General features: G+C 54.3%; 48 protein-coding genes and 1 pseudogene (1 of these 49 running past the window's edge). 28 read left to right on the top strand and 21 right to left on the bottom strand.

The features are described 5' to 3' along the window. Nucleotides 1-210 precede the first annotated feature (210 nt). The 5 genes and pseudogenes from B5F38_RS11380 to B5F38_RS11400 all read right to left on the bottom strand — a co-directional run bounded on the left by B5F38_RS11380 (nt 211) and on the right by B5F38_RS11400 (nt 6,000). Nucleotides 211-2,823: an N-6 DNA methylase gene (locus tag B5F38_RS11380; RefSeq protein ID WP_241147859.1), complete on the bottom strand. Its 2,613-nt coding sequence runs from the start codon at nt 2,821-2,823 to the stop codon at nt 211-213. A 373-nt stretch (nt 2,824-3,196) separates the two neighbouring features. Continuing rightward, a pseudogene (locus B5F38_RS11385) lies at nt 3,197-4,381 on the bottom strand (tyrosine-type recombinase/integrase); the annotation flags it as partial. A 200-nt stretch (nt 4,382-4,581) separates the two neighbouring features. Continuing rightward, complete coding sequence (locus tag B5F38_RS11390; protein WP_008863178.1) at nt 4,582-4,803, bottom strand: DUF2795 domain-containing protein; 222 nt, start codon at nt 4,801-4,803, stop codon at nt 4,582-4,584. Between the two features lie 70 nt (nt 4,804-4,873). Continuing rightward, nucleotides 4,874-5,434, bottom strand: a complete 561-nt coding sequence (locus B5F38_RS11395) for a cob(I)yrinic acid a,c-diamide adenosyltransferase (RefSeq protein WP_087409350.1) — start codon at nt 5,432-5,434, stop codon at nt 4,874-4,876. Nucleotides 5,435-5,454: 20 nt separating this feature from the next. Then, a complete protein-coding gene (locus tag B5F38_RS11400; RefSeq protein WP_087409351.1) occupies nt 5,455-6,000 on the bottom strand; it encodes a TIGR00730 family Rossman fold protein in 546 nt (181 codons plus the stop codon). 275 nt (nt 6,001-6,275) lie between these two features. Between B5F38_RS11400 and B5F38_RS11405 the strand changes: the two genes are divergently transcribed. The 4 genes from B5F38_RS11405 to B5F38_RS11420 all read left to right on the top strand — a co-directional run bounded on the left by B5F38_RS11405 (nt 6,276) and on the right by B5F38_RS11420 (nt 10,171). Continuing rightward, on the top strand, nt 6,276-6,983 hold the full coding sequence (locus B5F38_RS11405; RefSeq protein WP_158096876.1) for a hypothetical protein: 708 nt from the start codon (nt 6,276-6,278) through the stop codon (nt 6,981-6,983). A 166-nt stretch (nt 6,984-7,149) separates the two neighbouring features. After that, nucleotides 7,150-8,373: a pitrilysin family protein gene (locus B5F38_RS11410; RefSeq protein ID WP_087409353.1), complete on the top strand. Its 1,224-nt coding sequence runs from the start codon at nt 7,150-7,152 to the stop codon at nt 8,371-8,373. A gap of 80 nt (nt 8,374-8,453) precedes the next feature. Then, entirely contained in the window at nt 8,454-9,458 is a 1,005-nt protein-coding gene (dusB, locus tag B5F38_RS11415) for a tRNA dihydrouridine synthase DusB (RefSeq protein ID WP_087409354.1), read from the top strand. A 2-nt stretch (nt 9,459-9,460) separates the two neighbouring features. Continuing rightward, complete coding sequence (locus B5F38_RS11420) at nt 9,461-10,171, top strand: DUF2807 domain-containing protein (RefSeq protein ID WP_158096877.1); 711 nt, start codon at nt 9,461-9,463, stop codon at nt 10,169-10,171. A 41-nt stretch (nt 10,172-10,212) separates the two neighbouring features. Here the strand turns inward: B5F38_RS11420 and B5F38_RS11425 are convergent, their stop codons facing one another. The 3 genes from B5F38_RS11425 to B5F38_RS11435 are packed head-to-tail and all read right to left on the bottom strand — an operon-like array spanning nt 10,213 to nt 13,137. After that, the gene (locus B5F38_RS11425; protein WP_087409356.1) at nt 10,213-11,316 is read right to left on the bottom strand and encodes a WG repeat-containing protein; all 1,104 of its coding nucleotides are present in this window, start codon (nt 11,314-11,316) and stop codon (nt 10,213-10,215) included. A 47-nt stretch (nt 11,317-11,363) separates the two neighbouring features. Continuing rightward, the gene (locus B5F38_RS11430; RefSeq protein WP_087409357.1) at nt 11,364-12,311 is read right to left on the bottom strand and encodes a GNAT family N-acetyltransferase; all 948 of its coding nucleotides are present in this window, start codon (nt 12,309-12,311) and stop codon (nt 11,364-11,366) included. Continuing rightward, complete coding sequence (locus tag B5F38_RS11435) at nt 12,286-13,137, bottom strand: 1-acyl-sn-glycerol-3-phosphate acyltransferase (protein WP_087409410.1); 852 nt, start codon at nt 13,135-13,137, stop codon at nt 12,286-12,288. Before B5F38_RS11435 ends, B5F38_RS11430 begins: the two co-directional genes overlap by 26 nt. 224 nt (nt 13,138-13,361) lie before the next feature. Between B5F38_RS11435 and rsmH the strand changes: the two genes are divergently transcribed. From rsmH to B5F38_RS11510, 15 genes are all read left to right on the top strand, one after another. Then, nucleotides 13,362-14,276 carry a 16S rRNA (cytosine(1402)-N(4))-methyltransferase RsmH gene (gene rsmH, locus B5F38_RS11440; RefSeq protein WP_087409358.1) on the top strand — a complete coding sequence of 305 codons (915 nt, stop codon included), beginning with the start codon at nt 13,362-13,364 and terminating at the stop codon, nt 14,274-14,276. Between the two features lie 4 nt (nt 14,277-14,280). Next, nucleotides 14,281-14,643 (top strand): FtsL-like putative cell division protein, encoded by a 363-nt coding sequence (locus B5F38_RS11445; protein WP_087409359.1) that lies wholly within the window; start codon nt 14,281-14,283, stop codon nt 14,641-14,643. Then, entirely contained in the window at nt 14,627-16,687 is a 2,061-nt protein-coding gene (locus B5F38_RS11450) for a penicillin-binding protein (protein ID WP_087409360.1), read from the top strand. The genes B5F38_RS11445 and B5F38_RS11450 overlap by 17 nt, the downstream gene beginning before the upstream one ends. Before the next feature lie 16 nt (nt 16,688-16,703). Continuing rightward, nucleotides 16,704-18,167 (top strand): UDP-N-acetylmuramoyl-L-alanyl-D-glutamate--2,6-diaminopimelate ligase, encoded by a 1,464-nt coding sequence (locus tag B5F38_RS11455; protein WP_087409361.1) that lies wholly within the window; start codon nt 16,704-16,706, stop codon nt 18,165-18,167. Between the two features lie 24 nt (nt 18,168-18,191). After that, the gene (mraY, locus tag B5F38_RS11460) at nt 18,192-19,457 is read left to right on the top strand and encodes a phospho-N-acetylmuramoyl-pentapeptide-transferase (RefSeq protein WP_087409362.1); all 1,266 of its coding nucleotides are present in this window, start codon (nt 18,192-18,194) and stop codon (nt 19,455-19,457) included. Nucleotides 19,458-19,472: 15 nt separating this feature from the next. After that, on the top strand, nt 19,473-20,816 hold the full coding sequence (gene murD, locus B5F38_RS11465; protein ID WP_087409363.1) for a UDP-N-acetylmuramoyl-L-alanine--D-glutamate ligase: 1,344 nt from the start codon (nt 19,473-19,475) through the stop codon (nt 20,814-20,816). Nucleotides 20,817-20,828: 12 nt separating this feature from the next. After that, nucleotides 20,829-22,109 carry an FtsW/RodA/SpoVE family cell cycle protein gene (locus tag B5F38_RS11470; RefSeq protein WP_087409364.1) on the top strand — a complete coding sequence of 427 codons (1,281 nt, stop codon included), beginning with the start codon at nt 20,829-20,831 and terminating at the stop codon, nt 22,107-22,109. Nucleotides 22,110-22,119: 10 nt separating this feature from the next. Then, nucleotides 22,120-23,232 carry an undecaprenyldiphospho-muramoylpentapeptide beta-N-acetylglucosaminyltransferase gene (gene murG / locus B5F38_RS11475; protein WP_087409411.1) on the top strand — a complete coding sequence of 371 codons (1,113 nt, stop codon included), beginning with the start codon at nt 22,120-22,122 and terminating at the stop codon, nt 23,230-23,232. Further along, nucleotides 23,229-24,599, top strand: a complete 1,371-nt coding sequence (gene murC / locus B5F38_RS11480; protein ID WP_087409365.1) for a UDP-N-acetylmuramate--L-alanine ligase — start codon at nt 23,229-23,231, stop codon at nt 24,597-24,599. The genes murG and murC overlap by 4 nt, the downstream gene beginning before the upstream one ends. 8 nt (nt 24,600-24,607) lie before the next feature. Beyond that, on the top strand, nt 24,608-25,333 hold the full coding sequence (locus tag B5F38_RS11485) for a cell division protein FtsQ/DivIB (protein WP_158096878.1): 726 nt from the start codon (nt 24,608-24,610) through the stop codon (nt 25,331-25,333). 23 nt (nt 25,334-25,356) lie between these two features. After that, the gene (gene ftsA, locus B5F38_RS11490; RefSeq protein ID WP_087409367.1) at nt 25,357-26,778 is read left to right on the top strand and encodes a cell division protein FtsA; all 1,422 of its coding nucleotides are present in this window, start codon (nt 25,357-25,359) and stop codon (nt 26,776-26,778) included. Between the two features lie 12 nt (nt 26,779-26,790). Beyond that, complete coding sequence (ftsZ, locus tag B5F38_RS11495) at nt 26,791-28,017, top strand: cell division protein FtsZ (RefSeq protein ID WP_087409368.1); 1,227 nt, start codon at nt 26,791-26,793, stop codon at nt 28,015-28,017. 26 nt (nt 28,018-28,043) lie between these two features. Next, a complete protein-coding gene (locus tag B5F38_RS11500) occupies nt 28,044-28,493 on the top strand; it encodes a GatB/YqeY domain-containing protein (RefSeq protein WP_087409369.1) in 450 nt (149 codons plus the stop codon). Between the two features lie 29 nt (nt 28,494-28,522). Further along, nucleotides 28,523-29,794, top strand: a complete 1,272-nt coding sequence (gene serS, locus B5F38_RS11505; RefSeq protein ID WP_087409370.1) for a serine--tRNA ligase — start codon at nt 28,523-28,525, stop codon at nt 29,792-29,794. Between the two features lie 275 nt (nt 29,795-30,069). Then, nucleotides 30,070-33,852 (top strand): beta-N-acetylglucosaminidase domain-containing protein, encoded by a 3,783-nt coding sequence (locus tag B5F38_RS11510; RefSeq protein ID WP_087409371.1) that lies wholly within the window; start codon nt 30,070-30,072, stop codon nt 33,850-33,852. A gap of 105 nt (nt 33,853-33,957) precedes the next feature. Here B5F38_RS11510 and B5F38_RS11515 read toward each other — a convergent pair whose 3' ends face one another. Then, nucleotides 33,958-34,599, bottom strand: a complete 642-nt coding sequence (locus B5F38_RS11515; protein WP_087409372.1) for a viroplasmin family protein — start codon at nt 34,597-34,599, stop codon at nt 33,958-33,960. A gap of 129 nt (nt 34,600-34,728) precedes the next feature. Here B5F38_RS11515 and B5F38_RS11520 point away from each other — a divergent pair, with 129 nt between their 5' ends. From B5F38_RS11520 to purN, 6 genes are all read left to right on the top strand, one after another. Beyond that, a complete protein-coding gene (locus B5F38_RS11520; RefSeq protein WP_143240971.1) occupies nt 34,729-35,439 on the top strand; it encodes a hypothetical protein in 711 nt (236 codons plus the stop codon). Next, the gene (locus tag B5F38_RS11525) at nt 35,436-35,987 is read left to right on the top strand and encodes a shikimate kinase (RefSeq protein WP_087409374.1); all 552 of its coding nucleotides are present in this window, start codon (nt 35,436-35,438) and stop codon (nt 35,985-35,987) included. Before B5F38_RS11520 ends, B5F38_RS11525 begins: the two co-directional genes overlap by 4 nt. Nucleotides 35,988-36,062: 75 nt before the next feature. After that, nucleotides 36,063-37,247 carry a hypothetical protein gene (locus tag B5F38_RS11530; RefSeq protein WP_087409375.1) on the top strand — a complete coding sequence of 395 codons (1,185 nt, stop codon included), beginning with the start codon at nt 36,063-36,065 and terminating at the stop codon, nt 37,245-37,247. 134 nt (nt 37,248-37,381) lie between these two features. Continuing rightward, on the top strand, nt 37,382-39,226 hold the full coding sequence (locus B5F38_RS11535; RefSeq protein ID WP_087409376.1) for a 2-oxoacid:acceptor oxidoreductase subunit alpha: 1,845 nt from the start codon (nt 37,382-37,384) through the stop codon (nt 39,224-39,226). Nucleotides 39,227-39,229: 3 nt separating this feature from the next. After that, nucleotides 39,230-40,246 carry a 2-oxoacid:ferredoxin oxidoreductase subunit beta gene (locus B5F38_RS11540; protein WP_087409377.1) on the top strand — a complete coding sequence of 339 codons (1,017 nt, stop codon included), beginning with the start codon at nt 39,230-39,232 and terminating at the stop codon, nt 40,244-40,246. Nucleotides 40,247-40,352: 106 nt separating this feature from the next. Then, entirely contained in the window at nt 40,353-40,931 is a 579-nt protein-coding gene (purN, locus tag B5F38_RS11545; RefSeq protein ID WP_087409378.1) for a phosphoribosylglycinamide formyltransferase, read from the top strand. Between the two features lie 95 nt (nt 40,932-41,026). Here purN and B5F38_RS11550 read toward each other — a convergent pair whose 3' ends face one another. The 5 genes from B5F38_RS11550 to B5F38_RS11570 form a co-directional block, all read right to left on the bottom strand. Continuing rightward, complete coding sequence (locus B5F38_RS11550) at nt 41,027-42,130, bottom strand: Mrp/NBP35 family ATP-binding protein (RefSeq protein ID WP_087409379.1); 1,104 nt, start codon at nt 42,128-42,130, stop codon at nt 41,027-41,029. A 10-nt stretch (nt 42,131-42,140) separates the two neighbouring features. Beyond that, nucleotides 42,141-42,917, bottom strand: a complete 777-nt coding sequence (gene trmB, locus B5F38_RS11555; protein ID WP_087409380.1) for a tRNA (guanosine(46)-N7)-methyltransferase TrmB — start codon at nt 42,915-42,917, stop codon at nt 42,141-42,143. A gap of 33 nt (nt 42,918-42,950) precedes the next feature. Continuing rightward, entirely contained in the window at nt 42,951-44,450 is a 1,500-nt protein-coding gene (locus tag B5F38_RS11560; protein ID WP_087409381.1) for a leucine-rich repeat domain-containing protein, read from the bottom strand. A 210-nt stretch (nt 44,451-44,660) separates the two neighbouring features. Continuing rightward, nucleotides 44,661-45,008, bottom strand: a complete 348-nt coding sequence (locus B5F38_RS11565; RefSeq protein WP_087409382.1) for a hypothetical protein — start codon at nt 45,006-45,008, stop codon at nt 44,661-44,663. Between the two features lie 56 nt (nt 45,009-45,064). Then, entirely contained in the window at nt 45,065-45,769 is a 705-nt protein-coding gene (locus tag B5F38_RS11570; protein WP_087409383.1) for a LexA family transcriptional regulator, read from the bottom strand. A gap of 278 nt (nt 45,770-46,047) precedes the next feature. On the opposite strand from B5F38_RS11570, the gene B5F38_RS11575 reads away from it, so the two are divergent. Beyond that, nucleotides 46,048-46,368 carry a hypothetical protein gene (locus B5F38_RS11575; RefSeq protein ID WP_087409384.1) on the top strand — a complete coding sequence of 107 codons (321 nt, stop codon included), beginning with the start codon at nt 46,048-46,050 and terminating at the stop codon, nt 46,366-46,368. A 145-nt stretch (nt 46,369-46,513) separates the two neighbouring features. On the opposite strand, the gene gap is transcribed toward B5F38_RS11575, so the two are convergent. Next, nucleotides 46,514-47,524, bottom strand: coding sequence for a type I glyceraldehyde-3-phosphate dehydrogenase (gap, locus tag B5F38_RS11580; protein WP_025278431.1), 1,011 nt, complete (start codon nt 47,522-47,524; stop codon nt 46,514-46,516). A gap of 324 nt (nt 47,525-47,848) precedes the next feature. Here gap and mscL point away from each other — a divergent pair, with 324 nt between their 5' ends. Next, nucleotides 47,849-48,301 (top strand): large-conductance mechanosensitive channel protein MscL, encoded by a 453-nt coding sequence (mscL, locus tag B5F38_RS11585; protein WP_087409385.1) that lies wholly within the window; start codon nt 47,849-47,851, stop codon nt 48,299-48,301. Nucleotides 48,302-48,320: 19 nt separating this feature from the next. Here the strand turns inward: mscL and B5F38_RS11590 are convergent, their stop codons facing one another. Together B5F38_RS11590 and panB are read right to left on the bottom strand one after the other, a co-directional pair. Next, on the bottom strand, nt 48,321-49,373 hold the full coding sequence (locus tag B5F38_RS11590; RefSeq protein ID WP_087409386.1) for an acyltransferase family protein: 1,053 nt from the start codon (nt 49,371-49,373) through the stop codon (nt 48,321-48,323). 216 nt (nt 49,374-49,589) lie between these two features. Next, a complete protein-coding gene (gene panB / locus B5F38_RS11595; protein ID WP_087409387.1) occupies nt 49,590-50,408 on the bottom strand; it encodes a 3-methyl-2-oxobutanoate hydroxymethyltransferase in 819 nt (272 codons plus the stop codon). A gap of 266 nt (nt 50,409-50,674) precedes the next feature. Between panB and B5F38_RS11600 the strand changes: the two genes are divergently transcribed. Further along, entirely contained in the window at nt 50,675-50,947 is a 273-nt protein-coding gene (locus tag B5F38_RS11600; RefSeq protein WP_241147860.1) for a tetratricopeptide repeat protein, read from the top strand. Nucleotides 50,948-50,963: 16 nt separating this feature from the next. Here B5F38_RS11600 and B5F38_RS11605 read toward each other — a convergent pair whose 3' ends face one another. The 4 genes from B5F38_RS11605 to B5F38_RS11620 form a co-directional block, all read right to left on the bottom strand. Further along, nucleotides 50,964-51,257 (bottom strand): hypothetical protein, encoded by a 294-nt coding sequence (locus tag B5F38_RS11605; RefSeq protein ID WP_087409388.1) that lies wholly within the window; start codon nt 51,255-51,257, stop codon nt 50,964-50,966. A gap of 214 nt (nt 51,258-51,471) precedes the next feature. After that, entirely contained in the window at nt 51,472-53,742 is a 2,271-nt protein-coding gene (locus B5F38_RS11610; RefSeq protein ID WP_087409389.1) for a family 20 glycosylhydrolase, read from the bottom strand. Nucleotides 53,743-53,781: 39 nt separating this feature from the next. Next, nucleotides 53,782-56,367: a glycoside hydrolase family 3 N-terminal domain-containing protein gene (locus tag B5F38_RS11615; RefSeq protein WP_087409390.1), complete on the bottom strand. Its 2,586-nt coding sequence runs from the start codon at nt 56,365-56,367 to the stop codon at nt 53,782-53,784. An 85-nt stretch (nt 56,368-56,452) separates the two neighbouring features. After that, nucleotides 56,453-57,671, bottom strand: the 3' portion of a protein-coding gene (locus B5F38_RS11620; protein ID WP_087409391.1) for an alpha-N-acetylglucosaminidase. Its footprint extends 980 nt past the window's final position; the window shows 1,219 of its 2,199 coding nt (coding positions 981-2,199); its start codon lies off the right edge, out of view — the gene reads right to left on this strand; the stop codon is at nt 56,453-56,455.

The following is a 57,671-nucleotide window of genomic DNA, read 5'->3' on the forward strand; positions in this document are numbered from 1 at the left end:
TAAAAGCACAATTTTGTTCCTGTTTTGTTTCTCAATAAAATCAAATAAATTTATAATATATTGATTATCATTCTATTGGGTGATATAATTTTGGAAGATTGAATTTTTTTCCCAATAATTACATATGTATCATTGGCGGGATCGAAACTTAAATTTAAATCTTTAAGATTTCTAAATTCTGAAGTGATTTTTAGTGTTAATAGCTTCATATTAAGAGAAAATCTTATTGTTGAAGTACTCAATATTTTCTCGCATCTGTTCTTCTAAAGATGCCTGCATTTTCCTAATTTCTAAAATCTTTGCAATAAGTTTGCGCTGCTCGTCAATTGATGGCAAAGCTATAAGTGTGTTCTCAAAAACCTTTTGAGATAATCTTCTTCTTCCAGTTGTTCCACTACTTGAGTTAGAGAACTGATTCAATATGGCTTCATTGGTTAATACCAATTCTAAATATTCTGGAACTATTTTAGTTGTGTCAATATTATAAACCATAAAATCAGGAGTAACAATAGCTCCTTCAAGTGATGAGTTCACAATACCAAAAGCTGCGCTTTTTCCATCAATTTTTGAGATGATAAACTGTCCTTCTTTTACGCGAGTTTGACGTTTTGTTCCAATTTGAGAGCCTATAACTATATCGCGTTCCTGAATACCTTTGTTGAATAGTTTTACTGTCAAACGAGTGTATTCAATATTAGGTTCAACATATATAACATCTTTGCTCAATGATACGACACTTCCAATCTTTACTTTCTTATATATAGGATTATAATTAATATTTGTTACGTCGAAAACAGACTTAACACTCCAATTAGATAAATCCGAACGATTAACTATTTTTGTATAAGTCATATTTGACATAACTTTTCCACTTAACCAAGAAGAAACTTCTTTAGCTGCTATTGGCAATTCTTCATTTTGTGAAGGTAAACCAGTAGAAGAAATTCCGGCATCATTGACTTTCGTAACTGATAGCAGATAATCTTTCTCTGGCATCTCGCCGTCCTTGAGCTTTTCTATAAAAACAAGACTTGGTTTTATGTTTGCACCAGATGACAGGAATACATCTGCAGGAATTGAGGTAATATTGAGTATTCTGGCTCGCGTTTCTATAAATCTACGAACACGTTCCAATGCTGGATTATCCAGCACTCCTTCTGGTAATACAATACCTGCTCGTTTACCAGGCTTTAATAAGTTTATACAACGTTCAATGAATAAGATTTCGGTACTATTGTTGTTGATTTTATATAAATCTAATATGCGTTTCCCTATTTTTTTATCCTTGCCAATTTCTTGTGCATAATTTTTTATAGGGATATATACATTACTAATGTATTCGCTACCATACAAATTCTCATATAAAGTTTTTTCTCTATCTGTAGGAATATCTGAGTCAGTAATACGCATATCCTTTTCAACATGGGCTCCGAAAGGTGGATTTATAAGGATTATATCAAAGTTGTTGTCATAAACTCCTCCTACATTAAGAAGTCCATCGTGAAGATAAACTCCAACATGTCCATCACCGTGCATTATCATGTTCATTTTAGAAGTCCTGGCCATACGGGCGTTGGCATCTACTCCAAAGAAATAGTCATGACATAGTTTATGATAACGACTTCCTTCAATTGTCTTATCACATTCACATAGTAAATTATTGATTCTACTTTGTCTTTCAGAGTCTGATAGATTCAAATTGTCCATCAATGTTGCAATCTGATTATGAATATCTTGATCAATCTCATTCTGAACATGTTCAAAAGCTCTAATCAAGAATCCTCCACTTCCACAACAAGGGTCGCATACCTTGTCTCCTTCTTTTACATTCAACACTTCAACCATATAATTAACTATGGTCCTTGGCGTAAAAAATTGTCCTAATTCCCCACGGAAAGTTTTTCCTAGAAACAGTTCAAATGCAATACCCTTTATGTCATCAGAGGTATCATACAACTCGACATTGCTTAACTCTTCCAAAATAAGTAAGAAACTCTCTCTGCGAATTCTTATTCTATCTTCTGAGTCAAAAAGACCATCGGCTGAATATGTTTCCTTAACTTTGTTAAATAAATATTGGATGTAGTCTATTTCCCCATTATATGACAGCTCATCTTTTATGAATTTATCTTTGCTATAAACGAGTTCCTCTTTTGCATCACGTTCATACAGCATCTTTATAAATAAAATTTTGCTTATTTCATCAAATGCAGCTTCTGGAGAAAGTTTATCCACATTACGTATGATATTGTGACAACGAGTTAAGGTTTTCAAAAACTTATCTTTTGAATAACCTCTCACTTTATTTACAAATAGAGCTAAATTGTCGTCTGAAATAATATCCTGAGCTGAGGGAAAATCACTAATACGTTCTATTTTCAGAGGTCTGGCATTTCTATCAATATAAAAGACTTTTGTTTCCTTAAGATTATGTGCAACATAAAATGCCATGTCATTAAGGACTGCCTGCTTATATTGTTCAAAATAATCTTCGGCTTTAATTTTTATGTGTTCAGCCTTACATGCAACAAGAACATAAATATCTGGAGCGAGCCCTGATTTTTTATCTTCAGGACTACGCCATATTGCAATATCTGCAATTGATGTTGGAGAAACCGTTACATTAAACTCCATCTGTTCTGGTAAATATCCATAAGAATCTACCAAACGTTGGAAAAAAGTTTCTGCCAACTTCTGTTTACTCTGATTTATATCTGCTCTCATTGAAACTATGTTCGTATTATTTTTGATGAAGTATTGACTTTGCCATACAATACCCCAATTAATTACAAAATTACTAATATTTTGCAGCACTTGCAACATTTGTAGGATTCATTCTTTATTTAAGAAGCATATTTTAGCAAAACGACAGAAATAGTTAGTTTTTTCGTTCTATGATGCTTTATTCTCATCATAGAACCATCACACAGCAATATCTTCATTTTTTATAGACATAAAAATATTGTAGGAGTAATTAATAACCAACCCACGTTAATTTAATAAAGAAATCTATGATATGAAATCATTAGATGTATTATTTTATTGAATAAATACTATCTTTGCATTTAATAAGAGTGTTCTTTGGATTGACGCAAGACATAGTAAAATATAAAGCTTAGCTCGTTTCTAAATCGTTACCTTCTTAATAAATCAATTCGTATAAACCGCTTATTTTCAGAGAATATGGTAAAAGGTAATGCCGGGCTGCGTGCATCGAGAGACTAAACGGAAGGCCGATCTGCTCACCGACAACTGCCAGCGACTGATTGATGCATTTCGTGGCATTGTTGCGGGCTTTGTACAGTGCCTCCGCATCATCCAGATCCAAAGTCTCTTTTACAAGGTTGAACACATACCGGCATCCCTCACGTTTTTCCCGCCATTGCTGTAATATATGTAATGCAGGTTCAGTAAGGGGTATGACATGTCGTTTGTTTGTCTTTATCATAATCTTCCGCAACTCTTTCCTTGCGAAGTCAATATGTTTCCATTGCAGGGTCATCACATCCACTACACGGAGACCGCAGGCGTGGAACGCAAAGAAGAACATTTCCAGAAATTCTTTTCTGCGCGGTTCAGTACAGGTCTTGTAATATTCAAGCAATGCTGCCATCTGTTCCTTACTTAGACTTTTGCCGTCAAACTCTGCTTCTTCTTCAGAAAGCGATACCTTAGTCACAATGCGCATATCCTGAATCCTTGCATTGACGGCAGGTTCCATCATGCCCATTTCACAAGCGTATGCACATGCTTTTAATATCGGAGTCAGAGAGTGGTTGATAGTGGCATCACTATTCTGCTTGATTTCCCTGCGCCACGATATATAACTGTCTAACAGATCCGGAGTCATATCGCCTACATAAATGCTGTCAGAACGATAGGTTCCCTGTCGGGTAGCCCTCAGGAATGTCTGGAATATATTCATGCAGCTCTTTCCGTTTTCATACCGGCTCCTTCCGATTCTGTTTCTTGCATAGTCAGATGAAAGACGTTCCAATGTAAACTCTACGAAGTCCTTCCCTTGATCACGACGCGCAAGAGGTTTGTCCGCAAGAAAGCCGGATACGACATCAGCGGTTATCTGATTAGGATGTTTTTCGTTATATTCGGCAAGTTGTGAATCTATACGTTCAACACGTGCCAGCAATAGCTGGTTAAGCCGTTTGGATTCAGCACCATGACTTGCACGTATTTCACCCCGTCCCTGATTGCCGTTCTGGTTCCAGTCCGCAACCTTGACAAAGACATTCGTTGTCTTACGGATTACCTGCCTGTTCCAAGTGTATTCCAACTCGACAGGATAGGCTTTTTCCTTGTCAACCACTTTCGGCGTGCGAAGGCGGTATTTGCCCAATGGATATAGTCTTTTCGGTCTTCCCATATGCTTTTCCTCCCAATTTAATATTCCTGAGGAGAAACAAAGGTAATGTATTTTAGACAAACAAAACCTGTTTTCAAGAAGAAAAGCCGCAATTTAGACAAACAAAACGCACCATATAACGCCATAAAACACCAGCGCGACAAACAAATTTTCATTGTTTATCGCGCTGGTATTTAATTGTTTAGTCTATTCGAAGAGCATCAATACTCTTCCTCGTTGAAGAAGAAGTCTTCTTTGCTGGGGTAGTCGGGCCAAATATCTTCGATACATTCATAGGTCTCCCCTTCGTCTTCCATCTCCTGCAAGTTTTCGATAACTTCAAGAGGTGCCCCGGAACGCATAGCGTAGTCGATCAACTCCTCTTTTGTTGCAGGCCAAGGTGCGTCTTCGAGTTTCGATGCTAATTCCAATGTCCAGTACATAGTGTTAAATTTTTAACTTGTTGATATGTCTTTCTATAAAATGTTCGCAAAAATAGCTCATTTATTTTCATTAGCAATCTTTATCCCAGAAAATTTCGTCTTGTTTTTTGACATAATTGTTAAATCGCGCTAAAACGAAGAAGTAGTCGGAGAGGCGATTGACAAATTTCAGGATGTTTTCGTCGACCAGAACCTCTTGGGCAACCTGGCAGATGCGGCGTTCGGCCCGGCGGCATACGGTGCGGCACACGTGGGCTTGAGCGGCGGCGGCTGTCCCGCCGGGCAGCAGGAAGGCGTGGAGCGGCGGCACGGTGGCATCGAGGGTGTCGATGCGGTTTTCGATGCGCTCGATGTCGGCGGGGTGCAGTCGGCTGGCATCGCGCAGTTGGGTGAACGAGGTGTCGGTGGCCAGGTAGGAGCCTACGACAAAGAGTTTGTTCTGTATGAAGAGGAGCAGGGCGTCGTCGTCGGGGTCGTTGCCCATCTGGCGCAGCAGGCCGATGTGGGCGTTGAGTTCGTCGATGGTGCCGTAGGCTTCGAGCCGCGGGTCGTTTTTCGAGATGCGCAGTCCGCCCACCAGCGAGGTGGTCCCTTTGTCGCCGGTGAGGGTGTAGAGGTTGCTTTTTTTCATATCGCTGTCAGTTTGGGTTATTAACGGTTTTGTTGCTCCAGTAGTTCGCAGCAGGCGCGGGCGTCGGGCACGACCTGGTAGAGGTCGGGGCGGTCGTATCGCAGGAAGCCTTGCCGACGCAGCAGGTCGAGCTGTTGCACGAGGGGTTCGAATATGCCCTGTGTGTTGCAGATGACGATGGGCTTGTCGTGGTGACCGAGCATCTTGGTGGTGATGGCATCGAAGAGTTCGTCGATGGTGCCGATGCCGCCGGGCAGAGCCACGATGATGTCGCCCTGCTCGATGAGGCGCCGCTTGCGGTCGCCCATGTCGTCGGTGGTGATGAGCTCGGTAGGTTGCTGGCTCGACCGTCCCAGGTGGGCGATGTGGCTGGTGATGATGCCCAGCACGGGGCTGCCGTTGTTGCGGGCGCACCGGGCCACAATCTCCATGAGTCCGCCATTGGCCCCGCCGTAGACCAGCCGGTAGCCGTGGGTCCCTATCCATTGGCCCAGCACCTCGGCCTCGTGCTTGTAGTCGGGGGCGATGGCATCGGAGGCCGAGCAAAATACGGTAATGCTTTGCATAGTGTCGTTTGTTTTTTCAAAGATAGTGAAAGGTGAGCGCAGAGGCAAATGAAAACCATGTTTTCAAATTTGACTATGCCGAACTGCATCCTATCTTATCCAAAGATAGTGAAAGGTGGCTATCGAGACAAATAGAAAATGAAATTTTCGATATATGGCCTCTTGTTCTATGAACGAGAGTAAGAGGCGAGATTATAAATTGCGCTATAAGGTGTGGGGAAAATCCAGGATTTGCATATATTTGCCACAGATGATTCCAGAACGAGTTGGATATAATGGTTATGAGATTGAGCCGGTATTTGACGCTTTTATTTGTTTCCGTATGGTGCTGTGGACCTGCAGGGGTGTATGCGCAAGACGAGGCTTCGGCTTTTACGGCCGATTTGTACGGGGGGCTGTACCTGAATAATGAACCGGCCTGGCAATTGGAGCCTTCCGTCAGCTGGCTTTTCCATAAGTATCTGGGCGTGTCACTTGGACTGGAATTGACCAGCCAATACAATCAACCGAGCCGTCAGACTGTGATTGACGGGCATGAAGCCGAGCTTGCCGACAATGAGCGAAACATCGGATGGCTGATATTGAAGCCGTCGTTGGTCATTAAATCTCCTGCTATCTGGGCGAGTGCGGATAACGACTGTCGTCTTTGGGTTCAGGCCGAGCCGGGGCTCAGTCTGGCGTGTCCGTTCCGAAACTCTTTGTCCTATGAAATCAAGCAGTTTTCGGGAGTCGTCAGCCAGACCGTAGATTACCGCACATTTCCCAATAAGGGGCTCCAGTGGTTCTACTGGAATGCCCGGGCCTCGATCAATTTTGCCATTGGTCGTTTTATATTCAGGGGCGGGTATTTTGTCTCGAATCTCGACTATTATTCCGGGCGGAGGAATATTATGCTGGACAACGGGCAGAAGTTCTATGTGCCCAAGAGAGAGTTGAGCCAGAGTATCTTCCTGTCAATCGGTTATGCGTTTCATCACTTTTGAAGGTCGATGATAAATCCCTTCCTACGAACAGTTTCTTGTCTTTCTTATTCAAAAAAGAATACGGAAAGAGGGTTCACCTGTATAGGGGCAGAATAATATCGCCGTTTTTTGTGGAACGGGCGGGAATGTCGTATTTTTGCAGCTCCTAACAGAGGACGGTTTATTTATGGAAGAATATCAGATTTGCACCTTGTCCAACGGCCTGCGGCTCATACACCGGCCCACGCAGTCGGCCGTTTCGTATTGCGGCTTTACGGTCAATGCCGGTACCCGCGACGAGGAGGAGTCCTACAACGGGCTGGCCCATTTCGTGGAGCATACGTTGTTCAAGGGTACGACCCACCGGCGTGCGTCGCATATCCTCAACCGCATGGAGGTGGTGGGGGGCGAGCTGAATGCCTACACGGCCAAGGAGGAGACGGTGGTCTACTCGATTTTCCCGGGCGTGCATCTGCCCCGGGCCATGGAGCTGCTGGGCGACCTGGTGGCCAACTCGCAGTTCCCCGAGCGGGAGTTGAACAAGGAGCGAGAGGTGGTGGCCGATGAAATCGATCTCTACCTCGATACCCCTACCGAGCTGATATACGACGAGTTTGAGTCGCTGCTCTTCGAGGGGTGTGCGCTGGGTCGCAACATTCTTGGTTCGGCCGAGTCGCTCAACCGCATGACGTCGGCGGTGGCCCGGCAGTTCCTCACCGACCATTATACCCCCGGCAACATGGTGTTCTTTTCGATGGGGGCTACCCCCTTTGCCCGGGTGAAGGCTCTGGCCGAGCGCTATCTGGGCGGGCTCATCCGTCCCACGGCACCGATGAATCGCCAGTTGCCCCACCCGGTGCCGGCTTTCACGCGCACCATCAACCGGGATACGCACCAGTCGCACGTCATCATCGGGGCCCGGGCCTACGACCTGCACGACCCGCGCCGCCGCGCCCTGCTGCTGTTGAACAATCTGCTGGGCGGCCCCGGCATGAACAGCCTGCTGAATGTGAGCTTGCGCGAGAAGCGGGGCTATGTCTATACGGTAGAGTCGTCGGTGACCTCGTATACCGATACCGGCCTGTTTACTATCTATTTCGGTACCGACCATCACGATACCCGCCGTTGCATCGACCTGGTGCGTCGCGAGTTGAAGCGGTTGCGCGAACAGCGGCTTTCGGCTTCGAAGCTGGCCTCGGCCAAGCGGCAGTTCATCGGGCAGCTCGAGGTATCGACCGACAACTCGGAGAATGTGGCCCTGGCTCTGGGCAAGAGTTTCCTGCGCTACGGCCGGTTCGACTCGCTGGAGGAGGTTGCCCGACGGGTCGAGCAGATTACGGCCGACGACTTGATGGCCGTGGCCAATGAGCTGCTGGCCGAAGAAAGGTTGTCTATGTTAATTTACGAATAGAATAATTGTTAATTTTTATAACTATATAGCGGCGAGGCAGATAGTTTTTTGTATATTCGTCTTGTCAATCAGATGCAGACATGAAAATAGGTAATCTCGATTTTGGCCGGTATCCGCTGTTTCTGGCCCCGATGGAAGATGTGACGGACGAGTCGTTCCGCCTCATGTGCAAGGAGTTCGGGGCCGATATGGTCTATACGGAGTTTGTGTCGAGCGATGCGCTGGTGCGCAATATCAACAGCACTACCCGCAAACTGAACATACACGACGAGGAGCGTCCGGTGGCCATCCAGATTTACGGCCGCTTTGTCGATGCGATGGTCGAGGCCGCCCGCATGTGCGAGGAGGCTCACCCCGACGTGCTCGACATCAACTTCGGCTGCCCGGTGAAGAAGGTAGCCGGCAAGGGTGCCGGGGCCGGCATGTTGCGGGATGTACCGCTGATGCTGAAGATTACCCGGGCCGTAGTCGATGCCGTGAAGATACCCGTCACGGTGAAGACCCGTCTGGGGTGGGACCAGGAGTCGCGCATTATTGTCGAGCTGGCCGAGCAGTTGCAGGACTGCGGTATCGCCGCCCTCACCATACACGGGCGCACCCGCAGTCAGATGTATACCGGCGAGGCCGACTGGACGCTCATCGGCGAGGTGAAGAACAACCCCCGCATGCACATTCCCATCATCGGGAATGGCGATGTGACCACTCCGCAGATAGCCAAGGAGAAGTTCGACCGCTACGGGGTCGATGCCGTGATGGTGGGGCGGGCCAGTTTCGGTTGCCCCTGGATTTTCAAGGAGATGAAGCACTACCTGCTCACCGGCGAGGAGCTGCCGCCGCTCACGATTCACGAGAAGATGTCGGCCCTGCGCCGGCAGATGCTCGAGAGTGTGGCCCGGCTCGACGAGCATCGGGGCATCCTGCACATCCGTCGGCATCTGGCCGCCACGCCTCTGTTCAAGGGAATCCCCAACTTCAGGGAGACCCGTATCGCCATGTTGCAGGCCGATACCGTAGAGGCGCTCACGGCTATCCTCGACAAGATAGAATATGAGATATTACCCAACCAAGTTATAAACGAGAAATGAGTATGAAGAAGATAGGGATGTGGGCCGTTTGCCTCCTCTCGGTTGTGGGGATGCAGGCTCAGACGGTAGAGACCTCGGTGAAACAACTCGCGGTCGACGATTTCTACAAGATGAAGGTGTACAACAACTTCGACGTGTCGTACCGGCAGAATGCCGACTCGGCCGGGGTGATTGTGGTCATGGCGGCTACCGACGATATAGAGAATATCGAGTGTGTCTCGAAGAAGGGGCAGCTCACCATCAAATACAAGGGCCCGCGCGACAAGGAGCAGATGCAGGGCTCGATTATCGTCTACTCTACGGCGCTGGAGTATGTCGAGAACAACGGCATAGGTTCGGTGCAGATTACATCGCCCGTTTCGGGGGCAGCCTTCCAGGCCAAGGTGATAGGCAATGGCTTGATTGCCGGGCGTCACATCGATTACGGTATTGTGAAGGCATCGGTGCTGACCGGCAGCGGCAAGGTGGTGCTGGCCGGTAAATGCCGGGAGGCCGAGCTCTCGGTAACCGGCACGGGACAAATCGAGGCCGACGGTCTGGTGGCTCGCGACGTGAGTTGCCGCATTACGGGCAACGGTGTAATCGGGTGTCATGCCCAGAAGAAACTGACAGCCTGGGCTACGGGCAACGGCGAGGTCTATTACCGGGGAACCCCCGAAATCAAGAAGAACTCGCTGGGCGAACTCTCGGTCCGCTCGCTCGAGGGGCTTTAATTTCCTTCGCTCCCCTGGAAGGGGGCTTATTTCTTTGTGACTTATTTGTATCGGGCGTGGTCGCTGGCTACGGTGGTGAAGGCACTGCCGGCGCCCAGAGCCTGCTGCATGTAATCGGCCGATATGCGGTCGTATTGCGGATTGATGCGGTAGCGGCCGTCGGTGTCGACAAACCCGTATACGGTGCCGGCCTGTACCAGAGCCAACCCATCGAAGAAGGGGAAGGCTTCGGCAAACTGCCGCTTTATCTTCCACTTGCCGTGGCGGTCGATGTATCCCCATTTCCCTTGCAACTTCACCGGAGCCAGTTCGGCCGAGCCGAAGGCGCGGCTGTCGTCGAAGGCGGGGGCGATAACCTCTTTGCCGCTGGCGTCGCACCAGCCCCATTTCCCCGCCTTTTGGATGCGGAAGAGGGTACCGTCTGAAACCAGGTTTTCACACTCGGTTTGCCAGATGGAGTCGCCTTGTATGCCGATGACCCGGAAGGTGCCGGGCTTTACCTGCACGACAGCCTGTCGGTGAGTCGAGAACGATTCGGCCGATTCGTACCGGGGGGCTATCGTCTCTACGCCCTGGGCGTCGATGTATCCCCACATTCCCTCCTCGTTCTGGACTGCGGCCAGTCCCTGGGTAAAGGGCTTCACCTGCCGATAGGCGGGTTTGACCACCGTCTTTCCGCTCTTGTCGATAAATCCCCATCGCTCGCCCCGTTTCCCCTTTTGGGCAAAGGCGGCCATCCCCTCGCAGAAGATCATCGCCCGGGAGGCCCGGGTGAGGGTGAGTTGCAGGCGCCCCTTGGTGTCGATGGCACAGGGGGCCTCGTCGGGGCGTACCACCCAGGCGCGGTTCTCGTGGAATATGGTTGCCTCTTTGTAGACGGCCGGGTAGATGAGTTCGCCCGCGTCGTCGATGTACCCCCACTTGTCGTCGGCCCGGTTGCACACCAGCGCCATGTCGTCGTAGAAGAGCGAGGCGTCGGTGTAGGGGCCGGCAAAGCGCAGGTCGTCGTCGCGGTCGATGTAGAGACAGGAGTCGCCGGCGAAAGCCGGCATGTAGTCGGTTTCGGTGAGGATATACGATTCGTTTCCGCCGCACTGGCTGAACAGAAGCACAAGTGCCGCGGGCAGTAGAGCGCTCGGTTTCATGGCGAATATCTATTTATTCACCCGATAAAAAGGGCGGAACCGTTCCGCTACGAAATTTTTATCGGAGGCAGTTTGTCGTAAGTTTCGATGTATCGGCTTCGTTTCTCCGCAATGATATCCTTGATAGCGATGAGGATACCCGACTCCTCTACGTTGCCGAACTCGTCGTTGATGGCTGTGCCAAACATCTTCATTGTGGGCGAGAGTCCCATGTAGGCGTTGACCAGCGGAGGAATGTTGTACCCGAGTTTGCGTACCTCCTGGTTCAATATCTTGTAATCTTCCTTGAAGTCGTCGTGAATGAAGAGCCGGCTCATCTTCTCCTCGTCGGTATTGGTTTGCAGCGGGTACCGCGGCCACACCAGATGCTCGGGGTCGGGGAAGTGCTTGTTCAGGAAGTAGAGAATCATGTTGCGCCCCTCGTGCGAGTAGGTGGGGTACATGGTCACCTTTCCGAAGAAATATTCGATTTGCGGATAGTCGACCGTGAGGGCACCCAGACCGTCCCACAGGTTGTCGAGGGCAAAGAGGCCCTTGGCTCCGGCACGCGACGACTGGTATTCGAGCGTAACGAACGAGCGTCCCAGCTCGATGGTGCGAGGCAGGTATTCGTGCAGGAACTTGTCGGAGAAGTCGAAGAGGTGCGAGGTGGCGATGCGGGGCCGGCCCTGCTCATCGGTACGGATGTTCTCGCCCAGGATGAAGCGGTAGCCGCCTATGATCTCTTCGGCATCGGGGTTCCATACGATAAGCTGCTGGCAGGGCGGGTCCATCGTATCGAACTGGTCGATGTCGAGGGCGAGCCCGGTGCCGCCGCCGGGAAAACGGAAGGCGATTTCGCGCAGTCTTCCTATTTCGCGCATGGTATTGGGTGCGTTGTTACAATCGACAATGTATATTTTGTTTCCGCCCTTGCGGGTATCCCGCATAAATCGGTCGGGGGTCAGTTCCGACTTGATGAGTTCTTTGTCAACAGGCGCGATAATCGGTTCCATGTTGTTGTTTTTTAATCTGATAGACTTGTTGTTTTACAACCTGGGCCCACTCTTGAAGACTCTTGGACTTGTCGAATGTCTGCCAGGGGATAGGTTTGCCGATGTAGATGTTGAAAGTCTTGTTTTTACTGCTAAACATTTCGTCGGGCAAATATATCAATTCTATATTAAATTTTATGCCGAGAGATTTACGTATTTTAGCAAATCGATAAAAAAAGGCTGAATTCTGACCTTCGAAAAAAATGGGTATTACATCGCGCTGCGATTGGATGGCTTTGGCGATGAAGGTCTTTTTCCACTCCAGGTCGCATATCTTGCCGTGTTGCAGGCGCGAGCACAAGCCGGCGGGGAAGATGAGCATCTGTTCGTCGGAATCGTAGGCTTTGTTTATCTGCACGCTCGACTCCTTGGCCTGGGAGCCGTACTTGTTGATGGGCAGGAATACGGGAGCCAACGGTTTGATATTCATCAACAGGTCGTTGACGAGAAATTTGATTTTCCCGTTGTAATAATGTCCGAAGAATCGGATGAGCGTAACTCCGTCGAGCGCTCCCAGCGGGTGATTCGAGGCAAAAATGAAACGCCCTTCGGCCGGAATATTCTCGATGCCGAAGACGCGGGCGTGCACGTTCATGTAATCGAGCAGGTCGTCGGCAAACTGCACGCCGGTGCTCTCCTTGTAAGTGCTGAGTACGTAGTTTATCTCGTCCTGATGGATAGTGCGCTTGAGATAACGGAAGAGAAAACCCGGAATCCGTTTCGCATATTTGGGCGTTTTCTCTCTGACTACCTTCTCAATATCGATTTTCAGAGGTTCGGAACTCATGACATTCATAAAAAGTGTGTACAAAAATACACCATTTTTTTATTTTTACAGATATGAACAGGGCTTTTATTACGGAATGATAGAAGTCGTCGAGTTAATGCCCGGAAATTTTTGGACTTTAGATGAAAAAAAATAGCGAAAAAAGTGAAAAAGAGCACTGCGGGATTAGGGATTAATGCCTATCTTTACCCTGCAAAAATGTGAAGTTGGAGGACAAGTAGTAAATGGAATTGCAATCGACTGTATATCATATACCTGCACTTCTCGAGGAGTGTATCGACGGACTGGCCATCAAACCCGGTGGCACCTATGTCGATGTGACCTTTGGCGGAGGTGGACATTCCCGGGCCATTTTAGGACATTTAGGCGAAGCGGGACGACTCTTTTCGCTGGACCAGGACGAGGATGCCCGGCGCAACAGTTTGGACGATTGCCGGTTTACATTTGTTCACAGTAATTTCAGGTATCTGAAAAACTTCATGCGCTATTATGGTGTGGAGCAAGTCGACGGTATCCTGGCCGATTTGGGGGTTTCGTTTCACCACTTCGACGATTCGGAGCGGGGGTTCTCGTTCCGCTTCGAAGGGCCTCTCGACATGCGCATGAACCAACGGGCATTACAGACGGCTGCCCAGGTGGTGGCCACGTATAGCGAGGAGCAATTGGCCGACCTCTTCTTTCTCTACGGCGAGTTGAAGAGTGCGCGCCGCATAGCTTCGGCCATCGTTTCGGCCCGGGCCGCGTCGCCCATCGTTACGACCGAGCAGCTGCTCGAGGTGGTGCGTCCCTGCGTCAACCGCAAGCAGGAGAAGAAAGAACTGGCCCAACTGTTCCAGGCATTGCGCATCGAGGTGAACCGCGAGATGGAGAGTCTGCGCCGGCTGCTCGAGCAGTCGGTCGAACTGCTGGCTCCCGGTGGACGGCTGGTGATACTCACCTACCACTCGCTCGAAGACCGCATGGTCAAGAACTTCATACGCACGGGAAATGTCGAGGGGCGTGCCGAACAGGATTTCTTCGGCCGCATCGAGGCTCCGTTCCGGGCGGTCAACCACAAGGTGATTGTCCCCGACGAAGCCGAAATCGAACGCAATCCCCGTTCGCGTAGTGCTAAACTGAGAATTGCAGAGAGGGTATAGAGGTATGGCAAAGAAAGCAAAAAACGAAAGAATAGGATTTATCAAATATCTGAAGCTGGTGATTCAGGGGCGTATCTTCTCCCTGGACTTTTTCCGCTCGCACTGGGGCTTTATCGCTTCGGTGGTTTTTCTATTCTGCTTGTCGATAGCCAATCGATATGTGTGCCAGACCAAGTTGCAGACCATTCGCGATTTGCAATTCGAGCTGGTCAATGCCAAGACCGATCGGGTGCGTGCTGCAGCCCGGTATATGGGGGCTGTGCGGCATTCGCGCATCGTGACGCTCGTGAACGAAAACCGGCTGGGGCTCGAGATACCCAATACCCCGCCTGTAAAATTGAGACAGACCGATGGAGACAAGGAATAGAAATCATATATTGCTGCGCTATACCCTGGTGATTGTAGGGGTATTGCTCTTTAGTATCGCCATTGTCAAAAAGGCGGCCGATACGTGCATTATTCATGCCGATAAATGGAATGCCAAGGCGGCTCAGATGCTCTCGGTATCGCTCGACGTGATGCCCGAGCGTGGCGATATTCTGGCCCAGAACGGCGAGGTGCTGGCTACGACGATGACCTACTACGGGGCCATCATCGACTTTACGGTGCCCAAGTTCAAGGCCAAGGAGTTCAACGACAGCGTGCAGGCTTTGAGCCAGATGCTGGCCAAGTATTTTCCCAAAAAGACGGCTGCCGCCTATGAGCAGAGCATGAGGCAGGCCTTCAAGCAGGGCAAACGCGGCTATGTGCTGGTGAGCGAGGTGACGGGAAAGGACTACAAGTTGATGAAGACGTTTCCCTTCCTGAGGAATCCGACCAAGTTCTCGGGCTTCTACCTCAATTCGGCCCGAATCATCAAGCGGGAGAAACCCTACGGGAATATGGCTTCGCGAGCCATCGGCCGGCTGAACGAGACCTTTCACGGCAGCAGCGGCCTGGAGAAGGCGTTTGACTCCCTGCTGTACGGTGTGCCGGGAAAGACCATCAAGAAACAGATTCCTTCGGGTATTGTCGATTGGGTGGCTGTACCCCCGCAACGAGGTCTCGATGTGAAGACGACAATCGATATAGATATACAGGATATTACCGAGCAGGCCCTGCTGGGGGCAATCGAAGAGACTCAACCCGAGTTTGCCGTGGCGGTGGTCATGGAGGTGGCGACGGGCGATATCAAGGCCATGTCGAATTTGGCACGGCTGCCCAACGGAGAGTATCTGGAGACGGTAAACAATGCCGTGCAAGGCTACGAGCCTGGCTCGGTTATCAAGCCGCTGTCGATGATGATTGCCCTCGACGACGGGGTCGTGCGCCCCAACGACATCATCAATGGCCATAATGGCGTGTTCCGCTATCCGCCGGGCCGCAAGGTACGCCCGATTACCGATACACACGGACGGGCGTCGATGACGGCTCTCGAGGCGATGAAGTATTCGTCGAATATCGGTCTGTCCGAGATTATTCTGAAAGGATACGAGCATGACCCCGACCGTTTTGTGCAACGTATCTACGAGGTGGGGTTCATGGAGCCCTTCGACCTGGGTATCCCCGGTGCGGCGCGTCCCGTCATACGCCACCTGAAAAACGATGTGGGCGACCGGGTCGACCTCACCCGCATGTCATACGGCTATACCACCCAGATTCCGCCCATCTATACGTTGGCTCTGTACAATGCCATTGCCAACGACGGCAAGTTTGTGAAACCCCGTTTGGTGAAAGAACTGTTGCGCAACGGGCAGACCGATACGGTCTTCAACATTCGCTACATCCGGGAACAGGCCTGCAAGCCCGAGACGGCTCGCGAATTGCGCAAGATGCTCTATGCCGTGGTAAACGACAACGACGGTACCGGGCGGCGGGCCCGTTCGACCAAAGTGGGCATTGCCGGCAAAACAGGTACGGTGCGGGTGCTCGGTGCCAGCGGGTACGAGAGCCGCTACCGCATCACCTTCTGCGGATTCTTCCCCTATGAGAAACCGCAATACTCGTGTATCGTTCTGTTGGGTAAACCCGATCTGCCGGGCATGCCTTCGGCCGGTCACTATTGCGGCGGTGTGTTGAAGAAGATAGCCGAGACCCTCTACTCGATGGGACGGCTCGACATGCCTCGGGTGTTGCCTACCGACTCGACTCTGACCTTTGCTCCGGCCGTGATGAAAGGCAATCTGTCCGATGCTCGGGAGGTGTTGCAGACACTGGGTGTACAAGGCGATGTGAGCGACTGTTTCCACATGGAAACCGATTGCGACAGCATGCCCGACATGATAGGAATGGGAGCTCGCGACGCTCTATATCTGTTGGAGCATGCCGGATTGAACGTGAATATTCAGGGCCGCGGCCGGGTATATGAACAGTCTATCCCCAAGGGCGCTGTGTTGCAGCCAGGCACGACGGTGATTTTAAGATTGAAATAGGAAAGGATACGATGATATGAAAAATGTAGAAGAGTTATTATCGGGAATTACAGTGGTCGAGCGCAAGGGCGCGGCCGTGAGCGAGGTGTCGGGTGTGGAGTCGGACTCCCGCCAGGTAAAACCCGGCTACCTGTTTGTGGCTGTGCGCGGTGCGTCGGTCGATGGTCATACCTTTATCCCCCAGGCCATGGCACAGGGGGCCAAGGTGATTGTTTGTGAAGAGTTTCCCACCGAGCTGAATGGCGAGGTGTCGTATATAAAAGTCGATGACAGTGCGGTAGCTTTCGGCATGTTGGCCTCGGCCTGGTATGGCAATCCCTCGCGCGAGCTTACGCTGGTGGGGGTAACCGGTACCAACGGCAAGACGACCACGGCCACACTGCTGTACGAGATGTTCCGCTCGCTGGGTTACAAGGCGGGGCTCCTCTCGACGGTGTGCAACTACATCGATACGGTGAAGGTTCCCGCTACCCACACCACCCCCGACCCGTTGCATCTGCACCGTCTGTTGCGCGAGATGGTCGATGCCGGTTGCCAGTATGCCTTCATGGAGGTGAGTTCGCACTCGGCAGCCCAGCACCGCATTGCCGGGCTCGATTTCGACGGGGCCATCTTTACCAACCTGACACGCGACCACATCGACTATCACAAGACGGTAGAGGCCTATCTGAAGGCCAAGAAGTCATTCTTCGACGGACTGCCCGAGGGCTCTTTTGCCTTGACCAATATCGACGACAAGTCGGGCCTGGTGATGTTGCAGAACACGCGGGCCGAGAAGCATACCTACTCGTTGCGGACGATGGCCGACTTCAAGGCCCGGATCATCGAGAGCCGTATCGACGGCATGACCCTCGAAATCAACGGCAAGACGGTAGAGGTGATGTTCGTGGGCAAGTTCAATGCCTACAACCTGCTGGCCGTCTACGGAGCTACCTGTCTGCTGGGGCAGAACCCCGACGAGGTGTTGCGCAAGATGAGCCTGCTGGTGCCTGTGGCCGGGCGGTTCCAGACCCTGCACTCGTCGCGCGGATATACCGTAATCGTAGACTATGCACACACCCCCGATGCGCTGAACAATGTGCTTACCTCTATCCGTGAGGTGCTGGGCAACCGGGGACACATCATCACCGTGGTGGGTGCCGGCGGCAACCGCGACAAGGGCAAACGACCCATGATGGCCCGCGAAGCGGTGAACCTGAGCGACCGGGTGATTCTCACTTCCGACAATCCCCGCTTCGAGAATCCCAACGACATTCTCAACGACATGCTGGCCGGGCTCGATGCCGAGCAACGCCGCAAGACCTTGACCCAGGTGGACCGTCGCGAAGCCATTCGCACCGCCACACAGTTTGCCAATCCTGGCGATGTGATACTGGTGGCTGGCAAGGGGCATGAGGATTACCAGGAAATCGAGGGGGTAAAACACCACTTCGACGATAAGGAAGAGGTAGAAAAACTGTTTGCCGAAGAGCAGGCTTAACGACTAATTGCGAATAAAGAGACTATGCTATACTATCTGTTTCAATATCTCGAATCGATATTCGATATTCCGGGTGCACGACTGTTTTCGTACATTTCGTTCCGGTCGGTAGCCGCTTTTATCCTGTCGCTCTTCATTGCCACGATTATCGGTAGGCGCATTATCAACCGGTTGCAGTTGCGGCAAATCGGCGAGATTGTGCGCGACCTGGGGCTGGAAGGTCAGATGGCCAAAAAGGGTACCCCCACGATGGGAGGTATCATCATCATTATTGCCATACTGGTACCCTGTCTGTTGCTGGGTCGGCTGGGCAACATCTACATGATACTGATGCTCATCACCACCGTATGGCTGGGAGCCATAGGTTTCCTCGACGACTATATCAAGGTATTCAAAAAAGACAAGGAGGGGCTGCACGGACGGTTCAAGATTGTAGGTCAGGTGGGGCTGGGGCTCATCGTGGGATTTACGCTCTATCTGAGTCCCGATGTGGTGATTCGTGAAAATGTGGCCGTACAGGCTCCCGGTACCGATACCGAGGTGGTCAAGTACGAATCTGAGAATATCAAGTCGACCCAGACGACCATCCCCTTCTTCAAAAACAATAACCTCGATTATGCCGACCTGGTGCCCTTCCTGGGCGAGCATGCCCAGACCGGCGGCTGGATTATCTTCATCCTGCTCACCATTTTTGTGGTGACTGCCGTATCGAACGGAGCCAACCTGACCGACGGTCTCGACGGTCTGGCTACGGGCACCTCGGCCATCATGGGGCTTACGCTGGGTATTCTGGCCTACCTGTCGGGTCACATAGCCTATGCCTCCTATTTAAATATAATGTATATACCGGGCAGTGAAGAGCTGGTGGTGTTTGCCAGTGCTTTCATGGGGGCCACTATCGGCTTCCTGTGGTACAATGCTTATCCCGCCCAGGTATTCATGGGCGACACGGGCAGCCTCACGCTGGGCGGTATCATTGCCGTCTTTGCCTTGTGCATACACAAAGAGCTGCTTATCCCCATCTTGTGCGCTATCTTCTTTGTCGAGGACCTGTCGGTAATGATGCAGGTCGCCTACTTCAAGATAACCAAGCGCAAGTATGGCGAGGGTCGCCGTATCTTCAAGATGACACCGTTGCACCACCATTTCCAGAAACCGGGAAATGCGGGTATCAACGCCTTGATACAAAAACCGCTGCAAGCTGTGCCCGAGTCGAAAATCGTTGTTCGGTTCTGGATTGTCTGTCTCATGCTGGCAGCTATTACCATAATTACGCTGAAAATGCGTTAGAAAGGTCGTTTCGATATGGAAAAGAAAAAGAGAATTGTAGTGTTGGGAGCTGGTGAGAGCGGTGCGGGAGCCGCCGTGCTGGCTCAGGTAAAGGGTTTCGATGTATTCGTTTCGGATATGTCGTCGATCAAAGACTCATATAAACAGCAGCTCGACCACTACAGTATTGCGTGGGAAGAGGGTCACCATACCCCCGAGCTGATACTGAATGCCGACGAGGTAGTCAAGAGTCCCGGCATTCCCGAGAATGCCCCCATGATTGTGGCTCTGCGCGAGCGGAATATCCCCGTTATCTCCGAAATCGAGTTTGCCGGTCGCTATACGCATGCCCGTATGGTGTGCATTACCGGCAGCAACGGCAAGACGACTACGACCCTGCTCACCTACCATATTCTGAAGAGTGCCGGGTTAAAGGTAGGCCTGGCCGGTAACGTGGGCAAGAGTCTGGCCCTGCAGGTGGCTACCTGCGACTACGACTACTACGTCATCGAGTTGAGCAGTTTCCAGCTCGACAACATGTACGACTTCAAGGCCAATATCGCCGTGCTGCTCAACATCACGCCCGACCACCTCGACCGCTACGACTACAAGATGGAGAACTATGTGAACGCCAAGTTCCGCATCATACGCAACCAGACCGAGGACGACGCCTTTATCTACTGGAACGACGACCCCGTCATCAACGAGAAGCTGTCGACCCTCACCCTCCAGTCGCAACGCTACCCCTTTGCCGAGACGCACGAGCCCGGCACGCAGGCCTATACCGACCACGGGGAGCTGACGTTCGACACCCCCGAGGAGAAACTCACGATGAAGGCCGACGAACTGTCGCTGCACGGCCGCCACAACCTCTACAACTCGATGGCTGCCGGCCTGTCGGCCTGCCTGCTGAATGTGAAGAAGGAGACCATACGCAAGGCATTGAGCGACTTCGAGTCGGTAGAGCATCGGCTCGAACGGGTTGCTTCGGTGCGGGGTGTGCAGTTCATCAACGACTCGAAGGCTACGAATGTCAACTCGTGCTGGTATGCACTGGAAAGTATGAAGACCCCCGTGGTGCTCATTCTGGGCGGCAAGGACAAGGGTAACGACTATACCGAAATCGAGCAGTTGGTGCGCGATAAGGTGAAGGCGCTGGTGTTCCTCGGGGTCGACAACAGCAAGTTGCATGCCTTCTTCGAGGGGAAGGTGCCCTATATCACCGAGGCCCGCTCGATGAAAGAGGCCGTAGACAAATCGTATGCCCTCGCTTCGCCGGGCGATACCGTGTTGCTGTCGCCCTGCTGTGCCAGCTTCGACCTGTTCAAAAGCTACGAGGACCGGGGCGACCAGTTCAAGGCGTGTGTAAGAGCTTTATAAAACGAGAACGAAATGATGAAAGAAGAGGCAGTTGAGAAACCGAGGAGGAGCGATCCCTACATTTGGGGCATCATCATCATCCTGTATATCGTTTCGGTGGTCGAGGTATATAGTGCCATCAGCCGGGAGATTACGGGAGGCGATGTCTATACCCCTATTATCAAGCATGTGTTGCTCCTCTTTTCGGGATTCCTGATAACCTATGTGACCTCGAGGGTGCACTACAAGTGGTTCAAGGTGATGGCCTACCTGATGATACCGGCGACCATCGTCTTGCTGGTGAGCATCCTTCTCTGGGGCGATACGCTCAATGGTGCCAAGCGTACCATCCCGGTGATGGGTATTTCGCTGCAAGGCTCGGAGGTGGCCAAGGTCACCATCGTGCTGGCCATGGCAACCGTGCTGGCCAAATCGCAAATCAAGCGAGGGGTGAACACGAAGGGGGTGGTGCTGGTCGTGGTGCTGGTGACCATCTTCAGCGGTCTGCTGTTTACCCAGGGGCTCACCAACACGTTGCTGTTTATCGGCATCAGCGTGTGCATGATGCTGATAGGCGGTGTGGAGTGGTACAAGTTGGGCATTATCTTTCTGGTCTATCTCGTCCTGGCACTGGCCGTGATGCAGGCCAAGGATATTCTGACCGAGAGTGAACTCTTCAACAAGCAGGAACAGACGGTCCAGGATGGTGAGAAGAAAGATGTGCTTATCCAGCGAAGCTCTACGTGGAAGAGCCGGTTGGAAGACTTCTTCGACTCGACACCCGAGTATGAGAAAGAGACGACCGATGCCAACCGTCAGGAGCACCGGGCCGCCATGGCGATGGCCCACGGAGGCATTACCGGCGTAGGACCCGGCAACAGCCGGGAGGCCTCGCGGCTGCCGTTGGCCTTCTCCGATTACATCTATGCCATCATCATCGAAGACCTGGGCTTTGTGGTCGGCGGGGTAGGGCTCTTGCTGGTCTACCTCATGATTCTGGCGCGGGCGGGGCTCATTGCCCGGCGGTGCACCAAAGCCTTCCCGGCCCTGCTGGTGATGGGTATGGCGGTGATGATTGTGTTGCAGGCTCTCTTCAACATGGCTATCGTGGTAGGGGTATTCCCGGTTTCGGGTCAGCCGCTGCCGCTCATCAGTAAGGGTGGAACCTCGATATGGATGATGAGCTTTGCCTTCGGGGTCATGCTCAGCGTGAGCCGGTATGCCGTGAAAGATACAGGAGCAAATATAAAGTCGGAACGGGAGAGCGGTTTGCCCGAAGATTTGCAGGCCGCCAATCCCACCAATTTAGCATAAGGAGGCTATGATGAAACGAGCAATCAGAGTATTGATAAGCGGCGGTGGTACCGGGGGGCACATCTTCCCCGCCATATCCATTGCTAATGCGATAAAGGCCCGTTGCCCCGAGGCCGACATCTTGTTTGTCGGGGCCGAGAACCGGATGGAGATGGAGAAGGTACCGGCTGCCGGATACCGCATCGAAGGGCTTCCCGTGAGCGGCTTCAACCGCAGCAACCTGCTGGCCAACTTCAAGGTGTTGTGGCGGTTGGGCAAGAGCCTGCGGCTGGCCCGCCAGATTGTGCGCGGGTTCAACCCCGATATTGCCGTGGGCGTAGGCGGTTATGCCAGCGGTCCCACGCTGTGGGCGGCAGCCCGCCGGGGGGTGCCCACCCTCATTCAGGAGCAGAACTCCTATGCGGGTGTCACCAACAAACTGCTGGCTTCGAAGGCGCATACCATCTGTGTGGCCTATGAGGGGATGGAGCGGTTTTTCCCCGCCGGTAAAATAGTGCTTACGGGGAACCCCGTGCGGCAGGACTTGTGCAACGACCGGCTCACTCGCGACGAGGCGTTCGACTTCTTCGGGCTCGACCCGCACAAGAAGACCATTCTGCTCATCGGCGGCAGTCTGGGGGCTCTCACCCTCAACACGGCCGTTGTCGAGTCTATCCCCGAAATCGTGAAGAGCGGCGTGCAGTTTATCTGGCAGTGCGGCAAGCGGTTCGACGAGAAGGCCCGCGCCGCATTGAAGGCGGCGGGCGACCCGGCCTGCATCAAACAGATGCCCTTTATAGCTCGCATGGACTTGGCCTACAAGGCTGCCGACCTGGTGATTTCGCGGGCCGGAGCCAGCTCTATCTCGGAGCTCTGCCTGTTGGGTAAGCCGGCCATTCTGGTACCTTCGCCCAATGTAGCCGAAGACCACCAGACCAAGAATGCCGAGGCCCTCTCGTCGAAGGGAGCCGCCATTCTGGTGCGCGACGCCGAGGCCCGTCAGCGGTTGATGCCCTGCGCCCTCTCGGTGGTGAACGACGAGGATTGTCTGGAGTCGATGAGCCGGCAGATTTCGAAACTGGCTCAGCGCGATTCGGCCGCGCGTATTGCCGATATAATATTTGACATAGTCGATAAAAAATGAAACAGTACAGTTCGCTTTATTTCATAGGTGCCGGCGGCATAGGTATGAGTGCGCTGGTGCGTTATTTCCTGGCAAAGGGATACCGGGTGGCCGGTTACGACCGCACCTCGTCGCCCCTGACCGAAGCCTTGCAGAGCGAGGGGCTCGAGATTGTCTATGACGAGTCGGTCGACCTCATCCCCGACTATTGCCGCGACCCGAAAACGACGCTCGTCGTCTATACCCCGGCCATTCCCGCCACACATGCCGGGCTGGTCTACTTCAGAGAGCACGGCTTCAAGGTGGTGAAACGGGCCGAGCTGCTGGGGCTCATCACCCAGTCGAGCAAGGGGCTTTGCTTCTCGGGTACGCACGGCAAGACGACCACCTCGAGCATGGCGGCCCACATCTTTCACGAGTCGCCCATCGGGTGCAACGCCTTTCTGGGCGGTATCCTGCGCAACTACAACAGCAACCTCATCCTGTCGGACCACTCGCCCTTTACGGTAATCGAGGCCGACGAGTACGACCGTTCGTTCCACTGGTTGCACCCCTATATGGCGGTGGTGACGGCTACCGACCCCGACCACCTCGACATCTACGGTACCGAGGAGGCCTATCTCGAGAGCTTCGCACACTTCACCTCGCTCATCCAGCCGGGTGGCTGTCTGGTCATCAAGAAGGGTATCAAGCTGGTGCCCCGTGTGCAGGAGGGGGTGAAGGTCTACACCTATTCGGCCCGCGACGGCGGCGATTTCCACGCCGATAATATCCGGGTGGGCAACGGTACGATTCTCTTCGACTTCGTAGCCCCCGACGGTGTGGTGACCGATGTCGAGCTGGGTGTCCCCGTCGACATCAACATCGAGAATGCCGTGGCCGCCATGGCCATAGCCCGGTTGAACGGGGTGGCCGACGACGACATGCGGCGGGCCATGGCCTCGTTCAAGGGAGCCAAGCGGCGGTTCGAGTTCTGGGTGAAACGCGACGACCGCGTGATGATAGACGATTATGCCCATCACCCCGACGAGCTGAAAGCCAGTATCCGTTCGGTACGGGCCCTCTATCCCGGGCGTAAACTCACGGTTATCTTCCAGCCCCACCTGTATAGTCGCACCCGCGATTTTGCGCCCCAGTTTGCCGAGGCGCTGTCGATGGCCGACCAGGTGATACTGCTCGATATTTATCCGGCTCGCGAATTGCCTATACCGGGAGTCACGTCGCAACTTATTTTCGACCGGATAACATGCAGAGATAAAGAACTTTGTTTGCGCGAAAAGTTGTTAGAACGGATAAAAGAGTGTAACTTTGACATTTTATTGACGATGGGAGCCGGCGATATAGATCGTCTGCTTCCCGAGATAGCATCAATCGTGGAGGCAAAATGAAGGTCTTGTTGAGATTTCTGTTGATGGTAGTGCTTGTGGTCTACCTGTTTGTCGCGTTCTTTGTCCTCCGCTCGCATGCGGCCGAGGAGAAGTGTCTCGACTTGCAGGTCGAGGTCCTGGACAGTGCTACGCATCACTATATCTCACCGGCCGATGTATATAGATATATCGAAGAGTACGATTTGGACCCCTGCGGAAAACCGATGGGGGAGGTCAATACCGAAGATATGGAGCGAACCCTCATGCTGAATGGCGTGTTAGGTTCGGTCGAGTGTTACAAGGAGGTAGGGGGCACCGTGTGTGTGAAGGTAACCCAGCGCATTCCCGTAATGCGGGTGATGGCCAATGGCAGCAACTATTACGTCGATACCGAAGGGCATCGCATTGTTGCCGTGGCGCAGTATCGCACCCCGTTGCCTCTGGTGACCGGGCAGGTAGACAGTACGCTGACCTATCTCGACCTGTTGCCGATGGCCCGGTATATTTACGGGCATCCTTTTTGGAATGCTCAGATTGAACAAATTTATGTCAATGAGCGTCATGAAGTGGAGTTGGTGCCCCGGGTCGGCAAGCAGACGATTCTGCTGGGCTCGGTGGAGGATTATGAGACGAAGTTCGACAATCTGATGCTGGTTTATAAGGATGTATTCAGCAAGACCGGTTGGACGATGTACGACACCGTTTCACTGAAGTTTAAGAATCAGGTGGTTTGTACGCGTAGAAAAAAGTGGTGAAATAAAAACTAATAGAGAAAGATATGGATACGGAGAGATACATAGTAGCTATTGAGATCGGGAGCTCGAAGATAAGAGGAGCCATAGCAACCCGTTCTCTCAAGGGGGTTGTTACTGTGCTTGGCGTAGATACCGAATCGTTGAGCGGGAGTGTGAAACGCGGTTTCGTGGTTCGCCCCGACGAAGTATCGGCAAAAATCAGACGCCTGATAGTCAAACTGAGTAACCGCATAGGGACCTCGAAGAAGATCAAGCAGGTCTATGTCGGCATCAGCGGTCAGTCGCTCCATGCCGAGGATCATCTGATCAGCCGCGATTATCCCGAGGGTACGCTCATCAACGAAGATATAATCAAACACCTGCAGGAGGAGGCCCGCGAGATGCCTATCGCCGGAGCCGATATTCTGGAGGTGGTTCGCACCGAAGTGACGGTCGACGATCAGCCGCGCATCGGTCGGGAAGAGCTGGTTGGCTCGAGCCTGAAGATGGGCGTGAAGCTGATTGTGGCCCGCGACGAACTCAAGAAAAGTGCCGCCCGCTGTTTCCAAGGCGATTTGACGGTGGCTCATTATATACCCACGGCCCTCTCGACCGCCTATGTGGCCTTGAGCAACGAGGAGCGTCAGGCCGGTGTCATGCTGGTCGATTTTGGGGCCGACACGACTACCGTCTCGATTTACAAGGATGGATTCTTGCGTTACCTCTCGACCATACCGCTGGGCGGGCAGAACATCACGCGCGACATTATGACGCTGAACGTGACGGCTGCCGAGGCCGAGTCGTTCAAGATTCGTTTGGGTTCGGCCAAGATGGTGGGCGAGGAGTCGAACATTACACTGCGCGGCGAGAGCGGTTCGGAAATCAAGAGCCTCGACCTCTCGAAGGTGGTCAAGGCTCGTATCGAAGAGATTGTGGCCAACGTGAACGCACACTTCGATTATGCCAAGTGCGACCGCAAGAGCCTGGGCGCCGGCATGGTGATTGTGGGCGGAGCCTCCAAGCTCTCCAACCTCACCGAGCTCCTGGCCGAGAAGTGCGACATCAAGGTTCGCAAGGGTGCCCTCCGTCAGGATATGTTGCTCGACGTAGCTTCGCAATCGAAGAGCGCCGACTATCTGCAGATATTGGGCCTGCTCTATTCGGGTCGTGAAAACTGCGTGGAGGTAATAGCCCGGCCGGCTGCGACCCCCGAGGTGGAGCCGCAGGTCGAGGAGGAAGAGGAACCCGTAGACCCGAGAGAGCAACGGGCTCGCGAAAAAGAGGAACAGGAGCGTCGCAAACGGGCCGAGAAGGAGCGCCGCAAACGCGAAGCCGAAGAGGCCAAGAAACGCGAGAAAGAGCGTAAGGAAAAGGAGAAAGCCAACAAGCCCGGCTTATTCGGTAAGTTGAGAGATATGGTCAAGAAGGCCGAGACTCTGCTCGATGATGAAAACGATAACTATTAAAAGAAGAAGGTTATGAACGATGTAGATATAAATAGCTCCAAGTTGCCCGACTTCATCGTCCCCGGGGTCGGAGAGAGGAAAGAAGAGCCTATCAAGATAAAGGTCGTGGGCGTAGGTGGTGGTGGCGGAAACGCTGTCAACTACATGTATCGGCAGAATATTCAGGGCGTGAGTCTGGCCCTGTGCAATACCGATCCCCAGGCCATGTTCGACTCGCCGGTCCCCATCAAGGTGGCCATCGGCGACGAGGGTGCCGGCGGCGAGCCCGAGGAGGGCAAGCGCCTGGCCGAGGAGTATGAGAAACTGGACGGTCGCATCTCGTCCCTCTTCGAGGATGAGACCCGCATGGTATTCATCACCGCCGGTATGGGTGGAGGCACCGGTACGGGTGCCGGCCCGGTCGTGGCCCGCATCGCCAAGGAGAAGGGCATGCTCACGGTGGGTATCGTTACCATACCGTTCCTCTTCGAGGGCGAGCCCAAGATTCTGCAGGCCTTTGCCGGTGTCGAGGAGATGCGCAAGCACGTCGACGCCCTGCTGGTAATCAACAACGAGCGTCTGTGCAAAATCTATCCCGACCTCTCGTGGACCAATGCCTTCTCCAAAGCCGATGATGCCCTGGCCAACGCGGCCCGCAGCATTGCCGAGCTGGTGTCGAAGAACGGTAAGATAAACCTCGACTTTGCCGATGTGCGCACTACCCTGAAAAACGGAGGTGCCGCCGTCATCAGTACCGGCGAGGGCGAGGGTGAGCACCGCATGAGCAAGGCCATACAGAATGCACTCATCTCGCCGCTGCTCAAGGAGAGCGACATCTATGACTCGGAGCGGGTGCTCTTCAACCTCTACTTCTCGCCCGAAGAGACCGACGAGTTGCGTATCGAAGAGGCCAAGGAGCTGAACGCCTTTATGACCCGCTTCAAGAAACGGGTGAAGGTAATCTGGGGCTATACCCACGATTCGTCGCTGGGCAAGAAGGTGCGCATCACGATTCTGGCCACCGGCTTCGAGGTATCGGACCTCACCTTCAAGGGCGAGTACGGCGGCGATGCCGACGAGCACATAGCCCAGTCGCAATACATCGTGCTGCGTCCCGACCAGCTCGACAACAACGCGTTGATCGAGAAGCTCGAGAATGCCCCGGCCTACGATCGGCCCAAAGACTTCCGCGACAATTTCGAGGGAGGCGAGAAGCGCAAGGAGGAGCCGACGAGCAACCGCCGTTCCATAAAGTTTTGATTGAAACCTGTAAAATAGTATAGATTATGAATTTATTTGATCAGGTCAGCAACGACATCAAAAGTGCCATGCTGGCAAAAGACAAGGTAAGACTCGAAGCCCTGCGGGGTATCAAGAAAGAGTTTCTCGAAGCAAAGACCGCCAAGGGTGCCGACGGCGAACTGTCGGACGAGACGGCGATGAAGATATTGGCCAAGATGGTAAAACAGCGCAAGGAGAGCGCACAGATTTATTCGGAGCAGAACCGCCCCGACTTGGCCGAACCCGAACTGGCCGAAGCTGCCGTTATCGAAACCTATCTGCCCAAACAGATGACCGACGAAGAGCTGACCGAAGCCCTCAAGGCCATCATTGCTCAGGTAGGTGCCACCAAACCGCAAGAGATGGGCAAGGTGATGGGCGTGGCCTCCAAACAGTTGGCCGGTCGTGCCGACGGTCGTGCCATCTCGGCCAAAGTAAAAGAACTGTTGTCGTAAACGAGAATACAATATACGAAATTTAGACTATGCTTACACTTAGTGTCATTAAAGAGAATCCCGAAGATGTGATTCGCCGGTTGGCTATCAAGCATTTCGACGGGAGAGAGGCTATCAACCGGGTACTCGAACTGGATAAAATCCGTCGCGCTTCGCAAGCCGAACTCGATGGCAAATTGGCCGAACTGAAAGGATTGGCCGCCCAGACCGGGCAACTGATGAAAGCCGGAAAGAAAGAGGAGGCCGAGGCCGTGAAAGCTCAGACGGCTGCCATCAAGGAGTCGACCAAAGCGCTCGAAGAGTCGATGGTATCGGCCGAGAAAGAGATTACCGATATTTTGTTGACTGTCCCCAACCTGCCTTATGCCGGTGTGCCCGAGGGACGTACCGCTGCCGACAACATTGTCGAGAAGACCGGTGGCGTGATGCCCAACCTGCCCGAGGATGCTCTGCCTCACTGGGAGTTGGCCAAGAAATACGACCTTATCGATTTCGAATTGGGCGTGAAGATTACCGGTGCCGGATTCCCCGTCTACAAAGGCAAGGGTGCCCGCCTGCAACGCGCCTTGATTTCGTTCTTCCTCGACGCCGCCCGTGAGGCCGGATACCTGGAGATACAGCCGCCTTATGTGGTGAATGCCGCATCGGGTTACGGCACGGGACAGCTGCCCGACAAAGAGGGTCAGATGTACCACTGCAACGAGGATGACCTCTACCTGATTCCTACCGCCGAGGTACCGGTGACCAACCTCTACCGCGACGTGATTTTCAACGAGAGCGACCTGCCTATCAAGAATACCGCCTACTCGGCTTGCTTCCGCCGCGAAGCCGGTTCGTACGGCAAAGACGTGCGCGGTCTGAACCGTCTGCACCAGTTCGACAAGGTAGAGATTGTACAGATACAGCACCCCGACCACTCGTACGAGGCTCTCGAGGAGATGAAGGACCACGTGCAAAGTCTGGTCGAGCGTCTCGAATTGCCCTGGCACATCCTGCGTCTGTGCGGTGGCGACATGAGTTTCACCTCGGCCATCACCTTCGACTTCGAGGTATTCTCGGCTGCTCAGAAACGCTGGCTCGAGGTTAGCTCGGTTTCCAACTTCGAAAGCTACCAGGCCAACCGTCTGCACTGTCGTTACCGCGGTGCCGACAAGAAGATGCACCTGTGCCACACCCTCAACGGTAGTGCACTGGCTTTGCCGCGTATCGTGGCAGCTCTGCTCGAAAACAACCAGACCCCCGAGGGTATCAAGATACCTAAGGTGCTGGTTCCCTACTGCGGTTTCGACATCATCGACTGATTGCCTGCGGCCTTGGTGCCGGGACAAACATAGATACACAAGGGGTGTCCCATTCTTTTGGGGCGCCCCTGTCGTTTGTATTGTGGGGTCAAAAACTTACCGAAGTTATCGCCCATACGAAACAATTCATTAACTTTGTCTCTGACGAGTATGGCGAGTGCAGCTTGCATGGCTTTGCATCTCCATGCGACAGAGATATGGCGATTGTCGCTAATTGCCAAATTTTCAGATGACTATAACCTGCTGATACCTGTTAACCGAAATTCTATAATCCCATGAAAAAAGTCTTGTTACTGCTTGTATGTCTGATAGGTATGACTTTGGCTCATGCCCAGACCTATACCATTTATCCCATTCCCCAGCAGACGACCGAAGGAAGTGGCACGGTGGAGTTGACACCGACCATCAACGTGGTTTGCGGCTCGGGCATCGGTCGTGTGACCAAGGACCGTATCCAGGAGGTGCTGGAGGGGGCCGGGTACACCTTCCAACTGAGTGAGTCGGCTTCGTCCGAGTTGACCAACCTGTATGTAGGCGTGGCCGGGTCGGGCGATGTGGCAGATTCCTATGCCACAAGCCAGGGTGTCTCCAAGGAGGTGTTCACCGAGGCGCCCAACCGCTTTGACGCCCATGTGATGCAGATTGCCGACGGCAACATCGTGGTGCTGGGCAATGGCGAGCGTTCGGAATACTATGCCTTCGCCACCCTGGAGCAGATTCTGGAGCAGGCCGCAGGGACTGCGCTGCACGAGGTGACTTATGAAGACTACTCTCACTGCCAGTGGCGTGGTGCAATCGAGGGATTCTATGGCAACCCCTATTCGGTGGATGCACACTGCAGCCTGTTCGAGTTCTTCAAGCGTTTCAAGATGAACGTCTTCATCTATGCGCCCAAGATGGACCCTTATCACCTGGGCTATTGGACCGAGGAGTATCCGACAGAGATCACTGAAGAGCAACGCCGCATGGGGTGGATCACGCAAGATGACGTGCGCCGCATGGCCGAGACTGCTCGGGCTTGCAACGTACACTTCGTCTGGGCTGCCCATCCGGGTCTGGCTCCCGGCGGACAAGTGTCGATGGACTTCTCCAGCACGGCGACGGTGGATGAAGGCGTGGAGCTGCTGATGCAGAAATACCACCACATGTACGACCTGGGCGTGCGTGCTTTCAGTGTATGTATCGACGATATGGATCGCAACCCGTCGGCACAGATGCAGGCTCACCTGCCCGACCAGACGCAGAAGCGGCTGAAGGAGGAGTTCCCCAGCCAGGCTGAGGACGAGAAGATTGCACCCCTTTTCTATGTTCCTGCCACATACGCTCTGATGTATCAGGGAGCAGCTTCCTATCTGACTCAGATGGCAAGTGTTGACAAGGACGTGGTCATCGGTTTCACCGGTTATGCCGTATGCGGCGACCTGGACAAGAAGGATTGCGATGCGATGGCGGGCTACATAGGACGCAACCCGCTGTTCTGGTGGAATGCGACGGTCAACGACAACAACGACGACCGCCTCTACATGCGCGAACTCACGGCTCACTACAGCCTCGTTCCCGAGAAGGGGGGCATCAGCACCTTGGGCGGTGTCATTCTCAACCCCGAGAAGCAGTCGCAGGCTGCCAAGGTGGGGCTGTTCGGCCTGGCAGACTATTGCTGGAATCCCAATCAGTTCGACGTGACGCAAAACTGGAACGACTGCTTCGACTACCTGGCCGAAGCGGGCGATACCGAGACGGCGAACCAGATACGGCTGTTTGCCCGCTATACCGATGCTATCTATGAAGATCAGGAGATTATCGACCTCTATGAGGCATTCAAGTCGAAATACAGCGACGGCAACTTCCCGGCAGAGGGCGTGGCCATCCGCGAGGAGATGGCCCGGTTGCAAGCCGCTTGCGAATATATCGAAACCGTGATGGCAAACAGCGACAACCGAGACTACCGCCTGTTCGCCACCGATGTCAAGGCCTGGTGTGCCAAGTTGAAGGCTTACGCCACTATCATCCAGAAGTCGCTCGACCTGCTCGAAAATGGTGAGTCGATGAGCCGCTCCGACTCTTGGACATCGTTTGCAAGCATCATTTCGCTCTATACGGGTTTGGGCATCGAGCCGCAGTATTTTATCTCCGAGCTCGAGGGCTACGGCACCGACTCGCACGTGGTGAGCTATGAGGTGCATCCGGCCAACTCTTACACCCGTCCGTTTGTGGACTATCTGTATGAGACCCTGGGCGCCAACCTGCCCGGTGACTGGCCGGAACCCGAGCAGGCGCAGGTTGTCACCAATCTGGACCCGGCGGCTTTCAACCTGACTGTGACGGATGCCGGGGCCACACTTTCGGGGCTGAGCGGTGTCGAGTTGGCCGGGGGCGATTACGTGGGCCTCTACCTCGGGGCTATCGAGAAGGTGGCAGTCGGCGAGATGGAGTTGCCTGAAGGGGTGACCTTCGAGACCTCGATCAATGGCAAGATATGGACTCCAGCCACTCTGCCCGTGTCGTCGCAGAATGCGGCCTACGTTCGTCTGGTTCGCAGCACTGCCGGCGGCGAGGCGGAATCGCTTGGCTTTGATGTTCTGACCGTCTCCTTGTCGTCGGGCGCAATCGTCGTACCCACTCCGGCTATTACGTCAAACCTGAAGGTCTACACCGATGGTAATGTCTCTTATCCCCTCGAGCTGGCTGTCGATGGCAACACCGGTACTTTCTTCTGGAGTGGTGAGAACACGGCAGCGGGGCACTACATCCAGCTCGACTATGGCGATGTCTACTCGATCGACAACGTCACCCTCGTCTTCACGGGCAAAGACATCCTTTCCGGTACGGCCGATATTCAACTCTCTACCGACGCCAACGAATGGACTACCATAGCACAATACAGCCACGGCAGTCTGGTCAATAATCGTTATACCTGTGCAGCCAATGGTACCAATGCCCGATATGTCCGCCTGATGGTAACCAGTGTCGAAGGTTCGTTCTGGATGCAGCTGGCCGAATTTTCCTGCTCTGTGGCAGGTGCTACCTCCGAGATAGGCAAACCCACACCCAGCACTTCGCTCGGCACCTACCAGAGTTATAATATCGGCAATATCGTGGACGGTAACTCCGGTACGCACTTCTGGAGCAACGCCGAGCCGCAGGTGGGCGACTGGTTGCAACTCGAGTATGCCGAGCCACATTCTATTTTTGAGATAACGGTTACCTTCATGGAGAACGACCAGCTCATCGGCAGCGGAGAGTTTCAGGTGTCGTTGGACGGGCAGAGCTGGACAAAGGTGGCAGCCTACGACAGTGGCGGCATCAACGCCAACACCCACTCATTCACCACCAATGCCAATGGCGCTACGGGCAAGTATCTCCGCCTGTATATTACCAATGTCATCGGCAGCTATTGGCTCAAGGTGGCAGAGTTCGGTTGTGTCATGGCAGACCGTGTGACACAGACTACCGACCACAACCAGGCCATGATTTCGGCCTTGTCCGACAAGAACATGATTACCAACTATCGAGCCGAAGAGGCCGGTTATGTGGAACACACCTTCATCGAGAATATGGACATCGAGGCCGTTGAGATTTACCACAACACCACCTTCGATGCCAACTACGAATTGCCTGCCGTCTCGCTCTACGATGGCTCTCAATGGGTGGAAGCCGGAACACTCGACCACCTGGCCACCGTCATCGACACGCGTGACTACGAGATGGTGACGGCCGTGCGCATCGAGTGGAACGAGCACAATATCCCGACCCTCTACGAGATTATCCCGTCGGGCGAATACAAGGAACCGCAAGGCACCGGCATTACCGAGTTGGCCGGGGAGAGTGCTGACGATACCGTCCGGGTCTATACCTATGGTGGTCGGCTTGTCGTGAGCGGTCAGACGATGCTGAGTGCCGTCCGCATTTATGACCTCTATGGACGGTTGCTCCATCAGTCGGCTCCCGATGCGACCAGCTTCACGCTCGACCTCGGTGCCTCAACTCCGGCCATCCTGGTTGTTCAGGTGGTCGACGAGTCGGGTACCATCACTACGGCCAAGGTGGTAAGACGTTGATTCCGTGGCTTCTGTGCCGGTTGTGAACATAAAGTAAACCAGGGCTGCCTCATGCGAGGCAGCCCTGGTAGTTTTTATAGGAATGAAAAAAATAATCGAGAGGGTCTATTTGCGCCCGAAGTCGGCCGGGATTTCGCCCCACCGCTCGGTCTCCCATTTGATGATGGGGTTGGTGTAGGTGTGGGTCTGCAGCCATCGTTCGGCCCGGGCGATGAGGTTGAAGATGGGGGCGTTGACGGCGTTTTGGGTCAGTTTGGTCTTGCACTTCTTTTGCCGCACCCAGGCGATGGCGTTGCGGCTGTCGGAGTAGACGGGGATGGCAGAGCCGCGCTGGTGCAGATAGGCCAGCCCGTGAACGAGGGCCAGAAACTCGCCTATGTTGTTGGTGCCCTGCATCATGGGGCCCACGTGGAAGAGCTCGATGCCCGATTTCGTGTCGACACCGCGATACTCCATGTGGCCGGGATTTCCGCTGCAGGCGGCATCGACGGCCAGGCTGTCGGCAATGACCTCGGGACTGAGTCGGGGAGCTTCGAGCTTGTCGCGCGAGCGTTCGCCTATTTTGCGCAAGACGCCCGAGAAGTCGTCGGGGATATTGCGGAAGGCTTCGGTGGCCGCTTCGAGGCTGTCGAAACTTTTGTACTTGGCTCCTTTGAAGTTGTCGACCTGCTCTTTGCACGCTTCCCACGAGTCGAAGATGCCCCGGGCCCGACCTTCCCACACGACATAGTATTTGTATTTGGCCATAATTGAAATCTCATTTGGTTGTCTGGTGCAAAAATAGGGAAATTTATCGTATCTTTACACGGCTTAGTGCGGCAATCGCAATCCGGCAGCCCGGTCTTGGAGCCGGAACGGGTGCCGTGAATGGAGGAAATGAAGATGAGAAAAATCGTCATGTGTGGTATCGTGGGGGCCGTTTTGTGGGGACTCGTTGCCTGTGCCCCCGGCAAAAGCGACCGGGAGGAGAGCACCCGCCTGTATGAAGAGGCGGTATCGATGCTCTCGGGCGACGGAGTGTCCATCGCCGATTGCAGGGTAGCCCAGAGGTTGCTCGAACAGGCTCTCGAGGCCGACGACGGAAATATCGACGTCTACTTCGGGAAGGTGCTCAACGAGTTGAATCTGTGGCTCCCCGACAGTGCCTACCGCACGGCGACCACCGCTATCGAGAAGATAGGACCCGACGGGAAGAACCGTTTGAAGGCCTATTTCTATACGGTGAAGGGATTCATCGCCTACGACCGGGGCGACGAGGCCGATGCCCGTGCCCAGTTGTCGCAGGCACTGGTGCTCTACGAATCGTATTTGAAGGAGGAGCCAGCCAACCTGGACTATCTGCTCAACAAGGCCGTGCTGCTGTCGGGCCTCGAGGGGCGGGAGAAGGCACTCGAGTTTATCGCGGGGCTGCCGGTGAAGGAGGCCGACCGGCAGATGCTCACCGAGAGCCTGGCCGGGTTCGAGTTCAGCCAGTTCGGCGAGACGTGGCGGGCCAAGCACCGGGCTCTGGTGACCGGTGGCGAACTGGCCGTCGAGGCGGACCCCGGCAGGAATACCGATACTCTATCTTATACCCAACAACCATGAAGCCTGTTTTTTTAGTGGGATATATGGCAGCCGGCAAGACCACCCTGGGCCGGCGGGCCGCTCAGCTCCTCGATGTGGAGTTCATCGATCTCGACGCCTATATCGAGGCCCGGTATCGCAAGCAGGTCTCCGACCTCTTTGCCGAGCGGGGCGAAGCGGGATTCCGCGACATCGAGCGACGCATGCTGCACGAGGTGGCCGAGTTCGACAACGTGTTGGTGGCGACGGGCGGGGGTACCCCCTGCTTCTTCGACAATATGGAGTATATGCGCAGTCGGGGTGTCACGGTCTATCTGTCGGCTTCGATACCGACGTTGTGCCGGCGGTTGTTGCGGGCGCGGGTCAAGCGGCCCCTGGTGGCCGGCAAGACGGCCGAAGAGCTGGACGATTGCATCGCCGGGATGCTGGCGCAGCGCGAGCCCTACTATCGGCAGGCCGATTACACCTTCGATGCCGAGCAGTACGAGTCGACCCATTCGGTCGACGAGGCGGTGCAGCGGCTCTCGCAACTGATGCGGGGAGAGGCCGGCGATGAGTCTGCCGAATAAACCGGGCAGGCCGAACCGTTTTATCAAGGATATTTGTATATTAGTACCGATAAATCTAATTAAACAGAAAAAGCTATGGCGGGTAGTTTGAATGTAGGAATGGCTCCTCAGGAACAGTTGCTGGGTGTGATGTCGGGCAACCGTCGGTTGTCTGTCGGGTTGCCGGCCGAACACAACGGCGGGGAGAAACGATTCCCCCTCACCCCCGAGGGGGTGGCGCTGCTCACCCGGGAGGGATTTGTGGTGCTCATCGAGCGCGGCGCGGGCGAGGGTATCAAATACAGCGACCTGCACTACACCGAAGCGGGAGCTCAGGCGGTCGATGCCGCCGAGGTGTTCCAGTGCGATGTGGTGCTCAAGATTACCCCGCTGAACGGGGAAGAGGCGGCCTTGATTCGGCCGGGCGTGTTCCTGCTCACCCTGCTGCAACCTCAGTATCAGTCGGCTTCGGTTGTCAAACTGTTGATGCAGAAGAAGGTGACCGCCGTGGCCATCGATCGGGTGACCGACGAACAGGGGCGCTGTCTCTTTGCCGATATTCTCGACGAGATTGACGGCCGTGCCGCCATCGTGCTGGCCTCGGAGCTGCTGAGCAACCGCAGTGGCGGCAAAGGGGTTTTGCTGGGTGGTGTGCCCGGTGTGGCTGCCTCCGAGGTGCTGATTATCGGCGGCGGCTTGGCCGGCCGTGCAGCAGCCCGTGCGGCTTGCGGACTGGGGGCTCTGGTGCGCGTCTTCGACAACGATTTCTATCGCCTGCGGGCTACCCAGCTCGAGGTGAGCCCCTCGGTCTTTACTTCGAACCTGCACCCGCATGTGCTGGAAAATGCCATGCGCTCGGCCGATGTGGTTATCGGTACCGAGGTGCCCGACCAAGGACGGCTGGGCATGAACTATGTCGAGATGATGAAGCGGGGCGCCCTGCTCTTCGACCTCTGCATGGACAAGGGGGGCTGTTTCGAAACCTCGAGTTGCAGCGAGGCCCCGTGCAACAAGGTGTACGAACAGTGCGGCGTGCTGCACTACTGCCTCTCGAGCGTGAGCAGTGCCGTGGCCCGGACGGCTTCGATGGCCCTGAGCAACCTGCTGGTGCCCCTGCTCATTTCGCTCAACGACCCCGCCATGCTCTACGGCCACATCAAGTCGGACGACCGGCTGCGCAATGCCGTTTATCTGTTTGGCGGGAAGCTCACTCACAAGGAGCTGAGCATACGTCTGGGGTTGCCCTATTACGATATGGCACTTTTCATGGCCATGTTTTAAATAGAAAGAGGTAAGATTGCTTACATATTTCTATGAAAATATTTCAAATGCTTACAAAAAAACACTATCTTTGTCAAAATGATTTTAATATAAAATCAAAAACAGCTCTGTTGAATTAAAAATGTAACGTAAACATGACAGAAAAAACGAAAGTGAAAGTATTGGAAGAAGTCGTGGTACGATTTTCCGGCGATTCGGGCGATGGCATGCAGTTGGCCGGAAATATTTTTTCCAATGTTTCGGCCGGTATGGGAGATGAAATATCGACCTTCCCCGATTATCCGGCAGAGATTCGGGCTCCGCAAGGCACACTGGGTGGAGTATCCGGTTTTCAGGTTCATATGGGACGGGGTGTTCACACGCCGGGCGACTTGGCCGATGTGTTGGTGGCCATGAACCCTGCAGCCTTGAAGACGAATGCCCGTCATGTGAAGAGAGGCGGAGTGGTCATCATCGACTCCGACAGCTTCCGCGCCAGCGATTTGGAGAAGGCGGCTTTCCAGACCGACGACCCCATCAAGGAGGCCGGACTTTCGCATGCACAGATTGTGCCGGTGCCCATTACGCAGATGGTGAAGGATTCGTTGGCCGACTCGGGTCTCGACAACAAGTCGATCGTGCGGTGCAAAAACATGTTTGCGCTGGGCCTCGTCTGCTGGTTGTTCGACCGTCCGCTGGAGCAGGCACAACATTTGCTGAAGAATAAGTTTGCCAAGAAACCGGCCATCTACGAGGCTAATGCCAAGGTGATGAGCGACGGTTACAATTATGGCCACAACATACACGCCTCGGTATCGACCTATCGGGTAGAGTCGGCACAGGTGCGCCCCGGTATCTATACCGACGTGAACGGCAACACCGCCACCGCCTGGGGCTTGATTGCCGCTTCGGAGAAATCGGGTCTGCCCCTTTTCCTGGGCAGTTATCCCATCACCCCCGCCACCGACATTCTGCACGAGCTGGCCAAACGCAAAGACCTGGGTGTAAAAGCCATTCAGGTCGAGGATGAGATTGCCGGTGTCTGCACCGCCATCGGTGCCGCGTTTGCCGGGAATCTGGCAGCGACCTCGACCTCGGGTCCCGGTCTGGCCTTGAAGAGCGAGGGTATCGGTCTGGCCGTGATGTCGGAGCTTCCGCTGGTAGTTATCGACGTACAGCGCGGCGGTCCCTCGACGGGTCTGCCCACCAAGACCGAGCAGACCGACCTGTTGCAGGCTCTCTACGGCCGTAACGGCGAAAGCCCGGTTGTGGTCGTGGCTGCTTCGACTCCGACCAACTGCTTCGACATGGCCTTCCAGGCTGCCAAGATCGCTCTGGAGCACATGACGCCCGTCATCCTGCTCACCGACGGTTTCATCGGCAACGGCTCTTCGGCCTGGCGTATCCCCGACATGGACGAGTATCCCGAAATAAAACCCAACTACGTGAAGTCCGAACAACTGGGCGCCTGGAAACCCTACGACCGCGACGAGCGTTCGGTACGCTTCTGGGCACGTCCGGGCGTCGAAGGCTTCATGCACCGCCTGGGCGGACTGGAGAAAGACTGGAAGACCAGCGCCATCTCTACCGACCCGGCCAACCACGAGAAGATGGTGCGTGCCCGCCAGCAAAAGGTCGACAACATTGCTAACGACCTGCCGTTGCTCCAGGTGCAGGGTAACCCCGATGCCGAGCTGCTGGTAGTGGGCTGGGGCGGCACCTACGGCCACCTCTATTCGGCCGTCGAGGCCATGAATGCCCAGGGCAAACCGGTGGCATTCGCCCACTTCAACTATATCAATCCTCTGCCCCTGAATACCGAGGAGGTGCTCCGCCGGTACAAACGGGTGGTTGTGTGCGAGCTGAACAACGGTCAGTTTGCGGCTTACCTCTCGGGTAAAGTCCCCGGCAAGACCTTCCTGCGTTACAACAAGATACAGGCCCAACCGTTTATGGTGAGCGAGTTGATTGACCATTTTACAAAGCTTTTGGAGGAATAAGACATGGAAGAACAAAAGGAATATACGGCAAAAGATTATAAGAGCGATCAGTATGTGCGCTGGTGTCCCGGTTGCGGAGACCACTCGATCGTGAACGTGCTGCAGAAAGCCATGGCCACGCTGGGCATACCGCCCCACAAGACCGTAGTGGTTTCGGGTATCGGCTGCTCGTCGCGTCTGCCCTACTACATGAATACCTACGGGTTCCACACCATTCACGGCCGTGCCGCTGCCATCGCTACCGGCGTGAAGACGGCCAACCCCGACCTGACCGTATGGCAGATTTCGGGCGATGGCGACTGCCTGGCTATCGGCGGTAATCACTTCATCCACTCGGTGCGCCGGAATGTCGACATCAACGTGGTGCTGATGAACAACAAGATCTACGGCCTTACCAAGGGGCAGTATTCGCCCACGAGCGACCGTGGTTTTGTGACCAAGTCGTCGCCCTACGGCACGGTAGAAGACCCCTTCATCCCGGCCGAGCTCGTGTTTGGTGCCCGCGGTACCTTCTTTGCCCGTTCGCTCGACGTAGAGCTGTCGGTTTCGCAGGAGGTGCTGGTCGAGGCTGCCCGCCACAAGGGAACCTCGGTGGTAGAGTTGTTGCAAAACTGCGTCATCTTCAACAACAACATCCACAGCTATGTGGCCGACAAGGAGTTCCGGGCCGACCGCACCATCCATCTGCGCCATGGCGAGAAGATGATTTTCGGCAAGGACCACAACCGAGGTCTCGTGCTCGACGGTTACAAGCTCAAGGCGGTGACCATCGGCGAGAACGGTGTGACACTCGACGACATTCTGGTACACGATGCCAAGTCGCCCGACAACTTCATGCACCAGAGTCTGGCCATGATGGACGGTCACGAACTGCCGCTGGCCATCGGCGTGATACGCAATGTCGAGGCTCCGGCCTACGACCAGGAGGTGGCCCGCCAGGTGAAAGAGGTAACCGGCAAGGTGCCTTACCATTCGCTGCGTGAGTTCCTGTTGAACGGAGAGACCTGGGAGGTAAAGTAATTGGCCCGCTCTCTGTGTAACCTATACCATGGCGCTCGAAGCGGCGGTGATACCGGTCTTTGGGCGCCATGTCTGTTTGTAAACCTGTGATAAAAAGAATTGTGTCATGTCTCAAAAGAAACGTCTTGCTATATTTGCCAGCGGCACCGGTACCAACTTCGAGGCGATTGTAACGGCCTGCGAGTCGGGCCGTATTCCGGCCGAGGTGGTTCTGCTGGTTTGCGACAAGCCGGCGGCTGCCGTAGTCGAACTGGCCGCCCGTCACGGGGTGGAGACCTTTGCCTTCCAACCCAAATCCTACCCCTCGAAAGCCGATATGGAGGGTGCCATTGCCGACCGTCTCGACAAGGCCGGTGTCGACCTGGTGTGTCTGGCCGGTTACATGCGCATCGTGGCCGACACGCTGCTGTCGCGCTACGGTGGTCGCATCATCAACATACACCCCTCGTTGCTGCCGGCATTCCCCGGGGCCCGGGCCGTCGAGCAGGCTTTGAACTATGGGGTGAAGGTCTTTGGCGTGACCATTCACTACGTGGACCAGACGGTCGACGGCGGGCGCATCATTGCCCAGCGTGCCGTTCCCTACGAGGGGCACGACCTCGACGAGCTCTTCACGCTGGTCCATGCGGCCGAGCACGAGCTCTATCCGGCCACAGTAGCGCGTTTGCTGGCCGGTGAGGTATAACCCTCCAAAACGAAATAAAAAGAGCGAGAGCCGCTGCGAAGCATGTTTCGCGGCGGCTCTCTGCCTTATGGGAGTAACCTTGTGTGGGGGTATGTCTACTTGTGAACCTCTACCCGCTGGGTCGAGGGGCGGGTGGCGTTGCGCTCGTCGACAGCCTTTACTACCTCCTCGGCCAGACGTTTGAAGGCGAGCCCGGTGACCGAATCGTCGAGGGCTACGGGGTGTCCGGCATCGCCGCTTTCGCAGATGCTCTGCACGATGGGAATCTGCCCCAGCAGAGGCACGCCGGCCTCTTCGGCCAGCCGTTTGCCGCCATCCTTGCCAAAGAGGAAGTATTTGTTCTCGGGTAGTTCGGCCGGGGTGAACCAGCTCATGTTCTCGACCAGACCCAGAATGGGCACATTCACCTTGTCGCCGGTGAACATGCTGATGCCTTTGCGGGCATCGGCCAGAGCCACCTCCTGCGGGGTGGTGACCACGATGGCCCCGGTGATGGCGAGAGTCTGTACCAGGGTGAGGTGTATGTCGCTGGTGCCCGGCGGCAGGTCGAGCACGAAGTAGTCGAGGTCGCCCCAGGCGGCATCGGTGATGAGTTGCTTCAGGGCGTTGCTGGCCATGCCGCCCCGCCACAATACGGCGTCGTTCTTGCGCACGAAGAAGCCGATGGAGAGAATCTTCACCCCGTATCGTTCGACGGGCAGAATGAGGTCACGGCCGCCGATATTCTCGGTGTAGACGTCGGTATCTTCGATGTCGAACATCGTGGGGGCCGAGGGGCCGAAGATGTCGGCGTCGAGCAGACCCACCTTGTAGCCCAGGCGAGCCAGTGCTACGGCCAGGTTCGAGGCGATGGTCGACTTGCCCACGCCGCCTTTGCCCGACGACACGGCGATGATGTTCTTCACGCCGGGGAGCGGGTTCTCGGGGTTGGGGCGGGCCACCTGTTTGCTCTTGACGTTGATGTTGCCCTTGATGTCGACATCGGGGCTGATGAAGGTGAGGATAGCCGTTTCGGCCGCCTTCACGACCGAACGGATGAAGGGGTCGTTGGGCTTCTCGAAGATGATGGAGAAGCTCACCTTGTTGCCGTCGATGCGGATGTCGTCCTCGATCATGCCGTTGGCGACGAGGTCTTTTCCGTTGCCGGGATAACGCACTTTGGCCAGTGCGTCGAGTATCAGTTTAGGATATAGCTGCATGATATATAAGTTATTTTGTTGTCGTATCGTCTTGACTGCTCTGCTTGCCGCTGCGTTTTCCCCGGTTGAAACTCCGGTAGGTGTCGTAGGGAATATCAACGTCGGGCTCGACAAATTGTTCGCGCGGCTGGCATACGAACCGGATGTACTTGATGTTCATGCCCCGCTCGAGCCACTGTTGCTCGTAGAAGGTCTTTATCTCGAGAATGTCGTCGGCGATGCCCGAGTGGTAGAGGTCGTCGGTAGCCACCTGCACGGGGTAGCCGTTGGCCTTCACCATTTCGCAGGTGTAGGTATACATGAAGGGGCTGTCGCTCTTGAGGTGGATGAGCCCGTCGGGGGTGAGTATCTGCTGGTAGAGCGCCATGAAGCGGGTCGAGGTGAGCCGCTTGCGCACCTTCTTCATCTGCGGGTCGGGGAAGGTAATCCAGATTTCCGACACCTCGCCCGGGCCGAAGAAGCGGTCGATCAGCTCGATGTTGGTCCGCAGGAAGGCTACATTCTTTATCCCCTCCTCGAGCGCCTGTTTGGCACCGCTCCACATGCGGGCCCCCTTGATGTCGATGCCGATAAAGTTCTTTTGCGGAAAGCGACGGGCCAGCCCTACGGCATATTCGCCCTTGCCGCAACCCAGCTCGAGCACGATGGGGTTGTCGTTCTTGAAGAAGGTTTCGCCCCATTTGCCCTGCATTTCGAATCCTTTCTCCTGCAACAGGCCGAAGGGGTATTGGAACACGTGGGGGTATCCCTGCAGATCGTCGAATTTTTTCAGTTTATTTTTTCCCATAGTCGAAATTTCATCTTTGTTCCTGGCGGTCGATTACCGGTTTCGTCCCACCTTCAGGTGGCGGTACTCTCCCGATTGCATTTGTATGGACAGGACAAATATCGGTCCTGTGTATGAGCGGGTGTCGATGGCCCACTCGTAGGTCTCGCCCTCCTCCCGGTGTACAACGCGCCCGTCGAGGGTGTAGAGGGCGATTTGTCGCATGGGGTCGGAGGCTTTGACCCGGAGTATTTCGTGTTCGAAATAGACTTGCAAGGTGTGGTCGTCGGCTATCTCTTCCCGGTTGGAGAAGTGCCTGATGTCGAACTCCTGCCACTGCGGAGCGTTGCGGTAGAGCTCTATGCTCTCGTCGGGAGCTCCCAGCGCGCAGTCGGCTTGCTGCACGTTGAGGAATACCTCCTCGCCCAGTGCCGGGGGCTCGGTGGGGTAGGCCATGACGGCGGCCAGGCGGGTACAGCTGTCGAAGGCGTGGTCGCCGATGTAGGTGACGGTCGAGGGTATCGTGGCCGAGTAGAGTTGTCGCATGCCGTAGAAGGGCCACCGGCCTATCCGCTCGAGCCCTTCGGGCAGGAACGAGAGGTGTTCCATCCGGCTGCATCCGGCAAAGGCATAGTCGGCTATCTCGCGCAGTCGGGTAGGTAGCGTGCAGTCGAGCAGCGAGGTGCAGTAGTAGAAGGCCCCTTCGCCAATTTCTTCAGTCATGGCTGGGGTATGCAGCGATGTGAGGCTTGTACAGTGGTCGAAGGCATAGGCCGGAATCGAGGTGAGCAGGATACGCTTCATATCGACCTGCGAGAGCGAGGTGCAGTAGGCGAAGCAACCTTCACCCAGCGATTGCAGCGCTGCGGGCAGGGCGATGGCCGTGAGGGCCGGGCAGCCGGCAAAGCAACGGTCGCCAATGGTTTGCAGCGAAGCTGGTAAGGCGATAGCCGCCAGGCGGGTACAGCCGGCGAAGGCGTTGGCTCCGATGGACTTTAGCGGAGCGCTTTCGAGGTTCAGTTCGGTATAGGCGGTGCATCCGGCAAAACTGTATTCGCCGATGCTGCGCAACGTGGCAGGCAGCGGGGTGTCGAGTGCCGGGCAGCCCGAGAAAGCCAGGTCGCCGATGCTGCGCAACTGCTCGCCCCAGACGATGGTGGTGAGGGCCGGGCATCCGGCAAAGGCGGCCTCGCCGATGACTTGTGTGCCTTTTGGTAGTTTTACCATCGTCAGTTTCTGGAATCCGAGAAAGGTGTGCGCCGGCAGGGTGTGCGCTTCGAAACGCGCCTGGTTGCCCAGATAGGTATCGCGGCTTTCGTAGGCGGCAATCGTGCAGCCCTCCAGGTCGATGAGGTTCAGGTTGGTGAGCGAGTCGCCCATGTAGGCGAAATCGCGGGCATCGAGTGTGCCCGTGACGGTCAGTTGGGTGACCGACTCGCCGGAGGTCGGGATATGACTTTGCAGCTCGCCCTCCTCGGTGTGGCAGGTGTAGGAAGCCGCCAGCACGCTGTGGCCGGAGAACAGTAGTAAAGCGATGTATAGCATCTGTTTCATTCCTGATATAAACCTCTCGTCATTCGGGCGTAAAGATACTAAAAGATGAGGGTCTGGACAAATAGGGACGCACAGTTTTCAATTTTGGCTATGCTGCCCCGTCCCTCTGTCTGCTGTAAAAGAGTGGGTAAAATAGGGTTCCCCGGTGTAGTGCTTCGTAGCGTTGCCGGTGTGTGGCAGGCCGTTCACTCCCCCGGGGGGATGGCAGGGCTACTCCTGGGTGAGGCGATAGCGGGCGCCGTGGTCGAGGATGAAGTTGAGTATCTCCTGGAACAGAGCTTCGACCTCCGACGGTACCGCCAGATTGGAGGTGTCGCCATACCTGTCGAACAGGGCCTGGGGTAGAGCCTCGGCGGTGATGTGCAGATGTTTGGCCAGGGTAGCAGCCTCGTCCCGGTCGAGTGTGGCAAACGTCTTGCTCTCTCGGTCCGGGTCGTCATAGTCGGTAAATTCCAGCTGGATAACCAGCTCCTGCCGTGCACCCTCCCACACGGTAATCGACGACCATATCTCGAGGTCGTCGTGCGATTCCACGATTACTTGTTTCAAGGTCAGCATATTTCTCGGTAATGTTTCGTTGGCGTTGATATTGGTATTTTTTTCTTTACTGCATCTTATATGCGATTGTCGATGCGTATGATATTCTCGACGATGAAGAGGTCGCAGATGTCGCGCTTCTCGATTTCGATGTCGTCATATTCTTTGTTTTCGCTGCGCAGGATTACCCGTTCGGGGTTCTCGTGCTTGCGCACATACTTGACCATGCGGTAGTCTTCGAGCAGTACGACGTAGATTTGGCCCCAAAAGATGAGGTTGGGGTTTTTGATTTCGCGGATGGCTATCATGTCGCCGTTGTTGATGACCGGTTTCATGCTGTCGCCGCTCACCTTGACGATGCTGCAGTCGGGGTTGATGAATGGGACGTCGATGCTGCCGATGACCAGGTCGTCGGTAAACATGCGGTCACGCCCCAAGTTGCCGGCTGTGACGTCGAGCCCGTATACCTTGGCGCCATTGCGCACCTCGGGTACGATGGCTCCCGAGGGGAGGGTGAGGGTGCGTATGTGGTTGTGCCCGTCGTTGGTTGTAGAGCTGGTCGAGGCGTACATGGGGCCGTTGCCCGAGCAGAGCCACTCCTTCGAGACGCCCAGTTCGACTACGATTTTGTTGATGAGCGAGTCGCTGATGGGTAATTTGCCGGTCAGGTGCTTCGAAAAGTTGGAAGCATCGATGGCAATGCGTTTGGCAAACTCCGACTGGGTGATTCCCTGGTCGTCTATTAACGCTTTGATTCTGATAATTTTATCGTCGTTGCTCATGGCCGTATAAAATTTATATGGTAAAATTACCTTTAATAATTTGCATAATGCGATTTTGAGTTGTATATTTGTGTGGTATTATTACCACATACAAAGGTAGAAACTTTTTTTGAATAAACGAAATAATAGGCTAATAATTAACATATTTGATAACACTCTGCCGGGGTATATTACCTATGTAATTTATAAACAGAGGGAAGAGATACACGGGCAAAACAGGTAAAAGCAGTGTGAATATACCCTGGCAGAGTGGCGTCGAAGGAAAGGAGCAAGCAACAATGAAGACAATCGAATGGGAAGCACCGGCTTTGGCAGCCTTGGCAGCATCGCACTGGCTGGTGGCTTACGAGCGCGACGAGACACCGCGCAAGCGGGTACGGCACGAGGCCGAAATCGAGTTTGACGGCGTGGCCTACATGCTGATGTGTGAGATTGGGCTGACCGAGCGAGAGCATCGGGCGGTATCGATGATTTGCGGCATCGAGCCGCAGTACACCGATATGCCGGTGCGGGTAACCGGCAACATGGGCAAGGCCGTGGGCGAAATACTGCCCGTGCTGAATAACTTTTTGTCGAGCTATGGTGTTGTATATGTGTGAGACCGGTAAATCCGAGAGGTGTGGCGTGGCACAAAGAAGGATGCCTTCAAGGGTATATGGCGAGGGTGTACCTGTCGGATTGAGACGAAAAAAGCCGACCCCGATAAAGGGTCGGCTTTCTTATGTATTATCGTGTGGATAATGATTAGCCGTTTACTTTAGCCATGTGAGCGATCAGGTCGAGAACTTTGTTCGAGTAACCGATCTCGTTGTCATACCAAGAAACAACTTTTACGAACGTGTCGGTCAAAGCGATACCAGCTTTGGCATCGAAGATCGAAGTACGAGTATCGCCCAGGAAGTCAGAAGATACAACTGCGTCTTCGGTGTAACCGAGGATACCTTTCAGTTCGCCTTCCGAAGCCTCTTTCATAGCGGCGCAGATTTCGGCATAAGTAGCCGGTTTAGCCAAGTTAACCGTCAAGTCAACAACCGAAACATCCAGAGTCGGAACACGCATCGACATACCGGTCAGTTTGCCATTCAACGAAGGAATAACTTTACCTACGGCTTTGGCAGCACCCGTCGAAGAGGGGATGATGTTGCCCGAAGCGGCACGACCACCACGCCAGTCTTTCATCGAAGGACCGTCAACGGTTTTTTGAGTAGCCGTCGTCGAGTGAACCGTCGTCATAAGACCATCGAGGATACCGAATTTGTCGTTCAATACTTTGGCGATAGGAGCCAAGCAGTTGGTCGTACAAGAAGCGTTCGATACGAATTGAGTACCTTTAACGTAAGTGTTCTCGTTTACACCGCAAACGAACATGGGGGTATCATCTTTCGAAGGAGCCGACATAACTACATATTTGGCACCAGCTTGGATGTGAGCTTGAGCTTTTTCTTTGGTCAGGAAGAGACCGGTAGATTCTACTACATATTCAGCACCTACCTCGTTCCATTTCAGGTCGGCAGGGTTCTTTTCGGCGGTAACACGAATCGTTTTACCGTTTACGATCAATTGACTTTTCTCAACATCAGCCTCGATCGTGCCATCGAAATGACCGTGCATCGTGTCGTATTTCAACATGTATGCCAAATAGTCAACCGGGCAAAGGTCGTTAATACCTACGATCTGGATGTCGTTTCTTGTTTGTGCTGCACGGAAAACGAAACGTCCGATGCGGCCAAAACCATTGATACCTACTTTAATCATTGTAATAAAACTTTAAGTGTTTATTGAATAAAAATAATGTCTCGCGTTTTTTCTCTTTTCCGACCCGCTGCCTTAAAAACATTTGCTCTTGCCATATTGTTTAACAACCGCATGGAGTGGCGCAACTGCTCATCAGGGCAAGCAAAACCAGCAAAAAGGCAATTTTATATTTCATAATTTTATACTTTGCTCCTAAAATTGCACTGCAAAGGTATATATTTTTTTTGAATACAATGTATGCGAATGTGAAAATAAAAGAAAAATTTCTTTATTTGCATATCCTTGAATGTGAGTAATCTATCTGTAATACTAAAATGTACCGTTATGAAAAGTTCTTTTTGGACCGACTTTAAAAACTTTGCGATGCGTGGCAACGTCATCGACTTGGCCGTGGGTGTGATTATCGGGGGGGCTTTCGGCAAAATTGTCTCTTCGCTGGTGGCCGATATTATCATGCCGCTCCTGGGTGTGCTGGTAGGGGGTGTCAACTTCACCGACCTGAAGTGGGTGCTGAAGGCGCCGCGCGAGGTCAACGGCGTGGAACAGGCGGCCGTGACGCTTAACTACGGGAACTTCCTGCAGATGACGTTCGACTTCCTGATTATCGCCTTCTCGATTTTCCTCTTCATCAAACTCATCACGCGGCTCACGGCCAAACGCAAGGCGCAGGCGCAAGCTCAGGCGGCTGCTACGCCGCCCGAACCTTCGGCCGAGGTGAAGCTGCTGACCGAAATCAGAGACCTGCTCAAGGCGCAGGAGCAGTCGGGCTCGAAGTAGTGTCGGGTCCCCGACGGCCTTATCCGATGATGTATTTGCTCTTGGGCAGCCAGGCTATCACCTTCACCAGCAGGTAGACGGTGACGAAGGTGCACACGGCTATGAGGGGTATGGCTATGTAGGCTGCCTGGGCAAGGGGGTGAATCAGGTCGTAGTAGAAGTTGAGCACGATGATGTGGGCCAGGTACATACCGTAGCTTTTGACCGAGATGTCGGTGAGGAGCTGCGCCCCCCGGCTTTGCCCGTTCAGTTTCAGCCGGCCGATGAGCGAGAAGAGTCCCAACGACATCATCAGTACGTTTACGGTACAGAAGCGCCAGCTGAGTTCCAGCTCGGGAATGGTGGCTACGGTATCGATGCGTGCGCAGAAGAGGCCGGCCGTGACAGCGTAACCCGCCACGAGCAATACCCACGAGAGGAGTGCCGAGGGGTAGCCGTATCTTCGCAGGTAATACCCCAGAATGAAATAGCCGATAAACCCGGTGAAGTAGTAGAGCAGGGGGGTGTCGTTCCAGAAGGCCTCGCCCAGCACTTCGGGGTAGGCCAGGTGTATGTAGGGGAGGAAGGTGGTGAGAGTCCACAGGGCCAGGTAGCCTTCCAGCTCGCGTTTGCCGGCCCGTTCGAGCCAGGGCGAGATGATGGGGACAACCAGGTAGAGCCCGATGAGCATGTAGATATACCACAGATGGCCTATCTCGCACCCGAAGTTGACGGGGATGTGCAGGATGTGCAGAGCCAGGTCGCCCACCGACTCGCCCCGTGTAGCCATGAAGTAGATGGCGTAGATGACGCACCAGACGACAAAGGGGTAGACGATGCGGGTGAACCGCTTGCGGAAGAACCGGGAGATGGAGTCTTGCATCGGGAGCAGCAGAAATCCCGACAGCATGACAAACAGGGGTACCGACGTGCGGCATAGCGAGGTGATGATACCTATCCAGAAGGTGTTGCTACCGGTGACGACACTGAGTTGGTCGCCAATGTAGTAATACTCGCTGGCATGTTGTTGCATGACCAGGTAACAGGCAATGACCCGCAACAGGTCGAGTGAAAGATTACGGTTCTTGATCATAAGATACTATCTGGCAAATGGTGTGATGAATGTCTTCTTGTCCATGCCCCGATTTGTGGCTGGGCTGGAGTTTGCAGGGGGTGAGCGCCGGTAACCGGCCTTCGGTTGTGACGGCAGGTGGTTGTGCCGGTGCCGTTTGCGGTTCGGGCCACATGGCCCCCAGTCAAGCAAAAAGGAACTGTGCCCTGCGACACAACTCCTTTTGCGTTTCCGTTTTTAGTATTGCTCCTTCTCGTTGGGGAAGTCGCGCGTCTTTACATCTTTTATATAGGCCTGAACCGCTTCGGTGATGGTAGTGCTCAGGTCGGCATACCGACGAAGGAAGCGGGGCGAGAACCCTTTGTTGATACCCAGCATGTCGTGCATCACGAGCACCTGGCCGTCTACACCGCCACCGGCACCGATACCGATTACGGGGATGGTCAGCTCCTCGGCCACGCGGGTAGCCAGCGTAGCGGGAATCTTCTCGAGTACGAGGGCAAAGCAGCCGATTTCCTCGAGCAGATGGGCATCCTCGATCAGTTTTTTTGCTTCGGCCTCTTCGCGGGCACGTACGGTATAGGTGCCGAATTTGTTGATCGACTGGGGTGTGAGGCCCAGGTGACCCATCACGGGGATACCGGCACTGAGTATGCGCTCTACCGATTCGCGTATTTCGGCTCCGCCCTCCATCTTCACACAGTCGGCGTGCGTCTCCTTCATGATGCGGATGGCCGAGGCCACAGCCTCTTTCGAGTTGCCCTGGTACGACCCGAAGGGCATGTCGACAACCACCAGCGCCCGTTTGACGGCACGTACCACCGACTTGCCGTGATAAATCATCTGGTCGAGGGTGATGGGCAGCGTGGTCACATTGCCCGCCATCACGTTGGAAGCCGAGTCGCCAACCAGAATGACATCGATACCGGCCTGGTCTATAAGAGTCGCCATAGAGAAATCGTAGGCGGTCAACATCGAAATCTTTTCGCCGCGGAGCTTCATCTCCATCAGGCGGTGAGTCGTTACTTTACGAGTATCTTCGGTATAAGTAGACATAGTTTTTTGTGTGTTAGAATTTCGGGGGCAAAGGTACATCAATTTTTTATATTGACACCCTTTTTACTTTCTAATCTCAATTCCGTTATCTTTTAAATAGATAGCGATTGTGCGATTTTTAATTCCGTGAGTTCCACTGTCGCAGTTGTTCATACCCAGGATAAGGGTCGTGTAGCCATTCGGCAAAAGCAAGAGCGAAACTTTGTCCTCTTTTTGCCATTGCAGTGCTTTTCACTATCTTTGTTACACAATAATTTGGAATGGATATGATTTCAATAGAAGATATAAATCGAATGATTGGTGAAAACGAGTTGGAGAAGGCACTCGTTCACCTCGAAGAACGCTTGGCTTGCGACCCGCAGGACGATGGGGCCTATTACCTGAAAGGGGCCCTCTTCTGGAAACAGGGGAACTGGAAATTGGCGATTGAGAATTATTTGAAAGCGACCGAAATCAATCCCGAGAGTCCGGCTCGTCAGGCCTACGAAATGGTGATGGAGATTATCAACTTCTCCAACCCCGACCTTTATAATCCTTAAGTCATGGGCCTCAGTGCTATGCTACCAGTATGGCCAAGGCTATATAGACCAGAATTTGCAATGCCTGCAAAATCCACGACACCTCGGGCCGGGAGGCATAGACCCGGTAACTGATCCAGGTGGAGAGCACGACGTAAAGGGGCATAAGCATGACAAATGTCCACGGCAGACTGTCGTCCATACCGCTCTCGGTAAAGGCCGACGTGGCCCGACTCATCAACCAGGGCCAGGCGAAAATCGGCAGAGCCGTTATCAGTATCAACACCTTGAACCAGCCGGGGACCTTGCGTGAATAGTTATCTTTCTTCATAGCCTGCTATTTTTTACAAAGATACGAAAAGGCGAAAGTAGAAAAACAAGTTTACTTGATTTTTATGCTGAACCGCCTCCTGTCTTATTCAAAGATACAAGAGACGAGAGCGAAAACAAAGTTTTCGACAGGCGGCAGTGTCGAACCGACTCGTTATGAAAAGCGGGGAGCCATCGCTGGTTCCCCGCTCTTTTTTTAATTGCCGATTTTATGATTAGTGAGAGAGTGTAGCCGGGTCGGGCAGGGCCAACGTACCACCTTCGGGTGCGAATATAAACCCTTTGTTGTTCCAGGCACGCAGGTAGCCGCCGATGTTGTTGTTGATCATCAGCAGGCGGAAAGCGTGTTTGCCCTTTTGCAGAGCTATCGAGTTGCGGGTGTGCGAGTGGCGCACGAGTCGGCCGTCGTTGCTGATGACCACCCGTCCGTCGATTTGCAGTTCGTCCATCTCGGAAGAGAAGTAGTAGATACCGTCGGCCGGGACTTCGAAGTAGCCCGTGTAGCAGTAGGCCCCCTTTTCGTCGCCACTGGTCTTGAGGCTGAAATCCTTGACCACTTGAGGCTCGGTCCAGTAGGCCCCCTCTAAGTCTTTTACAAAGTAGAGGTTACCTTCGGTGCGTCGCCGTTCGATACCCGGTTGGGTAGCCTGGTCGGTTGCCGGCATGAGCGGCTCGCGAACCACCTCGAGGGTACGGGTCGTACTCAATTTCCCCGAGGGGAGCAGCGTAGCGATTTTCAAGGTCGTGTTGCGGTCGAAGGTCAACGGATTCTCATATCGGGTCGACCCGGCCTGCGGTTCGCTGCCATCGGTAGTATAGACCATGGGGTAGTTGCGGCTGTTGTGGAAGGTCAGTGTCGTCTGGTCGGTAAAGGCGATGCGGTTGGCCATGGGCCCTTCGGGCAGGGGAATGTGGTAGTTGATGTGGTGCATGTCGAGCCGTACCAGTTGCGAGTCGAGGCGACGGGCAAACGAGTTATAGTCTTTTTTCTCTTTGGGAGTCCAGTCGAGTTCGGCCAGAGCGAGCATGCGCGGGTAGAGCAGATACTCGGTATAGTCGGGCGTGACGGCATATTCGGTCCACATGTTGCACTGGGCGCCCAGTACATGGTGGCGAAGGTTCTCGGGAATCTTTTCGGACGAGGGGTCGTAGTTGTAGATTTTGTCGAGCATGATGGCAAACTTGATGGCGATGGGCTCGGCCTCGACGGCTCCTTGACCGGCATCGACATAGAGCCACGGCGAGGGGGTCATAATCACGTCGTGTCCCATCGAAGCGGCTGCGATACCGCCCTCTTCGCCCCGCCACGACATGACGGTAGCCGAGGGGGCCAGTCCGCCTTCGAGTATCTCGTCCCAGCCAATCATGGCCTTGCCGTGTTCGAGAATGATTTTCTCGATGCGGTGGATAAAGTAGCTTTGCAGTTCGTGTTCGTCTTTCAGATTTTCATCTTGGATACGTTTCTGGCATTTGGGGCAGGCTTTCCATCTCTTTTTGGGGCATTCGTCGCCACCGATGTGTACATATTTGCCCGGGAAGAGGGGAATCACCTCGTCGAGAATGTTTTCGAGAAATTCGAAAGTCTTGTCGTTGCCGGCACAATAGACGTTGTCTTCCACGCCCCACTTGTTGCGCAGCTCAAACGGGCCGCCGGTACAGGAGTATTCGGGGTAGGCGGTGAGGGCGGCCAGGGCGTGACCCGGCAACTCAATCTCGGGGATGACGGTGATGAAGCGGTCGGCCGCATAGGCGACTACCTCTTTAATCTGCTCTTGCGTATAAAATCCCCGGTGTATGGAGCCGTCGGCATTGTGGCGTACCGAACCTACCTCGGTGAGGCGGGGGTATCTCTTTACTTCGATGGTCCAGAGGTGGTCGTCGGTGAGGTGCCAGTGGAAATAGTTCATCTTGAACATGGCCATGATGTCGAGCTGTTTCTTGACGAATTCCACGTCGTGGAAGTGGCGGCACACGTCGAGCATCATGCCGCGGTAGCCGTAGGCCGGTTCGTCACCGATTTCGACACAGGGCATTGTCCAGTCGATACCGTCGACAGGTTGCTCGCTCTCGATTTGGGGAGGGAGCAGCTGCATGACCGACTGCATGCCGTAGAAGAGACCTTGCGGTGTGCGGGCCTTGACCTGTACCCGCTTGGGGGTGACGCTCAACCGGTAGCCTTCGTCGCCCAGTTTCAGCGAGCGGTCTATCTGCAGCGAGATGCAGTTGTGGTTGCCGCTGTTTTTGATAGCCAGGTCGTAGCCGGTGGCTCGATTGATTTTGGCCTGAAAGTAGGCGGCCACCTTTTGCAGGTCGGCCCGTTGGGTACGGCCGACGACCAGCGACGTTTGAGGCGTGAGGGCGAAAGTGCCGCTTTTCACGGTCATCTCTTGAGGGGCAGGAGTGATATTCAGCGGGGTGTCTTGCGCCGCATATCCCGCAAACAGGGATATGCAGCACCACAGACAAGCGATTATGATTTTCTTCATATCTGTTTTTATCGTGTTGGATGTGTGGGTAAACAAGGGTTAATCCTCTCCGTAGTTGACGGTCATGTTGATGACGTTGCGGTTGTTCACTTCGATTTCGGCAGTGCGGTAGCCCGATTTCTTGAAGACCAGGAACTCGTGGTTGCCGGTCGTTACCTGGAATCTGCCGCGTTCATCGGTCTTGGCCAGGGTTTTCCCCGTGCTCTTCTCGATAACCTGCATGCCGGGTACGAGGGTAGCCTGTATGTCGCGTACCTCGCCTTTTACCTGCATTTGCCGCGAGCTTTTCGGGGTATAGGCTACTACGACTTCATCGTCGCCGATGGTCGAAGGTTCGCCTACGACGACGCTCTTCGTCAGGATAATGTTGTCGGACGACTGTCCGGCCTCGATGATGAATTCGCCGGGTTCGACAAATCGGTGGTTCTGTTCATCGACCAGATAGAGTTCGGCTACGGGAACCTGCAAATGTACGGTGCGGCTTTCGCCCGGCTTCAGCTCGATTTTCAGGAAGTCGCGCAATTGTCTTATCGGGGTTACATAGGTGCTCACCTTGTCGCGCACGTAGAGTTGTACCACCTCTTTTCCGGTGCGTTTGCCGGTATTCTTCACCTCGACGGTAGCCTTGATGGTGTCGGTCAAGCCATATTTATCGCGGTCGGTCGTGAGATTCTTGTAGACAAACGACGTGTAGGAGAGACCGTATCCGAAGGAGTAGAGCGCCGTGGGCGAGGAGAATACATAGTCGCGGCCCGGAGCGTCGTAACTGCCCGGATTGTGGTAGAAGCCTCGGTCGGAGGGGAGGTAGTTGTAGTAGACGGGCAGATGGCCGGTGCTTCGGGGGAAGGAGAAGGTAAGGCGTCCCGAGGGATTTACCCGGCCGAACAGAATGTCGGCGATGGAGTTTCCGGCCTGTTCACCGGCATACCACTGCACGAGTATGGCGGGGAGGTTGTTCTTCTCCCACTCGATGGCAAACGGTTTGCCTGTTACCAGTACGAGAATGACGGGGGTACCCGTGTCGTATACCGCACGGATGAGTTGGGTCTGGGCTCCGGTGAGGTTCAGATCGTTGAGGTCGAAGCCCTCGCCGCAGGTCGAATTTTTGTAACCGTCGCGTACGAATGCCGCACTGGTGCTGCCGCCGAAGATGACGGCGACCTCGCTTTGACGGGCAGCTTCTACGGCTTCGGCAATGCCCGATGTATCGAGCGAAGCCAGGCTACATCCTTTGGCATAGCGAACGATGGTGTTTTTGCCCACCTGGCTTTTGATGCCTTGCAGCGGAGTGATGCCGTCTTTGTTGTTGCGGCTCCAGGTGTAATCGCCAAACTGTATCTGGTCGGCATTGGGGCCGATGACGGCAATCGACTTCAGGCGTTTGGGGTCGAGGGGCAGCAGGTTGTTTTCGTTTTTCAGCAATACGGTCGATTCGTCGGCGATGGCCTTCGACAGCCTTACGCTCTCGGGAGTGTGGCGTTTGTTCTGTTCGTATCGGTTGCCGTAGGGGTCGTCAAACAGGCCCGAGGCAAACTTGGCATACAAGACCCGGCGTACAGCCGTGTCGATGACCGATTCGTCGATGACCCCTTTTTCGACAAGACTTTTCAAGAAGGGGTAGCAGTTGCTCGAGGCTTCGACATCGAGTCCGGCGGTAATGGCCTGGATAGCGGCTTCGGACGAGTTGCGGGCCGTGCGGTGCATGCTTTTGAGCATTTCGATGGCACCCCAGTCGGAGTAGACATACCCTTTGAATCCCCATTGATTGCGCAGAATTTCGGTGAGCATATAGTGCGAAGCCGAATTGGGCACGTGGTTCCACGAGTTGTAGCTCGACATTACGGCCAGTATCCCCGTGTTCTTTACCACCATTTCGAAAGGCTTGAGATAAATCTCGTGCAGGTCTCTCAGTCCGCATTCCACCGACGCCAGATTCAGACCGCTCAGCGGGTTGCCGTGAGGCCCGTAGTGTTTGAGCATGGGCGATATGCCGCTTTCGAGATATCCGTCCACCTCTTCGATAGCGAATAGGCCGCACAGGTAGGGGTCCTCGCCATACGACTCTTCTACCCGGCCCCATCGCAAGTCGCGCACGGCATCGATACAGGGAGCCAGCACTTGTTTGAATCCCATGCTGTGAAGGTCGTTTGCGATGTGATGAGCCTTTTCACGAGCCAGTTGTGGTGTGAACGTGCTGCCGAGTGCGATGTTCTGGGGATAGACGGTGTTGCCGTCGTGTACCACGCCATGCAGCGATTCGGCTACGGTGAAGACGGGAATACCCAGACGGGTCTCCTCGACCATGTACTTCTGTATGGGGCGCATGTATCGGGCACAGTTGTCGCCGGTAAGGGGGAATCCTTCGACAAAGCCCCAGGCGATGTCGCCTGCTTTGTTTGAGAGTTTTTGAGGATCAAACTCCTGTCCGTTGAAAATGTCGGACGAGTGAATGTGCCGTATTTGGGCAATTTTCTCGTCAATAGTCATGCGGCCCAGCAGATCCTCCACCCGCTCTTCGATAGGGAGATCGGGGTTTTTGTAAGGAGGAATCTGTTTCTGGACTGCCTGTGAATAAGTCGCGCTTGAAGCAAGCAGCAACGAGCATATAAGCACTTTGTGTAACATAATGTGTGTTCTATGGTGTTAATGATTATTTGTTTATAAAGTAGACGAATAAGGGGGTTGATGTCTCATCGGGTATCTTGCAATTTTAAATATTTTTATAAGTTTGACGTATCTCTCCGATGTATTGCTTGTAGAGCTCCTCGATGATGGCAATGGAATCGCCCGAGGGGCCTTCGTCGTATGTCTTGTCGCTGGTTACCCACGCCTTTTCCAGACCGAAGTAGTCGGGCTCCCGGGCAGGCTCCCCTTTCAGCAGAGCCAGCTTGTAGTTGACCCAAGCCTCCCATCGGGGCAGGTAGAGGTCGCGCATGAGGCCGCCCCACTCCTTGTGGGCATAGTCGTGCAGTTCTGAATCGTAATCGGTCCAGGTGGTAATCTGTCGTTTGGCATTGGCCACGAACTGCGCCTTTTCCTGGGGATTGGTACCGGCCTTTTCGGCTTCGCCTATCCAGGTGCCCACATAAAATTCCTTGCGGGTGGAGAGCAGCCGGTCGTCGTCGCGGATGATGTCGAGCATCCGGGCCGACAGGCGGGTGAACCGGGGGGCATCGTGGTGTTGGAAGGCAGCTACCGCCTGGCGATGCAACGCTTTCAGATAGTCGCTCAATACCTGGCGGGTCAGGTCTACCAGGTCGTAGCGGTAGGTGTCGCTGTTACGGAACTTGTTGCGCGAGGCATACATCGTTTCCCAGGCGGTCACCACCTGGTCGGGATCGTAGAATATTTCGGCATTGCCCCAGGCCGATACGTGTTTGATGGTATCGGCGGGTCGCGCACAGATGTACGACTCTACGGGGCCGCCGGTCTCGTTGTGACACTCATAGATGGTATGGGCGAGAATCTCCCAGGCCTGGTCGCAGGCCGAGTCGGGTTGTCCATATCGGTAGAGAGCATACTCTTTGAGCCATTCGTCTACGTTCAGGCTGTCTTCCCGCCAGGCCATGTCGTAGACCATATCGTATACGACAGGAATGGTTCCTATACCTTCGGGGGCTGCACCTATGCCGCACAGGTTTTTCCCCAGCGGGTGGTGTTTGGCGAATACGGGGCCCGAAGCATAACTGCTCATCTTGCCGTGCAGCCCGGTCTTGCCGCCGAAGTTGGGCAGGGCGCACCAGATCCAGTTGTGGTACATGTGCCCTTCGGGTTTATAGAACATCGAACTGGGTATGCCTCCCCATTGAGGCCGTTCGCAGGCCATCAGGTCGAGAATGATGGCATCGCCCTGTTTCAGCCCCTCCATGAGGCTGGGCATGGGGTTGTGTTGCCAGCCTTGCAGAATCCACACGGCCTTGGGCGAGATG

Source organism: Barnesiella sp. An22 (genome assembly GCF_002159975.1).
Lineage (GTDB): Bacteria > Bacteroidota > Bacteroidia > Bacteroidales > Barnesiellaceae > Barnesiella > Barnesiella merdigallinarum.

Excerpts from the sequence above, each read along its gene's own strand:
- B5F38_RS11590 (WP_087409386.1), bottom strand. The coding sequence starts at position 49,373 with ATGATCAAGAACCGTAATCTTTCACTCGACCTGTTGCGGGTCATTGCC.
- B5F38_RS11550 (WP_087409379.1), bottom strand. The coding sequence starts at position 42,130 with ATGCAGCTATATCCTAAACTGATACTCGACGCACTGGCCAAAGTGCGT.
- murC (WP_087409365.1), top strand. The coding sequence starts at position 23,229 with ATGAAACAGTACAGTTCGCTTTATTTCATAGGTGCCGGCGGCATAGGT.
- murG (WP_087409411.1), top strand. The coding sequence starts at position 22,120 with ATGAAACGAGCAATCAGAGTATTGATAAGCGGCGGTGGTACCGGGGGG.
- panB (WP_087409387.1), bottom strand. The coding sequence starts at position 50,408 with ATGTCTACTTATACCGAAGATACTCGTAAAGTAACGACTCACCGCCTG.
- mraY (WP_087409362.1), top strand. The coding sequence starts at position 18,192 with ATGCTATACTATCTGTTTCAATATCTCGAATCGATATTCGATATTCCG.
- purN (WP_087409378.1), top strand. The coding sequence starts at position 40,353 with ATGTCTCAAAAGAAACGTCTTGCTATATTTGCCAGCGGCACCGGTACC.
- B5F38_RS11540 (WP_087409377.1), top strand. The coding sequence starts at position 39,230 with ATGGAAGAACAAAAGGAATATACGGCAAAAGATTATAAGAGCGATCAG.
- B5F38_RS11530 (WP_087409375.1), top strand. The coding sequence starts at position 36,063 with ATGGCGGGTAGTTTGAATGTAGGAATGGCTCCTCAGGAACAGTTGCTG.
- trmB (WP_087409380.1), bottom strand. The coding sequence starts at position 42,917 with ATGGGAAAAAATAAACTGAAAAAATTCGACGATCTGCAGGGATACCCC.
- B5F38_RS11510 (WP_087409371.1), top strand. The coding sequence starts at position 30,070 with ATGAAAAAAGTCTTGTTACTGCTTGTATGTCTGATAGGTATGACTTTG.
- B5F38_RS11410 (WP_087409353.1), top strand. The coding sequence starts at position 7,150 with ATGGAAGAATATCAGATTTGCACCTTGTCCAACGGCCTGCGGCTCATA.
- B5F38_RS11380 (WP_241147859.1), bottom strand. The coding sequence starts at position 2,823 with ATGTTGCAAGTGCTGCAAAATATTAGTAATTTTGTAATTAATTGGGGT.
- rsmH (WP_087409358.1), top strand. The coding sequence starts at position 13,362 with ATGGAATTGCAATCGACTGTATATCATATACCTGCACTTCTCGAGGAG.
- ftsZ (WP_087409368.1), top strand. The coding sequence starts at position 26,791 with ATGAACGATGTAGATATAAATAGCTCCAAGTTGCCCGACTTCATCGTC.
- B5F38_RS11420 (WP_158096877.1), top strand. The coding sequence starts at position 9,461 with ATGAAGAAGATAGGGATGTGGGCCGTTTGCCTCCTCTCGGTTGTGGGG.
- B5F38_RS11560 (WP_087409381.1), bottom strand. The coding sequence starts at position 44,450 with ATGAAACAGATGCTATACATCGCTTTACTACTGTTCTCCGGCCACAGC.
- B5F38_RS11575 (WP_087409384.1), top strand. The coding sequence starts at position 46,048 with ATGAAGACAATCGAATGGGAAGCACCGGCTTTGGCAGCCTTGGCAGCA.
- B5F38_RS11600 (WP_241147860.1), top strand. The coding sequence starts at position 50,675 with ATGATTTCAATAGAAGATATAAATCGAATGATTGGTGAAAACGAGTTG.
- B5F38_RS11450 (WP_087409360.1), top strand. The coding sequence starts at position 14,627 with ATGGAGACAAGGAATAGAAATCATATATTGCTGCGCTATACCCTGGTG.
- murD (WP_087409363.1), top strand. The coding sequence starts at position 19,473 with ATGGAAAAGAAAAAGAGAATTGTAGTGTTGGGAGCTGGTGAGAGCGGT.
- B5F38_RS11500 (WP_087409369.1), top strand. The coding sequence starts at position 28,044 with ATGAATTTATTTGATCAGGTCAGCAACGACATCAAAAGTGCCATGCTG.
- B5F38_RS11605 (WP_087409388.1), bottom strand. The coding sequence starts at position 51,257 with ATGAAGAAAGATAACTATTCACGCAAGGTCCCCGGCTGGTTCAAGGTG.
- B5F38_RS11615 (WP_087409390.1), bottom strand. The coding sequence starts at position 56,367 with ATGTTACACAAAGTGCTTATATGCTCGTTGCTGCTTGCTTCAAGCGCG.
- dusB (WP_087409354.1), top strand. The coding sequence starts at position 8,454 with ATGAAAATAGGTAATCTCGATTTTGGCCGGTATCCGCTGTTTCTGGCC.
- B5F38_RS11565 (WP_087409382.1), bottom strand. The coding sequence starts at position 45,008 with ATGCTGACCTTGAAACAAGTAATCGTGGAATCGCACGACGACCTCGAG.
- B5F38_RS11610 (WP_087409389.1), bottom strand. The coding sequence starts at position 53,742 with ATGAAGAAAATCATAATCGCTTGTCTGTGGTGCTGCATATCCCTGTTT.
- serS (WP_087409370.1), top strand. The coding sequence starts at position 28,523 with ATGCTTACACTTAGTGTCATTAAAGAGAATCCCGAAGATGTGATTCGC.
- B5F38_RS11515 (WP_087409372.1), bottom strand. The coding sequence starts at position 34,599 with ATGGCCAAATACAAATACTATGTCGTGTGGGAAGGTCGGGCCCGGGGC.
- B5F38_RS11470 (WP_087409364.1), top strand. The coding sequence starts at position 20,829 with ATGATGAAAGAAGAGGCAGTTGAGAAACCGAGGAGGAGCGATCCCTAC.
- mscL (WP_087409385.1), top strand. The coding sequence starts at position 47,849 with ATGAAAAGTTCTTTTTGGACCGACTTTAAAAACTTTGCGATGCGTGGC.
- B5F38_RS11400 (WP_087409351.1), bottom strand. The coding sequence starts at position 6,000 with ATGCAAAGCATTACCGTATTTTGCTCGGCCTCCGATGCCATCGCCCCC.
- B5F38_RS11425 (WP_087409356.1), bottom strand. The coding sequence starts at position 11,316 with ATGAAACCGAGCGCTCTACTGCCCGCGGCACTTGTGCTTCTGTTCAGC.
- B5F38_RS11390 (WP_008863178.1), bottom strand. The coding sequence starts at position 4,803 with ATGTACTGGACATTGGAATTAGCATCGAAACTCGAAGACGCACCTTGG.
- B5F38_RS11520 (WP_143240971.1), top strand. The coding sequence starts at position 34,729 with ATGAAGATGAGAAAAATCGTCATGTGTGGTATCGTGGGGGCCGTTTTG.
- B5F38_RS11535 (WP_087409376.1), top strand. The coding sequence starts at position 37,382 with ATGACAGAAAAAACGAAAGTGAAAGTATTGGAAGAAGTCGTGGTACGA.
- B5F38_RS11455 (WP_087409361.1), top strand. The coding sequence starts at position 16,704 with ATGAAAAATGTAGAAGAGTTATTATCGGGAATTACAGTGGTCGAGCGC.
- B5F38_RS11435 (WP_087409410.1), bottom strand. The coding sequence starts at position 13,137 with ATGAGTTCCGAACCTCTGAAAATCGATATTGAGAAGGTAGTCAGAGAG.
- B5F38_RS11430 (WP_087409357.1), bottom strand. The coding sequence starts at position 12,311 with ATGGAACCGATTATCGCGCCTGTTGACAAAGAACTCATCAAGTCGGAA.
- B5F38_RS11445 (WP_087409359.1), top strand. The coding sequence starts at position 14,281 with ATGGCAAAGAAAGCAAAAAACGAAAGAATAGGATTTATCAAATATCTG.
- B5F38_RS11405 (WP_158096876.1), top strand. The coding sequence starts at position 6,276 with ATGGTTATGAGATTGAGCCGGTATTTGACGCTTTTATTTGTTTCCGTA.
- gap (WP_025278431.1), bottom strand. The coding sequence starts at position 47,524 with ATGATTAAAGTAGGTATCAATGGTTTTGGCCGCATCGGACGTTTCGTT.
- B5F38_RS11570 (WP_087409383.1), bottom strand. The coding sequence starts at position 45,769 with ATGAGCAACGACGATAAAATTATCAGAATCAAAGCGTTAATAGACGAC.
- ftsA (WP_087409367.1), top strand. The coding sequence starts at position 25,357 with ATGGATACGGAGAGATACATAGTAGCTATTGAGATCGGGAGCTCGAAG.
- B5F38_RS11395 (WP_087409350.1), bottom strand. The coding sequence starts at position 5,434 with ATGAAAAAAAGCAACCTCTACACCCTCACCGGCGACAAAGGGACCACC.
- B5F38_RS11525 (WP_087409374.1), top strand. The coding sequence starts at position 35,436 with ATGAAGCCTGTTTTTTTAGTGGGATATATGGCAGCCGGCAAGACCACC.